Annotated in this window: 44 protein-coding genes and 3 pseudogenes (2 of these 47 cut by a window edge); 24 read left to right on the top strand and 23 right to left on the bottom strand. The window is 33.0% G+C overall.

Annotated elements, in window-relative coordinates:
- Both ACM55F_RS04475 and ACM55F_RS04470 read right to left on the bottom strand, forming a co-directional pair.
- Window positions 1–564 carry the start of a RagB/SusD family nutrient uptake outer membrane protein gene (locus ACM55F_RS04475; RefSeq protein ID WP_416852518.1) on the bottom strand. Its footprint begins 1089 nt before the window's first position, so only the first 564 of its 1653 coding nucleotides appear in the window; the start codon lies at window positions 562–564; its stop codon lies off the left edge, out of view.
- A gap of 25 nt (window positions 565–589) precedes the next feature.
- Complete coding sequence (locus tag ACM55F_RS04470) at window positions 590–3535, bottom strand: SusC/RagA family TonB-linked outer membrane protein (protein ID WP_416852517.1); 2946 nt, start codon at window positions 3533–3535, stop codon at window positions 590–592.
- A gap of 931 nt (window positions 3536–4466) precedes the next feature.
- Here ACM55F_RS04470 and ACM55F_RS04465 point away from each other — a divergent pair.
- Window positions 4467–4605 (top strand): annotated as a pseudogene (locus ACM55F_RS04465) (IS3 family transposase); the annotation flags it as partial.
- 208 nt (window positions 4606–4813) lie between these two features.
- Here ACM55F_RS04465 and ACM55F_RS04460 read toward each other — a convergent pair.
- From ACM55F_RS04460 to ACM55F_RS04430, 7 genes and pseudogenes are all read right to left on the bottom strand, one after another.
- A complete protein-coding gene (locus tag ACM55F_RS04460; protein WP_416852515.1) occupies window positions 4814–6175 on the bottom strand; it encodes an MFS transporter in 1362 nt (453 codons plus the stop codon).
- Window positions 6165–7586, bottom strand: coding sequence for a glucuronate isomerase (gene uxaC / locus ACM55F_RS04455; protein WP_416852514.1), 1422 nt, complete (start codon window positions 7584–7586; stop codon window positions 6165–6167). The genes ACM55F_RS04460 and uxaC overlap by 11 nt, the downstream gene beginning before the upstream one ends.
- An 8-nt stretch (window positions 7587–7594) precedes the next feature.
- Entirely contained in the window at window positions 7595–8758 is a 1164-nt protein-coding gene (gene uxuA, locus ACM55F_RS04450) for a mannonate dehydratase (protein ID WP_416852513.1), read from the bottom strand.
- Window positions 8759–8795: 37 nt separating this feature from the next.
- On the bottom strand, window positions 8796–9608 hold the full coding sequence (locus tag ACM55F_RS04445; RefSeq protein WP_416852512.1) for an SDR family oxidoreductase: 813 nt from the start codon (window positions 9606–9608) through the stop codon (window positions 8796–8798).
- An 11-nt stretch (window positions 9609–9619) separates the two neighbouring features.
- Entirely contained in the window at window positions 9620–10285 is a 666-nt protein-coding gene (locus ACM55F_RS04440; RefSeq protein WP_416852511.1) for a beta/alpha barrel domain-containing protein, read from the bottom strand.
- A gap of 10 nt (window positions 10286–10295) precedes the next feature.
- Window positions 10296–10748 (bottom strand): annotated as a pseudogene (locus ACM55F_RS04435) (NanQ anomerase/TabA/YiaL family protein).
- 12 nt (window positions 10749–10760) lie between these two features.
- Complete coding sequence (locus ACM55F_RS04430; protein ID WP_416852509.1) at window positions 10761–11774, bottom strand: PfkB family carbohydrate kinase; 1014 nt, start codon at window positions 11772–11774, stop codon at window positions 10761–10763.
- Between the two features lie 431 nt (window positions 11775–12205).
- Between ACM55F_RS04430 and ACM55F_RS04425 the strand changes: the two genes are divergently transcribed.
- The 5 genes from ACM55F_RS04425 (at window position 12206) to ACM55F_RS04405 (ending at window position 18906) form a co-directional block, all read left to right on the top strand.
- The gene (locus ACM55F_RS04425) at window positions 12206–13219 is read left to right on the top strand and encodes a substrate-binding domain-containing protein (protein ID WP_416852798.1); all 1014 of its coding nucleotides are present in this window, start codon (window positions 12206–12208) and stop codon (window positions 13217–13219) included.
- A gap of 826 nt (window positions 13220–14045) precedes the next feature.
- The gene (locus tag ACM55F_RS04420; RefSeq protein WP_416835315.1) at window positions 14046–14585 is read left to right on the top strand and encodes an IS1096 element passenger TnpR family protein; all 540 of its coding nucleotides are present in this window, start codon (window positions 14046–14048) and stop codon (window positions 14583–14585) included.
- 93 nt (window positions 14586–14678) lie between these two features.
- Window positions 14679–15737, top strand: a complete 1059-nt coding sequence (locus tag ACM55F_RS04415) for a nucleoid-associated protein (protein WP_416852508.1) — start codon at window positions 14679–14681, stop codon at window positions 15735–15737.
- Between the two features lie 232 nt (window positions 15738–15969).
- Window positions 15970–16203, top strand: a complete 234-nt coding sequence (locus ACM55F_RS04410) for a DUF1660 family phage protein (protein WP_416852507.1) — start codon at window positions 15970–15972, stop codon at window positions 16201–16203.
- A 333-nt stretch (window positions 16204–16536) separates the two neighbouring features.
- The gene (locus ACM55F_RS04405) at window positions 16537–18906 is read left to right on the top strand and encodes a GAF domain-containing protein (protein ID WP_416852506.1); all 2370 of its coding nucleotides are present in this window, start codon (window positions 16537–16539) and stop codon (window positions 18904–18906) included.
- Here ACM55F_RS04405 and ACM55F_RS04400 read toward each other — a convergent pair.
- Window positions 18903–20087 carry a Pycsar system effector family protein gene (locus ACM55F_RS04400; RefSeq protein ID WP_416852505.1) on the bottom strand — a complete coding sequence of 395 codons (1185 nt, stop codon included), beginning with the start codon at window positions 20085–20087 and terminating at the stop codon, window positions 18903–18905. The genes ACM55F_RS04405 and ACM55F_RS04400 overlap by 4 nt on opposite strands.
- Before the next feature lie 25 nt (window positions 20088–20112).
- On the opposite strand from ACM55F_RS04400, the gene ACM55F_RS04395 reads away from it, so the two are divergent.
- Window positions 20113–23847: a metallophosphoesterase gene (locus ACM55F_RS04395; protein ID WP_416852504.1), complete on the top strand. Its 3735-nt coding sequence runs from the start codon at window positions 20113–20115 to the stop codon at window positions 23845–23847.
- Here the strand turns inward: ACM55F_RS04395 and ACM55F_RS04390 are convergent.
- Both ACM55F_RS04390 and ACM55F_RS04385 read right to left on the bottom strand, forming a co-directional pair.
- Window positions 23830–24708, bottom strand: a complete 879-nt coding sequence (locus ACM55F_RS04390) for a hypothetical protein (RefSeq protein ID WP_416852503.1) — start codon at window positions 24706–24708, stop codon at window positions 23830–23832. The genes ACM55F_RS04395 and ACM55F_RS04390 overlap by 18 nt on opposite strands.
- Window positions 24709–24743: 35 nt before the next feature.
- Window positions 24744–25808: a hypothetical protein gene (locus ACM55F_RS04385; protein ID WP_416852502.1), complete on the bottom strand. Its 1065-nt coding sequence runs from the start codon at window positions 25806–25808 to the stop codon at window positions 24744–24746.
- Between the two features lie 372 nt (window positions 25809–26180).
- On the opposite strand from ACM55F_RS04385, the gene ACM55F_RS04380 reads away from it, so the two are divergent.
- The 5 genes from ACM55F_RS04380 to ACM55F_RS04360 all read left to right on the top strand — a co-directional run bounded on the left by ACM55F_RS04380 (window position 26181) and on the right by ACM55F_RS04360 (window position 32553).
- A complete protein-coding gene (locus ACM55F_RS04380; protein WP_416852501.1) occupies window positions 26181–28010 on the top strand; it encodes a PAS domain-containing sensor histidine kinase in 1830 nt (609 codons plus the stop codon).
- Complete coding sequence (locus tag ACM55F_RS04375) at window positions 28000–28401, top strand: response regulator (protein ID WP_416852500.1); 402 nt, start codon at window positions 28000–28002, stop codon at window positions 28399–28401. The genes ACM55F_RS04380 and ACM55F_RS04375 overlap by 11 nt, the downstream gene beginning before the upstream one ends.
- Before the next feature lie 65 nt (window positions 28402–28466).
- On the top strand, window positions 28467–29381 hold the full coding sequence (locus tag ACM55F_RS04370; protein ID WP_416852499.1) for an ABC transporter ATP-binding protein: 915 nt from the start codon (window positions 28467–28469) through the stop codon (window positions 29379–29381).
- Between the two features lie 4 nt (window positions 29382–29385).
- A complete protein-coding gene (locus ACM55F_RS04365; protein WP_416852498.1) occupies window positions 29386–30222 on the top strand; it encodes an ABC transporter permease in 837 nt (278 codons plus the stop codon).
- Window positions 30223–30237: 15 nt separating this feature from the next.
- Entirely contained in the window at window positions 30238–32553 is a 2316-nt protein-coding gene (locus ACM55F_RS04360; protein WP_416852497.1) for a choice-of-anchor L domain-containing protein, read from the top strand.
- Between the two features lie 194 nt (window positions 32554–32747).
- Here ACM55F_RS04360 and ACM55F_RS04355 read toward each other — a convergent pair whose 3' ends face one another.
- Both ACM55F_RS04355 and ACM55F_RS04350 read right to left on the bottom strand, forming a co-directional pair.
- A complete protein-coding gene (locus tag ACM55F_RS04355; RefSeq protein ID WP_416852496.1) occupies window positions 32748–33788 on the bottom strand; it encodes a PLP-dependent cysteine synthase family protein in 1041 nt (346 codons plus the stop codon).
- Window positions 33789–33859: 71 nt separating this feature from the next.
- Window positions 33860–35920: a S9 family peptidase gene (locus ACM55F_RS04350; RefSeq protein ID WP_416852495.1), complete on the bottom strand. Its 2061-nt coding sequence runs from the start codon at window positions 35918–35920 to the stop codon at window positions 33860–33862.
- Window positions 35921–36060: 140 nt separating this feature from the next.
- Here ACM55F_RS04350 and ACM55F_RS04345 point away from each other — a divergent pair, with 140 nt between their 5' ends.
- Window positions 36061–36381 (top strand): YbaB/EbfC family nucleoid-associated protein, encoded by a 321-nt coding sequence (locus ACM55F_RS04345; protein ID WP_035671607.1) that lies wholly within the window; start codon window positions 36061–36063, stop codon window positions 36379–36381.
- 68 nt (window positions 36382–36449) lie between these two features.
- On the opposite strand, the gene ACM55F_RS04340 is transcribed toward ACM55F_RS04345, so the two are convergent.
- Window positions 36450–37472: a threonine aldolase family protein gene (locus ACM55F_RS04340; RefSeq protein ID WP_416852494.1), complete on the bottom strand. Its 1023-nt coding sequence runs from the start codon at window positions 37470–37472 to the stop codon at window positions 36450–36452.
- Window positions 37473–37663: 191 nt separating this feature from the next.
- Between ACM55F_RS04340 and prfB (ACM55F_RS04335) the strand changes: the two genes are divergently transcribed.
- Window positions 37664–38762 (top strand): peptide chain release factor 2 gene (gene prfB / locus ACM55F_RS04335; RefSeq protein WP_416852493.1). Its coding sequence is split into 2 segments (ribosomal slippage): window positions 37664–37726 and window positions 37728–38762, totalling 1098 coding nucleotides; the frame shifts between segments, so codons are not numbered across the junction.
- A 192-nt stretch (window positions 38763–38954) separates the two neighbouring features.
- On the opposite strand, the gene ACM55F_RS04330 is transcribed toward prfB (ACM55F_RS04335), so the two are convergent.
- Window positions 38955–39548, bottom strand: coding sequence for a hypothetical protein (locus ACM55F_RS04330; RefSeq protein WP_416852492.1), 594 nt, complete (start codon window positions 39546–39548; stop codon window positions 38955–38957).
- Between the two features lie 35 nt (window positions 39549–39583).
- On the bottom strand, window positions 39584–40963 hold the full coding sequence (locus ACM55F_RS04325; protein WP_416852491.1) for an RCC1 domain-containing protein: 1380 nt from the start codon (window positions 40961–40963) through the stop codon (window positions 39584–39586).
- Between the two features lie 218 nt (window positions 40964–41181).
- Between ACM55F_RS04325 and ACM55F_RS04320 the strand changes: the two genes are divergently transcribed.
- Complete coding sequence (locus tag ACM55F_RS04320) at window positions 41182–41415, top strand: helix-turn-helix domain-containing protein (RefSeq protein ID WP_416852489.1); 234 nt, start codon at window positions 41182–41184, stop codon at window positions 41413–41415.
- Between the two features lie 55 nt (window positions 41416–41470).
- Window positions 41471–41698 (top strand): annotated as a pseudogene (gene prfB, locus ACM55F_RS04315) (peptide chain release factor 2); the annotation flags it as partial.
- A gap of 135 nt (window positions 41699–41833) precedes the next feature.
- Here prfB (ACM55F_RS04315) and ACM55F_RS04310 read toward each other — a convergent pair.
- Window positions 41834–42550, bottom strand: a complete 717-nt coding sequence (locus tag ACM55F_RS04310) for a L,D-transpeptidase family protein (protein WP_416852488.1) — start codon at window positions 42548–42550, stop codon at window positions 41834–41836.
- A 227-nt stretch (window positions 42551–42777) separates the two neighbouring features.
- Here ACM55F_RS04310 and lpxD point away from each other — a divergent pair, with 227 nt between their 5' ends.
- The 5 genes from lpxD to ACM55F_RS04285 all read left to right on the top strand — a co-directional run bounded on the left by lpxD (window position 42778) and on the right by ACM55F_RS04285 (window position 48716).
- Window positions 42778–43776 carry a UDP-3-O-(3-hydroxymyristoyl)glucosamine N-acyltransferase gene (lpxD, locus tag ACM55F_RS04305; RefSeq protein WP_416852487.1) on the top strand — a complete coding sequence of 333 codons (999 nt, stop codon included), beginning with the start codon at window positions 42778–42780 and terminating at the stop codon, window positions 43774–43776.
- 168 nt (window positions 43777–43944) lie between these two features.
- Complete coding sequence (locus ACM55F_RS04300) at window positions 43945–45573, top strand: acyl-CoA carboxylase subunit beta (RefSeq protein ID WP_416852486.1); 1629 nt, start codon at window positions 43945–43947, stop codon at window positions 45571–45573.
- A 96-nt stretch (window positions 45574–45669) separates the two neighbouring features.
- The gene (locus ACM55F_RS04295) at window positions 45670–47319 is read left to right on the top strand and encodes a S41 family peptidase (RefSeq protein ID WP_416852485.1); all 1650 of its coding nucleotides are present in this window, start codon (window positions 45670–45672) and stop codon (window positions 47317–47319) included.
- A 245-nt stretch (window positions 47320–47564) separates the two neighbouring features.
- Window positions 47565–48164, top strand: a complete 600-nt coding sequence (locus ACM55F_RS04290) for a hypothetical protein (protein ID WP_416852484.1) — start codon at window positions 47565–47567, stop codon at window positions 48162–48164.
- A 129-nt stretch (window positions 48165–48293) separates the two neighbouring features.
- Window positions 48294–48716, top strand: a complete 423-nt coding sequence (locus ACM55F_RS04285; RefSeq protein WP_416852483.1) for a DoxX family protein — start codon at window positions 48294–48296, stop codon at window positions 48714–48716.
- A gap of 69 nt (window positions 48717–48785) precedes the next feature.
- Here ACM55F_RS04285 and ACM55F_RS04280 read toward each other — a convergent pair whose 3' ends face one another.
- Both ACM55F_RS04280 and ACM55F_RS04275 read right to left on the bottom strand, forming a co-directional pair.
- A complete protein-coding gene (locus ACM55F_RS04280) occupies window positions 48786–49832 on the bottom strand; it encodes an AMP-binding protein (protein WP_416852482.1) in 1047 nt (348 codons plus the stop codon).
- A 6-nt stretch (window positions 49833–49838) separates the two neighbouring features.
- The gene (locus ACM55F_RS04275) at window positions 49839–50786 is read right to left on the bottom strand and encodes a CPBP family intramembrane glutamic endopeptidase (protein WP_416852481.1); all 948 of its coding nucleotides are present in this window, start codon (window positions 50784–50786) and stop codon (window positions 49839–49841) included.
- A 105-nt stretch (window positions 50787–50891) separates the two neighbouring features.
- Here ACM55F_RS04275 and arsC point away from each other — a divergent pair, with 105 nt between their 5' ends.
- Together arsC and ACM55F_RS04265 are read left to right on the top strand one after the other, a co-directional pair.
- The gene (gene arsC, locus ACM55F_RS04270) at window positions 50892–51233 is read left to right on the top strand and encodes an arsenate reductase (glutaredoxin) (RefSeq protein ID WP_416852480.1); all 342 of its coding nucleotides are present in this window, start codon (window positions 50892–50894) and stop codon (window positions 51231–51233) included.
- Window positions 51234–51315: 82 nt separating this feature from the next.
- Window positions 51316–53781: a TonB-dependent receptor gene (locus ACM55F_RS04265; RefSeq protein ID WP_416852479.1), complete on the top strand. Its 2466-nt coding sequence runs from the start codon at window positions 51316–51318 to the stop codon at window positions 53779–53781.
- A 157-nt stretch (window positions 53782–53938) separates the two neighbouring features.
- On the opposite strand, the gene ACM55F_RS04260 is transcribed toward ACM55F_RS04265, so the two are convergent.
- The gene (locus tag ACM55F_RS04260) at window positions 53939–54109 is read right to left on the bottom strand and encodes a hypothetical protein (RefSeq protein ID WP_143386564.1); all 171 of its coding nucleotides are present in this window, start codon (window positions 54107–54109) and stop codon (window positions 53939–53941) included.
- A gap of 258 nt (window positions 54110–54367) precedes the next feature.
- On the opposite strand from ACM55F_RS04260, the gene fumC reads away from it, so the two are divergent.
- Window positions 54368–55765, top strand: a complete 1398-nt coding sequence (gene fumC / locus ACM55F_RS04255; RefSeq protein WP_416852478.1) for a class II fumarate hydratase — start codon at window positions 54368–54370, stop codon at window positions 55763–55765.
- Window positions 55766–55964: 199 nt separating this feature from the next.
- Here fumC and ACM55F_RS04250 read toward each other — a convergent pair whose 3' ends face one another.
- A complete protein-coding gene (locus ACM55F_RS04250; protein WP_416852477.1) occupies window positions 55965–56966 on the bottom strand; it encodes an LLM class flavin-dependent oxidoreductase in 1002 nt (333 codons plus the stop codon).
- 256 nt (window positions 56967–57222) lie between these two features.
- Window positions 57223–57671 carry the end of a molecular chaperone DnaK gene (gene dnaK / locus ACM55F_RS04245; protein WP_416852476.1) on the bottom strand. Its footprint extends 1438 nt past the window's final position, so 449 of the gene's 1887 nt are visible here — the last part of the coding sequence; the start codon falls outside the window, past its right edge; it ends in the stop codon at window positions 57223–57225.

Below are 57671 nucleotides of genomic sequence, written 5' to 3'. Positions count from 1 at the left end.
AGCTAAATCTGCTCTTACAAAATCAGTCTTTGGTCCACTGACCGGAACTGTAATCAATGGCACTTTACCAAAAAGAGTTACCAAAGTATTATAAGCCAATCCTCTGTAAAACTTAGCCTCTCCGGCTATCTTATCTTTAGCAGCCTGAGCTAAAACAGTTTTAGGATTATCAAGGGCAGCAATAATTGAATTTGAATTATTAATAATTTTATATGCCCATTTCCATGCATATGATACTGCCGGATCTGTAGAAGTAAGATTCGCATAATCAGTAAAAGGAACACTCCATGGATCCATGTCTGCCGGAGACTTATTATAGGCCACATCAGTACCGATTTGCCAACAGCCTAACCAGCCCTGACCTGTCGCATTAGGCAAAGAAATAAATGTGTGCCAGGCTGAATATTGGTTTTGCAAACCAACCAGGGCAGCATTTAATCCCAGCTCATCATTGAGTTCTGTAGGATCATAACTTGAATATAATTTTTCATCTAAATAATCATTCTGACAAGAGCTAACTCCCATTAAAATCAGAAGACTAACCATATATATTTTATTTTTCATTTTAAAAGTTATTAAAAGTTATTACTTATTTTAGAGTGATATTTGTACCAATTGTAAACACAGAAGTCAAAGGATAACTATTCGTGTCAAACGCTAAAGTTTTATCAAAATCAGCCTCTGGATCCCATCCAAACCATTTGGTCCAGGTTACCAGGTTTCTACCACTCATATAGATCGTTAATCCTCCTAAATGTAATTTATCAAGTACTTTAGTATTGGCTACATAACTTAGTGTTACATCTTTTAGCCTGGTATAACTGGCATCTTTTGGATAATTATAGTCTCTTGTATTGGTATAAGAAAGTGCAGGTCTTGTATTATTTTGATTTGCTGCTGTCCAATATCCAACTCCGGCAGGTAAATTTTGTCTGCCTCCATAATCTCTATAATCCAACAAGTTATTGCTTTTAGTAATTCCTTGTGCTGTTTGAATGAAAACATTTAAATGGAAATCTTTATAATGGAACGTATTGGTAATCCCTCCTGTCCATTTTGGAGCAGTCTGGCCTAAAACAACTCTGTCAGCAGGAGTAATTGTTCCGCTTCCATCTGTATCTGCAAATTTTATATCTCCCGGTTTAGCCGTAGGATCTACTCCTGCAGGATTTTCTCCTACCTGCCATATACCTACTTGTTTGTAATCATAAACCACACCTATCGGTTTACCGATGAACCATCTATTACCAATATCATCTTTTTTATCTCCGTATAAATCAACAATTTTGTTTTTATTGGTAGCAAAATTGGCACTGGTCTCCCATCTAAAATTCTCTAAATTAAGAACTGTAGCTTTTAGTGAAATCTCCAAACCTAAATTAGATACTTCTCCCAAATTTTGTAATACCTTACTATAACCCGTTATATCCGGTATGGCACGCAATAACAATAAATCTTTGGTACGTGTACTGTACCCATCAATGGTTCCGGAAATTCTTTTGTTGAACAATTCAAAATCTAACCCAACATTAGTTCCAAGGGTACTTTCCCAAGTAAGATCTTTATTCCCTAATACATTAGCTACAACACCTACGGTACTTACACCATTAAAAGGTAATCTGACAGTAGTCGCAGTGGATGAAGTCACGTTTGGATTAATTGCCTGATTTCCTGAAAGTCCATAAGAAGCTCTTAATTTCAAATTACTAACAAAATCCGAATTTTCTAAAAACTTTTCTTTCGAGATATTCCAACCTAACGCTACCGAAGGGAACAAACCGTATTTTGAACTATTAGATCCAAAAGCGGAGTAACCATCTCTCCTTGCCGTAGCCGTAAAAAGATACTTACTGGCATAGGAGTAATTTAATCGTAACATTTGTGACAAAAGATTTGACTTATATCCTTGAGAACTTGCAGACGTAGAAGAAGCTGTCGAAAGGTTATTGAAAGACAACTGGTCATTAATAAATCCTGAAGCGGATGTAGTAGACGAAAAGAAATCCGTTTGTTGTGCACTATAAAGTCCAGTAACCCCTATAGTGTGATTTTTCCAGCTTTTGTTGTAATTAAATATATTCTCAACAGTCATACTTCTGGTTTCGCTATTTGCTACCATAGCGGTACCTAATAAATCCCCCGTTTTTCTGCCTAAATAACTTTGAAATTGAGTTGGAACCAAAGTATAGCCTACATTTAATTTGTATTTAAATCCAGGCAAAAAATCTGGAGTTAAGTCGAAAAAAGCATTCGCTGTAATATTTTGATTTCTGTCGTTACGAGGACTACTCAATCTGGCCATTGGGCTTCTGAATACCAGTTCTCCAAACATCGGAAACACTTCATAATCTCCATTGGCATCATAAAGACTACCATAAGGACTCATTCTGCCTGCCAAAGTTAAATTAGTGTGGCCACCATCATAATTATTGTTTGTCAAAAATAAATTTACTCCTCCATCTAAATAAGGCGTTATTTTGGCATTAATATTTGATCGAAGACTCCCACGTTGAAAGTTATACCCTTTCAGAACTCCTTTTTGTTCTAAAAGATCCCCTGAAATATAGTACTTAACACTTTCGCTACCTCCAGAGATACTCACATTATAGTTTTGGATTTTTCCTAGTTGATCCACTTGATCCATCCAATCGGTAACTACACCATTGGCATAGTTTTGTTGCTCATAAAGATTCGGTAAAACATTCGTATCCGATGCTCCGGACTGTACTTTCCAGTCAGCATATTTTTGTACATATTCAGTTGGCCCCATAGGATTTACTCTATTGGAAAACTGTTCAATACCAGCATAGGTGTTGAATTTTATAACTGGTTTTCCTGATTTTCCTTTTTTAGTAGTAATCAAAATAACACCATTTGCTCCCCTAGTTCCATAAATCGCAACTGCCGAAGCATCTTTCAATATTTCCAATGATTCAATATCATTGGGATTGATATCATTTAAAGATCCTCCTGTAGTACTAAATGGCATACCATCCAAAACGATAAAAGGACCTGTCGCAGCACTGATAGAACTTGCTCCTCGAATTTGAGCTGAAGTTCCACTTCCTGGAGCAGATGAGCTCTGAATTACATTTACCCCGGCAACGGCACCTTGCACCGATTGCAGTACATTGGTAACAGGAAGTTGTGAAAGTCGTTCTTTCGATAAAGAAGTAACAGACCCTGTCACATCAGATTTTTTCTGCGTACCGTACCCCACAACAACTACTTCATTTAAAGTGTTATTCGTAGGAGTTAGTTTTACATTAATAGTAGTTTGATTACCAACTGCAATTTCTTTCTGATCGTAACCAATAAAGGTAAATACCAATGTAGAACCTGCATTAGCCTGTATAGCATACGCCCCTTCAAAGTCAGTAGCCGCTCCATTATTTGTACCTTTAATAAGAATAGAGGCCCCAGGTAGCGGTTGATTATTTTCATCTACTATTTTACCTGAAATTTTTATTTTTTCAGATTGGCCATAAATAACAGTAGAGAAAACTAAGAGCAACATAAAAATTGTTTTTTTCATAATTTTTTTTGGTTAGGAATTAATTTATTTGTTTTTGGATAATTATTGACTAATGCTCATTATTAAACTTCCTTCGTGTAGGCACACGTAATTTTTTAAAAAAAAGCATTTTAGTATTACCGTGTGCGCAAACATAAGTCTTATTTCTTAAATAAAAAATAAAATTTATAATTATTCTCAAAAAAAAACATAAAATTTAATTATGTGTTTTTTTAAATATAGTTTTGTAAACTATTATCTATAAATTTAACTATTTCTAAAAATAGAGCTTGATTTTCATTAAATAAATTAAAATCATAAGGCAGGATCTTAGAAAAATTAGACAAGAATATAAGGGATTTGATTTACTAAAAATATTCATTAGCGATACTAATACAAAAGACAAACCTCTTAGGGCTTATAAAAGTTTCTTACCATTTAAAGTAACACTGGAAAAAAGTTTTTCCGGCAGCAACAATAGAATATTTGAATTACAAATAAAACCATTAGAAAGCAAAACCGAAAATTAAAAACCCATGCAAAGCGGCTGCTTTAAAAGGACTTATATAGGTTATTATTCGATTGAGTGAATATGGTGGGTATTACTGAGCAGAGTGGTTCTTTCTCAATTTTGGTGAAAATAAAATAATAATTACATTTATTTTTCAATACATCCTTTCCTTTTACAAATACTTCAATTTTGTCGAATAGATTATATACTTGAGCCTCTTTGTATTCTAAGGCGAACAAGGAAAAGAGCTCGCAATATAGTACAACGTAATTTTAAGGCTATTAAGCCCAATGAAAAATAGGCTACTGCTGTTGCGGAATATAAGTATCTGTTAATAAATTGTATTTATTACCTATAATAAATTATGAATTAGCTAAAAAACCAAATTTTAAACAAATAACCAACAGGCTAAAAAATATTTTAAAGTACTATCAAATAATACCACTATTACACTCAGATCAAGGCCGCCAATATCAAATGAAATACTATAAAATACTATTGAAAAAAAAGGGATTAGTACAAAACGTCAGGAAAAGGAAACTGTTTAGATGATGCACTTATGGAAAACTTCTTTGGAATGTAAAAATCAGAACAATTTAATATCATAAAATTTAGCGCTATAAAACCGTTAAACAGAAATTAAAGCGTATCTCAAATAGTATACTAATGATAAAATTGAATTTAAACGAAATGAGCCCGATGTAATATCGAGCTCATTAGTGTCAAAATTAATTATAAACTTGTCTAAACTTTTGGACGCAGTCTAGAAATCATAGAAGAATACAGCATTACAAATCCTGTATAGGAGCATATTTAGGAACTAATAGCTTCATTATTGACCAAGCTAATAAATAAGCCGTTGCACAAAAAACAAATACAAGGGTATAACCCGTCTTAATTTGTCCTAAAGCCTCAAAATGATCAATTAAAGCACCGGCTGTCTTCGTAACAAGAACCCCGCCTATTCCACCTGCCATTCCTCCAATTCCCACCACAGAACCTATAGTTTTTTTAGGAAACATATCCGATACTGTAGTAAAAATATTAGCAGACCATGCCTGATGTGCTGAAGCGCCTAAACCAATCAATAGTACCGGAATCCAAAAACTAATATGTCCTAACGGTTGTGCCAATAACACCACCAGCGGAACTATTGCAATTATTAACATCGCTTTCATTCTTCCATCATAAGGAGTAAAACCTTTATTAATAAAATAAACAGGAAACCAACCTCCTCCAATACTGCCAATCATTGTCATACTGTATAAAACCACTAAAGGTAAAACGATAGCGGTACCCACCATGTTAAACTCTGCCTGTAGATATTTTGGTAACCAAAATAAAAAGAACCACCAAACACCATCTGTCAAAAATTTTCCAATTACAAAGGCCCAAGTCTGACGGTAGCCTAATAATTTAATCCAAGCAACCTTCTCTTCTGTTTCGACTATCTGAATGATCGTATTGTCATTTTCACTGGCGATATAATCAAATTCTTCTTTGGACAACTTCTTTTGATTTTCAGGTTTTTCATATAAAGCATTCCAAAATAAAATCCATATAAAACCTATTGCACCAACTGCTATAAAGGCACTTTGCCATCCCCAATGAACAGCAATCCATGGCACCGTTAATGGCGCTAATATTGCACCAACATTTGAACCTGAATTGAATATACCTGTTGCCAAAGCACGTTCTTTTTTTGGAAAATATTCGGCTGTGACTTTGATCGCAGCAGGGAAATTTCCCGACTCACCAAAACCTAAAACTGCTCTGGACACCATAAAACCGGCAATTGATATTGGAACTGCACTGATTCCTACCCAAGCCAAAGCATTGGTAAAAACACCTCCAATAGCTATTGAATAAGCGTGCATTATAGCTCCAATTGACCAAATAGAAATTGCCAGAATATAACCCCATTTTGTCCCTAATTTATCGATAATCCTACCAGCAAAAAGCATGGATATTGCATAAACAAATTGAAATACTGCAGTAATATTAGCATAATCACTATTTGACCAATTGAATTCCTTAGATAAACTGGGTGCTAATAAACTAAGTACTTGTCTATCTAAATAATTAACTGTAGTAGCAAAAAATAAGAGTCCACAAATTGTCCAACGATAATTTTTTATTTTATTGTTCATATACGGTTGTTTTTAAATAGTTTAAAGCATTATTAAAACAAATATTTTCAACCATTTTACCAATGAAAACCGTGTCATTAGGAAGCAAACCTTTTTCCATTTCATCCCCGAGCATATTACATACTATTCGTCGGAAATAATCATGTCGAGAAAAGGACATAAAACTTCTTGAATCGGTAACCATTCCGACAAAGCGACTCAATAACCCAAAATTAGATAACACATTTAACTGATTTTCCATTCCTTGCTTTTGATCTAAAAACCACCAGGCAGCTCCATATTGCATTTTCCCCGGAATTGGCCCCTCATTAAAGTTAGCAACCATCGCAGCTACCATCTCGCTTTCACTAGAATTAAGATTATAGACAATCGTTTTTGTTAGTCCGTTAGCCAGATTAAGTCTATCAAAAAACCGAGCCATTTTTTCGGCAGTATTTGGAGATCCAACGGAATCAAAACCATTATCAGGACCCAGCATCTGATTCATCCTACTATTATTATTTCGAATAGCCCCCACATGAAACTGTTGTGTCCACGATTTTTCATTATTCATTAATGCCAATTTTATAAGCATTGCTGATTTGTATTTGTCTATTTCTAAATCACTAAGTTTTTTACTTTCCCTTGCTTTATCAAAAATTGCAGCAACCTCATCTGCTGTAAAATCTTCGGCGTAATAAGTTCCATGTCCGTGATCAGATATCCGACAGCCCATTTCGTGAAAGAAATCATGACGCATTTGAATTGCATTTACAAAAGAATCAAAATTGAGAATAGTATGCCCGACACTTTTTTCAAGTTTATCAATCCATTTCAAAAATTCTATTCCATTTTCTATATTCACCGATTTATCAGGACGAAAACTAGGCACAACTGTTATTTCAAATTTATCATCCTGAATTTGTTTATGATAATACAAATCATCCGTAGGATCATCTGTTGTACCTACCATTTTCACATTCATTTTTCGTAATAAATTTTTGACGCTAAAATTTGGAGTCTGTAATAAGGCTGAACAAGTATTAAAAATAGTTTCGGCATTTTCGGCATTTAAAAGTTCCTCTATTCCAAAATAAATTTTCAACTCCATGTGCGTCCAATGATACAAAGGATTCCTTAAGGTATATGGAACTGTTTCAGCCCACTTTTTGAATTTCTCCAAATCAGTTGCATTACCTGTAATATATTTTTCGTCAATTCCGTTGGCTCTCATGGCCCTCCATTTATAGTGATCCCCTTCAATCCAAATCTGGGTAATATTTTCAAACTGGCGATCTTCGGCTATGTCTTTTGGAGACAAATGATTGTGGAAGTCTACAATAGGCTGTTTTTTAGCATATTCATTATAAAGTACTACTGCTGTCGGACTATTTAACAAAAAATCGTCTGAAATAAATGTTTTTTTAGACATAAATATTTTTAATTAAATAGACTTTTTTCAATTCCCATTTCTAATCCACGTAATTCAGCAAGACCGCGTAAACGTCCGATTGCAGAGTAGCCTGGATTTGTTTTTTTATTTAAATCATCCAACATCTGATGGCCATGATCTGGTCGCATTGGGATGATTCTTTTCGTTTCTTTTTGTTTTTTTAGAATAGATTTTACCACTTCATACATATCTACATCACCTTCTAAATGATTTGCTTCATAGAAATTTCCTTCAGCGTCACGTTGGGTACTTCTAAGATGAATAAAATTCATTTTATCCCCATGACGATCTACAATACCTGGCAAATCATTTTTAGCAATAACTCCGTAAGAACCCGTACACATACAAAATCCATTTGATGGTGAATCAATTGCATTTAGTAATTGTATTAAATCTGCTTCGGTACTTACCACACGAGGCAAACCTAAAATTGGATAAGGAGGATCATCAGGATGAATAGCCATTAAAACGCCTGCACTCTCGGCTACTGGAATGATTTCACGCAAGAAATAATATAAATTTTCTTTCAATTTATTGGCATCAATACCATCATACCCTTGTAGTACTTTTAAGAAATCTTCAACAGTATAGGATTCTTCTGCACCTGGCAAACCAGCAATAATGTTTTGTTGCAATTTTACTTTATCAGCATCGGTTAACTTTTCAAAAGTAGCTTTCGATTTTACTTGCTGTGCTTCAGAATAAGTAGTTTCTGCTCCAGGTCTTTTTAAAATAAACAATTCAAAAGCAGCAAATTCATTGATATCAAAACGCAAGGCTTTTGACCCATCAGGCATTTCATAAGACAAATCGGTTCTGGACCAATCTAAAACGGGCATAAAATTATAACAAACTATATTAATTCCACATACCGCTAAGTTTTTAATACTTTGCTTGTAGTTTTCTATATATTTCAAATAATCACCCGATTGTTTTTTGATATCCTCGTGAACTGGAATGCTTTCTACAACTGAAAAAGTTAATCCTGCAGCTTCCACTTCATTTTTTCTCTTCATGATTTCATCCACTTCCCACACTTGTCCATTTTTAATATGGTGTAAGGCAGTAACAATTCCGGTTGCACCGGCTTGTCTAGCGTCAGATAATTTCACAGGATCATTTGGTCCGTACCATCTCCATGTTTGTTCCATTTGCTTATATTTTATATATTATTATTATTTACTTTATTTATATACTTGACACCCCAAATCCACCATCTACATTTACGCTAATACCCGTAACAAATTTAGAAGCATCACTGCACAGCCAAATTAACGTTCCGCTTAAATCGTCTGGTACACCAAATCGTCGCATTGGAGTTTGATCAATAATTTTCTCTCCTCTAGGTGTCAAACTTCCGTCTGATTCTAATAACAGCGCTCTATTTTGTTCTCCAATAAAAAATCCCGGAGCAATGGCATTAACACGTATTCCTTCTCCAAATTTAGTTGCCATTTCCACAGCCATCCATTTAGTGAAATTATCGACAGCAGCTTTTGATGCGGAATATCCCACAACACGGGTCAAAGGACGTTGTGCCGAAGCTGAAGATATATTGATTATTACTCCTTGTTTTTGTTTAGCAAAAACTTCTGAATAAACTTGTGTGGGTAACATTGTACCAATAATATTTAGGTTCAATACCTTTTGTAAATCTGCCGTTAGCATATCATAAATCGCCTTGTCTGGAGCAATAGTCGCGCCCGGCATATTTCCTCCTGCAGCGTTAATTAAAATATCAAGGCGTCCGTATTTTTCTATAATAAAATCTCTTACTGCTTCAAGGGAATCCTTGTCTAATACATTGGCTACTACAGAAAAAGCTTGCCCTCCATTAGCGTTAATTTTATTCACTACAAGATCTGCTTCTGCCATGGACAATCCCATTATCCCAGTAATTACGCCAGATTGTGCCAAAACTTCACCCATATGACCTCCTAAAACCCCTGCTCCTCCTGTTATTAAAGCGACTTTTCCTTTTAAATTAAATAGATCATTCATGTTTATATTATTTATTGATTTTTTATAGATTGAATTAAACTCAAAACTGCGGTGGTATTATTTTCGATAGATTGATATTCCTTTTGATCCATCACTATTTTACTGATCAGTTTACTACCCATGCCCACCGCACAAACTCCTGCCTCATACCAAGCTTCAATACTTTCTCTAGTAGCATCAACTCCGCCTGTAGGCATGAATAAAAGATTTGGAAAAATATCTTTGATACTATTCAAAAATGCTATTCCAAGTATGTTGCCGGGAAATAATTTAATGAATCGTATTCCTGCATTTTCAGCTGCAATTATATCCGAAGGTGTCATACAACCTGGCCCATAAAAAATATCTTTACTTAGCGTATAGCTTGCAATTTCGGGAACAAAACCGGGGCTTATTATAAAATCAGCTCCTGCTTGAAGATATTCTTTAGCTTGGTTTAAATTTTTGATTGTACCAATACCAATTAACAATCCGGGCATTTCTAAATTTCTTAATTTAACAAGTGCTTTAAAGTTATTTAAGGCTGTATCGCCTCTGTGCGTATATTCGACCGCTTTTATTCCTGCTTTATAGATCGCTTTAAGCACTTCAATACTTATTGTTTCATCTGCATTAAAATACAAAGGCAATATTCCCTGTTGAATAATGGTATCTGTTACTTGTTGGATATTTTTCATTTACTTATGTTTATATCTTAATTTTTATTACTAATTTTTTAATTTCTCCGACTCCAATCATGGGAGCGTGAACATCCTCCGGAAAAAAAATGACAAATTGACCTTTTGCTAATTCGAAAAACATATCGGGTGCATCACTAAAAAATCGTACCTCTTTTTCCGGATTATAATCGCCATTAGGTATTACACATTTCTGTCTGGGCTTCCAGCCAAAAGTTTCTTTCCCTTTGATTCAGTACTGAATATCAATATTCTTATCATGACATTCAAACTTTGACAAACTAATTTCTTTTGATACCCCTTGGAATGTTACCACAAAAGCCTTTAAATTTTCAAAAGTGCCAACAGTACCATCTTCCGCTTTTTCAAGATTACTGTGGCTCATTATAAATTCAAATGCTTCTTTAAAATAAGGATTTATGCTAAAATATTTTGAAGCATTTTCTAGAGAATTTATAATCATAAATGTATTTTTTTATCGTTGAACCCTAACACTTCCTTCACCTTTCATTAACTCTAACACTTCATTTAAAGACGCGTGATTAAGATCCCCGGGAATAGTGTGTTTAATTACGCTGGCAGCAACTGCAAACTCAGCAGTATCCTGCGTTGACATACCTGTTACCATACCATAAATTAAACCGCTTGCAAAAGAGTCTCCTGTACCGACACGATCAACAATTCTGACATCATATTTCTTGGTCACGTGAAATTCAGTGCCATCATAAACCAAAGCACTAAAACTATTATCACTCGCGCTATGGCTTTCTCGTAATGAGGTGGCTATAAATTTGAATCCAAACTTTTCTTTCATTTGTTTGAAAATATCCTTAAAACCGGCAATAGTTATTCTACCATCTATGACATCGTTTTCTTTTGGTTCAAAACCCAAAGTGGTATCAGCTCCAATACAAACATCCACATATTGGCAAATTCTTCCCAATACCTCAGCAGCTTTTTCTTTACTCCATATTTTTTTTCTATAATTAATATCGATGCTGGTAGTAATCCCCTTTGCTTTTGCAGCTTTCAAAACCGATTCAGTTAATGCGGCGGCCTGATCACTCAAGGCTGGAGTAATTCCACTAGTATGAAACCATTGGGCACCTTCTAAAACGGCATCAATATCAAACTCCTCTATATTAAAATCAACAATGGAAGATCCTGCTCTGTCATAAATAACCTGCGAGGCTCGCAAAGATGCACCTGGTTCCAAAAAATAAATTCCCAAACGATTTCCTCCTTTAACTATAAATTGAGTATCTACACCAAAACGACGCAAATGATTAATTGCCGATTGACCAATAGCGTTATCAGGCACTTTTGTAATAAAAGTCCCTTGCAATCCATAATTACACATAGCAGCTGCAACATTCGCTTCTGCTCCACCATAAGTGGCATCAAATGTTTCAGACTGAACAAAACGTTTATGATCTTGTGTTGACAATCTCAACATAATTTCACCTAGAGTTACCACTTTCTTACTCATTATATTTAATTTTTTTATTTGATCTGCAAAGCGATTATTTTAAACTGTATTTAAACTATAGCGAATAAAAACTACAGAAAGAGTCAAAACGTGTTCGCGCACGTTTTTTTTTATATATTTGTCTATTCTTTATAAAAAAAATGCAAATTTATTTTCATAAAACTATTCTTTCTTAAATCAATATCAAGAAACAAGAAATCAATTCGTGTACGTACACGGAATATGACAAATATATAATAAAATTTCAATCATGCAAAAAAAATATCCTATTATGTTAAAGAAATTCTAATGCCAACAATTATTCATAATTAAAAAGAATCATTTTTTTTGATTATCTGTCATACATTTAAGACTTTTGTAAATTAAAAAAAAACATTATTTTTGATTTCACTTATGAAAAGTGAAATTTTATCATAACCTTAAACTAAACGATTATTATTACAATTAAAAAAATTGCTCAGCTTGCTGCTGTTTCTGAGGGAACAGTAGATAGGATTATACATAATCGAGGACAAGTTACGCAAGAGAACATTGATAAAGTTAATGCCATTATAAAAGAACATGGTTATAAAAAAAATATTTTTGCCAGCAATCTCGCCTTTAACAAAAAGTTTAAATTTGCAGTTTTCTTACCTAAAAATGAAGGACTTGAATATTGGGAAATCCCAATTAACGGTATTGAAAGAGCAGAAGATGAATTTCAAAAATTTGGAGTTACTTTAGATTATTATTTTTACAAATACAACTCAAATTCATTCAAAAAAATAGCTTCAAAATTATTAGAGCAAAAATATGACGGTATTTTATTTGCTCCTATCTTTCATGAGGAATCAATTTTATTTTTAAATCAATGTAAAAAGAAAAATATTCCGGTAGTCATGATTGACTCTAATATAAAAGAAGTTGACAGTTTTGCCTATATAGGTCAAGATGCTTTTCAAAGCGGATATCTCGCAGGAAGACTCGTTTGTTATAATTCAGCTTCAGAAAATAACGTTTTGATAATAAAAATCACTCGCGAAATAGAAAGCACCTCCGTATACCTGCAACGAATTAAGGGATTCTATTCTTTTTTTGAAGATCATAAAGAATTTGCAAACTTTAAGTTTTCAGAAATCAGATTGAAAGACTCCGGTCAAAAACAACTAAACGTAAAAATGTTTGAAGGAATTGATACAATTTTTATTCCAAATTCAAGATCATATATTGTTGCTGAATTTTTGAGCAAAAACAACCTAAAAAACATCGTATTAGTTGGTTACGATTTATTAGAGGAAAATGTAAAATATCTGAAAGAGGGAGTTATTAATTTTTTAATAAATCAAAAACCAGAGCAACAAGGTTATTTGGCTGTTGAATATTTATATAAAAAAATTATACTCAAAGAAAATGTTCAAAATACGCATTACATGCCTTTGGAAATTATCATAAAAGAAAATTATTAAAACTCGCGAAATTTTTACTTGTTGTGAAATATAGTAGTAGCTGTCTTAAATATCAGAGATTCGTAAAGAAAAGCTTATCTTAAGTATAGCAAAAAAATTACACCAAATATTAAGAATAGAGCCTATTGCCTTTTTTTGTGGAAAAACATCATCGATGCATTTATTAAAACATTTTACACTAAACTTTAAATTGATGCTAAAGGAAGAATAGAAATTCGATAACTGGCTGTCGGAAAAAGCAATCTTGGAATTAAAAAATTCTGTTTGAGAAAAAATACTGTTACTTAATAATAAACAACTACCATAAAGAATTATCTTAGTAGTGATTTGATCAACACCATTTTTTTACTTACATACATCTACAATGGATTTCAATGTCCATAAATTTAATACTTGGACAATACCTATTTGCGGACTCAAAACTATGTGCATTTTGAAATAAATACATTAGTACCGCATCGAAGCTGATTGTATCAAAAAATAAAAGATAGCATACCAAGTCGTTAACCGAAAGGAGGTAAGACTTTACAACAAATAGCCGAAAACTTAAATCAATTACACTATTCTGCCAGAAATATGTAAGACATTCAATGCTACCCAAGTAGTACTGCCACCTAAAAAATACGTTTTAATTTTAGAATAGAAAGTCGCTATTAATCTTATAATTCGAGTATATTTGTAGTCGATTTTGATTTTCAATAGCAGCAGTGTTCTTTGGATTATTTGACTAAAATCATCCGTAAAATCACCCCTGATATTTTACAAACAAATCTTAAATAATTTATTTAAAGATATTTAAACATAAATAAAGAACAAATATTAAGTTATGGTTTATAAATTTAGAGTAATTCTAGACGCAGAAGATGATGTTTTTAGAGACATTGCAATACTTGAAGACGATACTTTAGAAGATTTACACAATGCTATCTTTAATTCCTTTGGTTTTGACGGAATGGAAGTAGCTTCATTTTATACTTGTGATGAAACATGGAATCAGGAAGACGAAATTTCGCTTTTTGATACCGGAGATATTCCAGGGGAACAAAAAGTAATGAGCGATTATCAATTATCGGATATTTTAGATAAGCAAAATACCAAGATTATATATGTGTATGATTTCATCAATATGTGGACTTTCCTTGTAGAATTAGCTGCTATTGAAGACCAAGTTCTTGGAAATTTATATCCAGAAACGATATTTTCTCACGGTGAAATGCCTGATGAAGCTATGGAAAAAAACTTTGAATCAGATAATGCCGATGACTATAATGATGAATTTGAAGATGGATTGGACGAAGATGATTTAGACATGTTTGAAGGAGATGATAGTTTTGAAGACTATGGGTTTGAGGAGAATTGGAATTAAATAACTAAGCGAATAAGCATCAAGAGCCAAGATGAAAGACTTAAAAATTGTCATTTATCTTGGCTCTCTCATCTAATATATAAAATACAAAATATGATCAATTTATATAATACCCATATCGAGAACTTATCAATTCACAGAGTTGGTAATAAAAGTAGAAACGAAGCTATTTTTTTATCAGAGCAACCTTTTAATCTGAACGATGAGATTGTACCTTTGATGAAAGAATTTTTCTTTAAACCATTTAGAGAAAAAGAAGAAAACTATTTTCAGTTTGCTCATGAAATTGATTTGGATTACAATGATATGTTTAAGTTTGCAACAGAGATTTTTGAAAATCCAAGTATCATTCATGAAGCTTCTAAAAAAATCACAAAACACTTATTTGAGCAATCCAATCATCCTCACATCAAGAATGGAGAAGTATATGTTACGTATTTAACAAACGTTAGTATTGATAATAATGTGGTAGATGCTATAGGGATATTTAAGAGTGAGATACAAGCTGACTTTTTACAATTTGAGGAAAAGGAAACACACTTGGAAATGATTTTGCAACAAGGTGTAAGTTTAAATAAATTAGACAAAGGCTGCTTAATCTTTAATTATAAAAAAGAAGAAGGTTATAAAATCCTAACAGTGGACAGCAACCGTTACGATGCAAGATATTGGCTGGAACATTTTCTTTCAGTAGATGCTTTTGAGGATGAAAATTTCATTACCAAAAAATATTTGAAATTCTGTCAGAACTTCGCCAAAGACGTTGTTTTCCCGGCAGAAGATAAAAAAGAAGAAGTAATGTTCATGAACCGCTCTGTGAACTATTTTGCTAAAAACGATCAGTTTGAAGAGACTAATTTCTTGAACGAAGTTTTAGATAATCCGGATTTGATTCCAGAATTTAAAAACTACAAAATAGACAAAGGGGAAAAATACAGTATTGAGGATGTAACCTCATTTCCTATTGCTAATGCAGCGGTTTCTGATGCTAGAAAATCAATCAAAAACGTAATCAATTTGGATACACACATTCAAATTAAAATGGACTTCATCAATCCTGAAAGTGCCGAGAAATTTGTAGAAAAAGGTTGGGACGAAGAAAAACAAATGTATTACTACTTAGTTTATTTCAATAAAGAAGAAAAAAGCTAGTTTATAATTTTTACACATCTAAATTTTCAATCCTCAATTACTTAAGTAGTTGAGGATTTTTTTTGCACTTATAACACTTTATCATAGAGGTTTATAAAATACTTTATTTTTTTATAAGAATTTTATTGTTTTTATTAACTTAAAATGTATTTCATCGATTTTATTTGATGTTTAAGCGATTATTAATTAACTTTAATCCCCTTTAATCCCCAAATCTAAATAACCAAATAGTATGAATACAATCAAAGAAAAATTTCTAAGTAAAAAAATTCTGTGTTCACTATTTGGTCATAAAATAATTACAACCCGAAATGTCACAAATCATTTCAAGGAATTTAAATGCACTGTTTGTCAACTTGAATTAACTAACGATGAAAAAGGCAGGAAAACATTTCTTACGCCAGAACTAAAAGAAATAAATGAAACCCTCATAGGCTTTTACAACAAAAGAATTCATTCGATATAAAATTATCCTCTGATTTATTACAATTCATTTGATTCCTAAATAACCAATTATTATTTTTTAAGCCTAACCTTTAAAAACGTAAAACATGCTAATCCTACTATTAATAAAGTCAATCCTGATATTGAGACAAAAAAATAATCAAAAAAAACTGCTACGATACAATAGCATTTCCATTAGATAATTTTCATAAACTGTTCAAAAAAAAACTCTCATTTAGCTTCAAAAAAATTGATTTTCTAAATTTGAATCATACTAATTCTTTAAAAAAAGAACCTGAAATTTGTCTATCCAATTTCGTTTATTAGTAATTTTGTATTCTAAATAAACTATCAGATGGATCATCATTTGTTTAAAGAAAGCCCGTTCAAAACTCTAATTTCATTCCATAAACTCATTGAAGCTTTAGAGAAAATCGCAACTACTAATGTCGATTATCGCTCCAATTATGCCAAAGCATTATTAAAAGAAATAGAACCTTTCCCCGAATTCAGAACCGGAATCGAGGATTTGAATTTAATTTCTGAAAACGAAACTCTGATAAACTATCTATTAGCTGATCTTTTCCCTACCGCACTGACTCAAAACGAAATTAAAGCGGCTACCATTCCTTTTCAGAACTTTACATTCAATTACTCCGAAAGATTCAAAAAAATACTTCAAAATGCCGGAAGAACATTTGACATGACAATCAGGGATTTTGATGAAAATCAATTCTATATTATGAATTGCATTTTGATTTTGAATACCATTTATGGTCAACATTTTGATTTCAACAGACCTTTATTTTACGATATCCCAGATGCAAATGGTATCATGAAGCATTACAGAATTCTATACAATGCTGATTTTATGGAAATTATCCCTACTGACAAAGCGATAAAATTATCTCCAGAAGATATTGATTTATTGATGGATAATTATGATAATATCGATTTGTGGAAAGAAAAATTTCCTTCTGAAAGCTGGATTTTAAAAGGCTTCGGTATCGTATCTTTATTTGATGCTTCCATTGAAAGTGCGGTTTCAAACTTGAAAAGCAATCTTTTAAAATCAGAAAAACATCAGACGGATAATAGTAATAATTTTGAAACTATTTTTCGTTCTATTTTTAAAATCCCTGATTTGAAAGTTGGTTTTATCATTTATAATGAAGAAGATGAAAAGTTTGTAAAGCCTCCCTATGATGATAAAAAAATAGACAGTTTTATTCTACACGATATGCAAGAAGTCGATTGTAAAAATGCGCTTTTTGGTTGCTCATTGGAAAATATTTTGGAACAAAATAAACCGTTTGTAATTTCAAACGTTGAAAAATTTGCCAAAATATCAGAAAATGAAAAACTGGGAGAACATTTTTTAAAACTCAATATTAAAAGCTGTATTCTTGCTCCGGTGATAAAAAACGGCAAACTTTTGGGCATTATAGAATTAGTTTCGGCAAAACCAAGAGAACTTAACAGCATTAATGTAAACAATCTGGATTTGATTTTACCTTACGTGGTAGACACATTGGAGCGTTACAAAAATGATATGCAACACCAAATAGAAGCTATCATTCAAAGAGAATATACAGCCATTCACCCAAGTGTTTATTGGAAATTCAGAAGAGAGGCGCTTAAATATTTCCAGACTAATAATCCAAATAAAGACTATATTTTCAAGGAAATCGTATTCAAGGAAGTGTACCCTTTGTATGGGCAAATAGACATTAAAGGTTCCTCAAATCATAGAAATGAAACGGTAAAAGAAGATTTAAAAAATCAACTCGCATCGCTTATTCAAATCTTTGAAAATCAAAATTCAAATACTAATTTGGTTTTATTGGAACAACGAAAATTTGAATTGCAATCATTATACGATCAACTGGAATTTCCTTTAAAAGCTGATACTGAACAACAAATTCAGCTTTATATAGAAAAAGAGATTCATCCTATTTTAAGGAATACAAAAACAAACGAGCTAGGTGAAACACTAGAGCATAATTACTTTGAAAGTTTAGATGAAAAAACAGGAATGTTTTACCATGCGAGAAAGAAATTTGATAATGCCATGTCTATTGTCAATAAAAAACTAGCTTCAATTCTTGATAAAAAACAAGTTGAAGCACAAAATATTTTTCCGCATTATTATGAACGTTTCAAAACCGACGGTGTGGAACACAATCTTTATATAGGTTCATCAATTACGCCAAACAAAGATTTTGACAGTATGTATCTTCATAATTTGAGATTATGGCAATTGCAAACGCTATGCGAAATGGAATTGGAACACCATCAACTTAAATCTTCATTGCCTTATGAACTTGATGTAACTTCATTGATTTTAGTGTTTAGTTCCGCTATTTCTATCCGATTTAGAATGGATGAAAAACGTTTTGATGTTGACGGTACTTACAATGCCCGTTACGAGGTAGTAAAAAAACGCATCGACAAAGCCAATATCAAAGGAACAAAAGAAAGAATTACCGAAAAAGAAAAAATTACAATTGTCTATTCCCACAATAATGAGGAAACAGAATATTTGAATTATATCAAATTTTTACAATTCAAAAAAGTATTGGAACCAACCATCGAACAATTTGAAGTGGAAGAATTACAAGGAGTTTCTGGCTTAAGAGCAATCAGGGTAAAAGTAATTAATGATAATAAGGAACAAACTCCAAAAAACTTTTCTTACCAAGATTTACTGGACGAATTGAATTAAGAACCAACCATTTTAAAAGCAATTACAAAAGCAATTACTGAGATTATAATTCCTATCATGAAAAAATTATAGGCAACTCTTAACAAACGGTATTTTTTCTCGAGAACCAATCCCAGAAAATATAAATCCTTAATCATGGAGTTATAAAGGTATTCCCTGTCTTTCATCATTTCGTTCATAGCCCATTGGTATTCCTCCAAAGGCATTTTATAGAAGTTTCCGAAGAAGAGTAAATTCACTTTTTTAGCTTCAATATCTTGTCGCGTAAAAACACCTTTGGTCACTTTTGGTCGTGTAGAAAGTATTGCAAAAATAATAGTAATCACACTAGACATCAGCATGATAAAAGTAGGAACCATGAGATGAACATTTTTTGGGCTGTCTAATTTCGGAATTAAAGTAGAAAGTGCTATCGAAATAATAATAGCATTTACTGATAGTAAAATATTGGCTTTACTGTCTGCAATACCACTTAAACTGGTATGATTATTTAATGTTACCCTAAATAAAGTATCAACAGCTCGCTCGGGTTTTTCTTCTTTTTCTCTTTTTTTATATTCTACTTCCGGTTCGTTGTTCGTTTTCAAGTTCATTTTTTTTATTTTTTTCTGAAGACGTTTTATATTTTTCTGCTTCAAAGGTTGCCAATTTTCTAAAGCATAATCCGTATAAAATCGATGAATATTAGCTAGAAAATTGAAGTTTTCTACAACCCAATCCTTATCTGTAAAAGATTTTCCTTCTATATTTTTCCATTCATTTCTTAAACCTTCACAGCTAAAAATATAATCATCACTCAAAATATGATAATAATCCGCATCTTTTATTATTTTTTCAAAAAATGTTTGGGGAACATATTCCTTTTCAGTGGCTTTTATTAATGTTGCCACTTTCTCAATATAGTCCGGAGATTTTCCTATTTCGGTTAGGAAATCAGAAGCGATTACAATACTTGAATCTTCATGATTCGTGCAACCGTTTACATATCCTGTGTCATGAAACCATGCGGCAACAACTACAACCTCTTTATCAGAGGCAGTTATATTTTCACTATCCGCAAGTGTTACAACAGCATTAACTACATCACGGGTGTGATTAAAATTATGGTAAGTATATGAATGAGAAAGTTTATCTTTGAGTAATTTACTAACAAAATTTTCTACTTGTTCAATAAGGTTCATACAGAAATTTTTACACTACTAAAATATGAAATTGTTTTCGGATAATCGTTTTATAACTTCAAATAAAGCAGTTTTTATATTATTTGCTTCGGGATTCATTTTTCAATCGTGTGCAACACATCACGCACAATTTGGTAAAAAAATCAAAAATCCGGTAATACAAAACGGAACAGATAGCTCAAAAATTGCACATACTTTTTATTTAATTGGTGATGCAGGGAATGCAAATGAAAAAAGCGCACAGCAAACCATTGGTTTACTGAAAAATCAATTAGAAAAAGCAAACAAAAATGCAACTCTTTTATTTCTTGGCGATAATATTTATCCAAAAGGATTACCCAATACTGACCATCCAAATGAGCGAATTATTGCCGAAAGTAAGCTTACAAATCAACTAAAGTTATCGAAGAACTTCAAGGGTCAGACTATTTTCATTCCTGGAAACCACGATTGGTACAGTGGAATAAAGGGTTTAGAACGTCAGGCAAAATTTGTAACCGAATATTTAAATGATAAAAAATCATTCTTACCAAGAAAAGGCTGTGGGATTGATGATTTAGAAATCAATAAAAATCTGACGCTGATAACTATAGACAGTCAATGGTTTCTGGAAGACTGGGACAATAGTCCAACCATCAACGATGATTGCACAATAAAATCAAGAGAAGCTTTTTTTAATGAATTAGAAAGTATATTAAACAAAAATCAGGAGAAAACAGTAATTCTGGCGCTGCATCATCCGTTAATGAGCAACGGAACGCACGGCGGCCAGTTTTCTTTAGAAAAACAGCTATTCCCATTAGAGCAAAAGATTCCGCTGCCTGTATTAGGCACTGCAATTAATCTAATTAGAAAAACATCTGGAATAAGTCCGCAAGACATTCAAAATAAATACTATACTCTTTTTATAAAACGAGTAAAAACACTGTTGCAGAGTCAGGATAATGTCATTGTCGTTTCTGGCCATGACCATAATTTGCAATACATTGAAAAAGACAACATCAAGCAAATAGTAAGTGGTGCAGGTTCAAAATCAGAGGCCGCGAAAGCCGTTTTTCCAAATGATTTCTCCTATGGAGGAAATGGTTATGCTGCATTATCAGTTTATGAAAATGGAGCGGCAAAACTTTCTTTTTACGGGAAAGAAAACAACAAAGAAAAACTGATTTTTGAACGATTCATACATGATTCGAAAGACGATTTTAGCACTAAAAACTTCCCAACTTCATTTCCAAAAACTACGGTAGCCTCTATCTATTCAAAGAAACAAACCAAAAAAAGTATATTTTATAAATTCTTCTTTGGACAGCACTATCGAAAATATTACAGTTTACCAATAGAAGTGAAAACAACAACTATTGACACCCTTTTTGGAGGCTTAAAACCGAAACGTGCCGGAGGTGGGCATCAGTCTAAATCATTACAACTCTTTGACAAAAATGGGAAGGAATATGTAATGCGTGCCTTGAAAAAAAGTGCCACACGTTTTCTACAATCGGTGGCCTTCAAAGACCAGTTTATCTTAAACGAATTTGAAGATACGTACGCTGAAGATCTCTTGTCTGATTTTTACACGACCGCACATCCTTACGCTCCTTCAGCAGTGGGGAATTTAGCCGAAAAAATTGGCGTAGCGCATACCAATCCAGTATTATATTATATTCCAAAACATAAAGCTTTAAAAGATTTTAATGTCAATTTTGGCAATGAATTATACATTGTTGAAGAACGCCCTACCGACAGCCAGATAGGGGTCAAGAGCTTTGGTTATCCAACAGCGATTATCAGTACAGAAGATTTAATGAAGAACCTCCACAAAGATGAAAAATATTCAGTTGATGAAAGCGCCTACATCAAAGCCCGATTATTTGACATGCTTATTGGAGATTGGGACAGGCATCAAGATCAGTGGCGTTGGGGCGAATATAAAGTAGATGGGGAAATTATTTACAAACCTATTCCACGCGATAGAGATCAGGCATTTACCAAATACGATGGGGCTTTATTTTTTGTTTTGATGAAAAAAGCACAATTGCGACACATGCAATCTTTCAAAGACAAAATTAAAAATGTTAAATGGCTGAACCGTGAGCCATACCCGTTAGATCTTGCTTTTATAAAGACAGCAGATCAGAATGAATGGATAAAACAGGCCAAATACATTCAGGAAAACCTTTCGGATTCGGATATCGACGGTGCCTTTAACAATTTGCCAGCAGCCATTCAGGATGAAACAATCAAAGACATCAAACGCAAATTGAAAGTTAGAAAAAATCAACTGCATCGCTATGCTACAGCATATTACAACGTATTACAAAAAACAGTTTTGATTGTTGGAACCGATAAAAAAGATAAATTTATAATCCAACAGAAAGCAAAAAATAAACTTGAAATCGAAGTATATCGATTAAAAAATGAAGGTGAAGAATTACTTTACACCAAAAATTTTATTGCTGGAAAAACAAAAAAAATATGGGTTTATGGATTAGATGATGATGATGTTTTTGAAGTAAAAGGAACATCAAAATCAAGGATTAACATCCGATTGATTGGAGGCCAAAACAACGATTCTTATTTAGTTGAAAACGGAAAAAAAATAAAAATTCATGATTTTAAATCAAAATCGAATACATATACTTTAGATTCTAAAAGCAAAGTTTTATTATCAGATGACTATGAAACCAATCATTATGATTATGAAAAACCTAAGTACAATTCATTTTCAGCACTTCCAAATATAGGTTTTAATCCTGATGATGGTGTGAAATTTGGTATTGTAAGCGGCTATATTGTTAATGATTTTAAATTAAATCCATACACGCAAAGACACGTTTTAAAAGCCAATTATTTTTTTGCAACCAATGGATATGAACTGGTTTACGATGCTCATTTTCCGAAATTATTTGGCAAATGGGATTTGGATTTAGAAAGCCAATTCACGAGTCCAAATTTCACCATTAATTATTTTGGTTATGGAAATGAGACCGTAAATTATGACGAAACTTTTGGAATGGATTTCAATCGTGTGCGCATCCGAATGTTGAAAGTTTTGCCATCTATCAAAAAAGTGGGGAAATACGGAAGTGAAATCCAGTTTCAAACCAGTTTTGAAAGAATTACCGTTGAAGAAACGAGGGATCGCTTTGTAGGCATTCCCGGAAATATAAATCCTGCTGTTTTTCAAAACCAGCAATTTGCCGGAGCAACATTAAAATACAGTTTTGAGAATTATGATATTCCATCATTTCCTTCCATGGGAATGGGATTTTCTGTTGCTGGAAGTTGGAAAATGAATTTGGAAGATACCAAAAGAAATTTCCCAACATTAGAAAGCAAACTAAATTTTAATCATAAAATTGATGCTCATGGAAAATTCGTTTTGGCTACAATTTTGAAAGCAAAAATACTATTGAATGACAATTTTTATTTTTATCAAGGTGCGACTTTGGGAGGCGATTATGATCTGAGAGGCTTCAGGAATGAACGTTTTTTAGGAAATCAGTCATTCTATCAAAGCAGTGATTTACGATGGAATTTAGGAAAAATAAAAAGAAGTATTATACCGATGTCCTATGGAATCTTAGCCGGTTTTGATTACGGTAGAGTTTGGCAAAAAGGAGAAGATTCGGATAAATGGCATCAATCCTTTGGCGGTGGATTGTGGATCAACGGGCTGAATGCACTTACGGCCAGAATTACCTATTTTAAAGCTGCAAATGAAGAAGCCCGAATTGCTTTTGGTTTAGGATTTGGATTTTAGTTTTTTAATACTGACCTCATAAACCTTCCCTCCCACACTTTTAGTTTTTTCATCGGCCATAAAAAGTCTGTCATTATCAATAAAAGAAGCCGCTTCTTTTTGGGAAAAATGATTTAATTCGAGGGTAGTTTTTGTTCCTTTCAGAAAATTATCACCTTTGAAACTTTCGAATAAAAAAACTTTATCATGGGTCAAAACAGCAACTTTGGACTCATCGGGACTTATCGTTGCGGCCGTAATTGCACAGTGATTGTAATTGTCACAGGTTTTAAACTCACCCATTAAAACTGCTTGGTGAAAACCTGGCGTATTTGGAATTTTATATACAAACGCAGTACCATCAAATCCCTTACTTCGGTTTTTGATGAAGAGATAGAAGTTATTTTTGAATTCGAAAAAACCTTCGACATCATAGAACATTTCTGTTTTTTTAGGAGGAAAATCTTTTTGTTCCGGATACGCAAATGAAATTTTATAAGCTGGAATTGCACTTTCAGCAGCTAAGGAATTTTTATCGATTTTATAAATACTTAAATCCTTTCTTTCATTATCATTGTTACCAAAATCTCCAATATATAGATTTCCATCTTTATCTTTTGTGATATCTTCCCAATCAATATTCTCTGTATTTTCGATAGTTATCGTTTTTTCAATTTTACCGTTTTCAAAATTCAGTCCATAAATTTCATTCGCATTACCACTGTCTTCCAATGCCCAAAGCAAATTATCCTGGGAAGAATAAATAATTCCCGAAACTTCCTTTAACTTTTTAGGCAAAGAATGTACAGTTGATATTGAATCCGAATTTTGCTGACAAGCAAATAAAACAAATACGACTAATAGTGAAATACAATTTTTCATACTCAAGGCAGTGTAAATAGTAGTTTTATAAAAGACTAAAATCCAGTATTAAATAAATTAGTGTTTTTGAAGTTTCTGGTTATAAATTCAAAAGCTGCACTCATTACATTTCCCATAGATTTTGCTTTTTTAAAATTCAAATCATTAGTATAACTATACAATTCTAATTTCAATTGATTCAAATGTTCATCAGTAGAAATAACGTCAGAACCCATAATTTGCAATAATCTTTTGATACGATTTTCGGCAGAATGAATTCTTTTGGCTAAAACGGCTCTTTCTTCATCTTTGTACTGTTCTATCGAACTGGTTTGAAGTTTTTCCTTAACTAATTTTACCATTGGATAATTCTCCTTGAAAAACTGAGGACGGTAGACTTTAAAATTTCCTTCGAAGCATTGTTGGTCAAAATCAATTGCTCGGATTCTATAAACCACCTGATCAAAATCGTGAATGGGAACAATTACATAATTATACGAACGCATATCTCCTAATAATCGAATCATACAACGCTCATTAAACTTGACAAATTCTTTTGCAATTTGTGATTTTTCGGTTTCGGTACAATCGGCCAGAAGCGTTTTTATAAAAACATCTCCGGCAATTCCCATGATGTGTTCTTCAATTAAAGTGTCTTTATATACTAAAAAATTTATTTTATCCGGGGATAAAATGTGTTCCAATTCTAATCCGTAAACACGAGAAGCATCCGCTTTCTTGATATAAAAATGGGTGTAATTATCATTTAGGATGTTTCGAACTTTTATTCGAAATGGTTTCGAGTTTCCAAAAGTGCAATAATCGATTGAATCCACATTCAGAAATTTAATAATTCCAAGGTTACCATCGGAATGTAAAAGAGAATAGATTTTCATCAAAGTCAAATCGATTTCTTTTCGTTCAAATTCATTATAATAAACCCGAATCCATAAGGTATCCTGATCGTTTTTATCATACACATTTATAGACCCAGAAAAACGTAACAAATCATCGTAAAAAATTGGCACTTTGGAGATTCGGTCAAATCGTTCCAAATAATCCAAGAGTGAATTGTTTATTGGATAAGTAGGTTTTTTAAAAAGCATTATTGGTTCACTCATTGGAAAATATATTTAATGCAAAATTACAACAAATTAGAACTCAAAAACATCAAAAAAATACGTACTTATTCAACTCCTGTTAAATCATGATTTTCATTACCATCAATCTGATTCTAAAGCCAATCCTTATATAAATTAGGATATACTAATTACAAAAAAGCACTCTGAATAATTGGCAGATTAATTATTAAAAAAATAAAAGAGAGTATGCTTTTCAGTATTAAAGTATAACCATTTAAATTTTAGAAGATTAGAAAAAATATGATTTAAGAAATTTCAAACACCATGTCATTTTATGTTAAAAAAAGTCCAAACCAGACATATTTAATATATATTTGATTACCCCCTCAATAGATTAAACTAATACCTACTATGACAAATAAGCCTGAGCTGTATATAAAAGCTGCACAATCGGCAAAGATTGGTGTTTGGAAATTGAATTTGCTAACCAATCAAGTCTATTGGGATTCAGTCACAAAAGATATTCTTGAAGTAACTCAAGATTTTATTCCTATAAATGGAAATGGAATTAATTTCTATACTGAAGGTAAAAATAGAGATAAAATAAAATTCCTGATTGAAAAAGCAATTAATGATGGAATTTCTTTTGAAGACAAATTTCAAATCATTACTGCGAAAAACAATATCAAATATATAGAATGTATTTGTCAAGTTGAATCTATAGACGGAAAAGCAACTCAATTATTAGGCACTTTTCAGGACATAACCAAAGAGCAAAATTTAATCAACGAACTTCAATTAAACGTTGAAAAATTCTCTTCTATTTTCTCAAGTGCTAATGATGCAATTATTATTATTGACACTTCTAATGGAATCATAACGGATTGCAACTCAAGAACTACATCCCTTACCGGTTACAAATATCCTGAATTAAGAGGTACGCACAATTCTGAATTATTCCCTTTAGAATACAGAAAACAAGTCCGAATTTTTCTAGCTTATAATTTAACAAAGGATGATTATGGTGTAAATGAGACCTTTATAAAATCTAAATCAGGAGAGTCAATACCTGTAGAAATAGCTTCCGGTAAAACATTTCAAGTGAATGAAATTACTTATTTAGTATGTTTCATCAGAGATATTAGCGAAAGAAAAAATATTGAACAAAAACTGAAATTGTTATCTCTCGCTGCATCAGAAACTACGGATACTATCGTAATTGCGAATCCAAATGGTAAGGCAATATGGGCAAATCAGGCTTATCTAGATCTGACAGGATTAGATATGACGGAGATTATAGGTCAAAGACCCGGATATTTATCCAAAGGCCCCGAAACAGATATACAAGCTACAGCAATAATGCGAGAAGCAATTCGGAATAAAGAAAGTATCAAAATTATTATTCTGAATTACAATAAGAAAAAAGAGAAATACTGGTTTGAATTGAATATCACCACTGTTTTTGATAGTCAAAACAATTTTATAAATTTTGTTGGTGTGGGTCGGGATGTTACACTTAGAATCGAAAAAGAGATAGAACTTAAGCATCTATTAGAAGTTACCAGTCAACAAAATAATAAGCTTTATAACTTTACACATATTGTTTCCCATAATATTCGTTCACACACCAGTAATTTAGCAATGGTTGTAGATGTAATTGAAAACACCGAAGATATTACCGAGAAGCTTTCTTATTTTGATTTATTTAAAGAAGGAACCGAAAAATTATCAGAAACAATTGAATATTTAAATGAAATCATAACGATTCAGCAGAAAACAAATATTGAAAAGACCCAGATTTATTTAAAGAACGAAATCGAAAAAACAAAAAAGGCATTAAGTCTGGCTATTAAAGAAAGTAGGATAACGATAACTCATACAATCCCCGAAGAGTTAACAGTCAACGCAATCCCCGCCTACTTAGATAGTATTTTACTTAATCTATTTACAAATGCTATAAAATACAAATGTCCTCACCGTAAAGCTATTTTAGAAATCGGTTATGAAATTGACGAAAACTACACCATTATAACATTCAGGGATAACGGATTAGGTTTGAATTTAAAAAAAAATGGTCATAAAATTTTTGGCATGTACAAAACGTTTCATGGCAATGAAGATGCCAAAGGAATTGGATTATTTATAACAAAAAACCAACTGGAGGCCATGGATGGAAAAATTGAAGTAGAAAGTGAAATAGGTTTCGGTTCCATTTTTAAAGTGTATTTAAATGAAAAATAAATTAACTTATATTATTGATGACGATAAGATGTCCGTCAAATTAATGAGTATTCTTATCTCAAAAAACAAGTTTTGTGAGGAAGTACATTCTTTTTATAACGGTCAATTTGCTTTAGATAAATTAAAACAAAATTGTATTGAAAATAAAAATCTACCAGATGCAATTTTACTTGATTTAAACATGCCCGTAATGGATGGGTGGCAATTCCTGGATGAATTCGTTCTGTTGCCAATAAAAAAAGAAATTTCAATTTTTATTATCACATCTTCCATCGATCCCTTTGACATTGAAATGGCTAAAAAATACAGCGTAGTAAAAGACTATATTATGAAGCCTATTACTGCTGAAAAATTAAATGCACTTTGCATATTAATTGGCGAAATAAACTAATTCCAGTTTAATAGTAACAAATCCTTACCTTGTTCGTCCTATATAAAACATAAAAAACGAGCACTTTGGAAATCATACTCTCTATTAAAAATATCAGCAAACGTTATGGCAGTGTACAAGCATTGAAAGACGTTTCATTCGAAATATACAAAGGCAATGTTTATGGAATTCTTGGCCCCAACGGTAGCGGGAAATCGACAACATTAGGGATTGTTTTGAATGTCGTAAATAAAACCTACGGAGAATATAGCTGGTTTGGTGGCACAATGCAAACTCACGAAGCACTAAAAAAAGTGGGAGCTATTATCGAAAGACCTAATTTCTATCCGTACATGACGGCAAAAGAGAATTTAGAATTAGTTTGCAAAATCAAAGGGATCAACTATGCTAAAGTAAATGAAAAGCTGGAATTAGTTGGTCTAATAGACCGCCAAAATAGTAAATTCAGTACGTTTTCTCTTGGAATGAAACAACGATTAGCAATAGCTTCAGCCCTACTGAATGACCCCGAAATTTTAATTCTTGATGAGCCTACTAATGGATTAGATCCACAAGGGATTCATCAAATTCGAGACATTATCAAACAAATAGCTGCAAAAGGAACCACTATTTTACTTGCTTCCCATTTATTGGACGAAGTAGAAAAAGTATGTACCCATGTAGTCGTTTTAAGAAAAGGTGAAATTTTATATTCCGGTTTAGTTGGTGGAATGGCTTCAAATGAAGGATTCTTTGAGTTGCAAGCTGATGATAATGAAAATTTGAGCTTGGTTTTAAAAAAGCATCCTGCTGTAAAAAGTGTTGCAAATGAAGGAGGAAAAGTTTTGGTTTATTTAAAACATGATTGGGATGCAAAGGAGTTGAATCAATTCCTTTTTGAAAAAAGCATTGTATTAAGTCATTTGGTTAAGCGTAAAAATAGCTTAGAAGAGCAATTTTTAGAATTAACAAATAACACAAAACCAACTATCAAAAACTAAAACAATGAAACGACTTCTCTCAATAGAATTACTAAAAATATGGAAAAATAAAGCCAGTCGCGTTTTGACTTTGACTTATTTTATTCTCTTAACCTTTATTGCATTAATTGCTTCAATCAAATTTGACCTTGGGATTTTCAAACTTCATCTTGCCGAAATGGGCATTTTCAACTTCCCTTTTATTTGGCATTTCAATACCTATATAGCCGCTATTTTAAAATTATTCTTGGCGATTGTTATTGTGTCGATGATGGCAAACGAGTATAGTTACGGTACATTAAAACAAAATTTGATAGACGGAATGAGTAAAAAAGAATTTATTCTTTCTAAATTCCTGACAATCATTTTATTTGCTACAGTATCAACTGTTTTTGTGTTTATAATGTCATTAATTCTCGGTTACAGTTTTTCTTCTTATACTGAAATTGGCATCATTTTCTCAGATTTGGAATACATCATAGCTTACTTCGTGAAATTAGTTGGATTTTTCTCTTTCTGTTTATTTTTAGGAATACTGGTTAAACGCTCGGCATTTGCACTTGGATTCCTTTTGGTTTGGAATATTATTGAAGGAATTGCCAAAGGAATTCTAACTTTTAAAATATTCCCAGATAGTAATAATGCATCCTATATTACACAATTTTTCCCGTTAGAATCTATGTCTAATTTAATTGTAGAACCACTCTCCCGTTTATCAATTATCAAATCTATTGGAACACAAATTGGAATGGAAAACAGCAAAGATTATGGTGTACATTTTTCAGCGGTTTTAATCGTTTTATGTTGGACTTTCATTTTCACATTCTTATCCTATCGTTTATTAAAAAATAGAGATTTGTAGTATCTTTACGGAGTTATGAAATGTATAAAAACAATCTTATTTTATATCTTCATTTGTTGCTCTACCTTTAGTGCAACAGGGCAATCTATTTCAGTAAATGACTCTTACACTGCACAACAACTTGTTGAAAATGTTTTAGTAAATAGTTCTTGTGCTACTATTACCAATCCAATTGCAACAGGAGATACCTTTACTGCCGGAAAAAAAAGTTATGGGTATTTTAACGCTGGAACCAGCAGTTTTCCTTTTACAGAAGGTGTGCTTTTAAGTACTTGGAGTAGTAAATATTCCGAAGGCCCATTTGTAAGAAATCAAGGTGGAGGTGACACTTCGTGGCTGGGTGATTCTGATTTAGAAAAGGAATTAGGCTTTACAACAATAAATGCTACCATTTTAGAATTCGATTTCACACCTTTAACTAATTTCATAAGTTTTGACTATATATTCGCTTCCAATGAATACCAGGATGATTTCCCATGTCGATTTTCTGATGGATTTGCATTTTTAATAAAGGAAAAAGGGAGCACTGCCAATTATCAAAATTTAGCGGTAATTCCAGGTACTACAACTCCCGTTTCATCACTAAGTATCCATCCTTTAATTTTACCATTTGGCGTATTCGGAGGATGTCCTGCAAAAAACGAAAACTATTTTGAGGGTTACAGCTCTGCTACCAGTCCTACTAACTATAGTGCCCAAACTGTGGTGATGAATGCCCAAACAAATGTTATAGCAGGAACAACTTATCATATAAAATTAGTAATTGCTGATGACACTTTTCAATATTATGACTCAGCAGTTTTTCTAAAGGCGGGTAGTTTTTCTCCAAAAATTGATTTGGGCCCCGATCGATTACTAACAACAAATAATCCTGTTTGTTTTGGCGAAAGCTATACTATTGACACTAAATTACCAGCAAGTTATAGCTACAAATGGTTTAAAGATGCAATCGAAATAATAGGAGAAACCAGTCCATCGCTTATAGTTACTGATACAGGCAACTATAAAGTTGAAATTACTTTGACTCCTGCAACTTGTATGACCACTGATGAAATAAAAGTAGAATATGTTGCAAAAATCGTTTTGAATGACACAACACTTTCGCAATGTGATGACAACAGCGATGGAATTACTGTTTTTGATTTAACCCGGGTTGATGCCTTGGTAAAAAATAATGCCTCAGGTTTAAGTAGCATTGTGTATTATGAATCTTTAGCCGATGCACAAGCAAAGGTAAATCCGATTGCAAATCCAACAAATTATCAAAACAAAACAGCTAACCAAATTGTCTTTGCCAGTACTACAAATTCTTATGGTTGTGCAAATTATGCAGAAGTCCAACTTCAGATCTCAAATAATAGTATTGCTGCTCAAACTCCAATTACAAATTGTGACGATGATACTGTTCAAGATGGTTTGTATCATTTTGATCTAAATGTACAAGTAACACCGCAAGTTCTTAGTGGACTGCCTGCCGGATTAATTGTTGAATATTATTTAAATTTCACTGATGCTATTGCTCAAAAAAATCCTTTACCAAACGTTTTTAATAACACTATTGCAAACCAACAAATTATTTATGCTCGAATTGTAAATGGTTCTGATTGTTACGCAATTACCCCTGAAACACTTATAGTTCAAAGCTTTAATCCTCCAAATTTCCAAGAAGAGAGCGATATTTTATGCAACGGTAGTTCTATTAACTTAATTGTTAGTAGTGGTTTTTCAGGATATTTATGGAATACGGGAGAAACAACAAATTCAATTAATGTTACTACACCCGGCAACTATTCAGTAAAAGTTACGAATACTAATGGTTGTGTTGCGACAAAGACTTTTAATATATCTGCATCAGGAATTGCAACTATTACCGGAGCGACCATAAATGATTTTGATGGAAACAAAAATTCAGTTTTGATAGAATATACTGGAGTTGGCAATTATGAATTTTCGCTTGATGGTTCATTCTTTCAAGACGACCCACTTTTCAACCCAGTAGCTCCAGGGGATTATTTAGTTTATGTCCGAGATAAAAATGGCTGTGGTCTATCAAATCCATTTAAAATTTATGTGTTAGATTATCCTCGTTATTTCACTCCAAATGGAGATGGATATAATGATGTTTGGGAAATTAGAAACCTTGATCTGTTGCCTAAATCCACAATTACCATTTTTGATCGCTATGGCAAATTAGTAAAAGAACTTAGTTCCGCCAGCTCTGGCTGGAATGGGAATTTTAATGGATATTCATTACCCTCAGATGATTATTGGTTTAACTTAACTTTTGAAGATGGAAGAATAATAAAAGGACATTTTAGTTTGAAGAGATAAGTATTTTGCTAAGATTAATAATCCGGAAGACCTTATTTTTCATTCCGTTAAACTAAATATTTTGGTAAACACAATACTAAGAAATAGTTTATTGAAAGTCTCTGTTATAAAATATGAAGTTGCCATAAATAAAGCACATAAAAAAGCCATCTCGAGTTGCGAGATGGCTTCTTTTAAATATATATCTATTACTATTATTTTATAAATTCAATTTTTTGAGCTTCTTCTTCGTTGATACTATCAAAGAAACCTTGTTCATTCATCCAGTCATCGCTAAATACTTTACTCATATAACGAGATCCATGATCTGGAAATATGGCAATTACATTACTTTTTTTATCAAATTCCCCTTCATCAGCATATTGTTTTATTGCTTGTAACACTGCTCCAGATGTATATCCTACAAATAAACCTTCTTTTCTGGTAATCTCTCTGGCAGAATGTGCACTTTCTTCATCGGTAACTTTCATGAACTTATCGATAAGGTCAAAATCAGTTGCAGATGGAATTAAGTTTTTACCTAAACCTTCGATTCTATAAGGATAAATTTCATCGTTATCGAATTCTCTGGTCTCATGGTATTTTTTTAATACCGAACCAAAAGCATCAACTCCAAGAATTCTAATATTAGGATTTTGTTCTTTTAAGTATTTTGCTGTTCCGGAAATTGTTCCTCCTGTTCCGCTACAAGCGATTAGGTGTGTAATTTTACCATTTGTTTGTTTCCAAATTTCAGGACCAGTAGATTTATAATGTGCATCGATATTCAATTGATTGAAATATTGATTGATATAAACAGAACCTTTCGTTTCCTCGTGCAAACGTTTGGCTACATTATAATACGAACGCTCATCATCAGCGGAGACATGCGCAGGACAAACATAAACTTTTGCCCCCAAACTGCGTAACATGTCTATTTTATCCTTAGATGATTTAGAACTTACTGCTAGAATACAGTTGTAGCCTTTTATGATACTTACCATTGCTAAACTAAAACCAGTATTTCCGGATGTAGTTTCGATAATGGTATCACCAGGAGATAAAATCCCTCTTTTTTCAGCTTCTTCGATTATGTATAATGCTATTCTATCTTTAGAAGAATGACCTGGATTAAAAGCTTCTACCTTTGCATAGAAATTACCTTCTAACTCTTCGGTGACTTTATTTAGCTTAATAAGTGGAGTATTACCTATTAATTCTAAAACATTATTATAAGCGTTTATTTCTTCTTTCATAAAAAAATAGTTAGTCGCAGCCAATTTTTAATTTAACCACGAACGTTGCAAATTTAACAAAAAAAATCTAATTACTTTTTAATTTTCTCTAAATCTAATAAAAAACTAAATTCTTTTGCTAATTCCTTTATAGCTTCAAACCTCCCAGATGCTCCTCCGTGACCTGCATCCATATTAGTATCAAGATATAAAACATTGGCATCCGTTTTAATTGTTCGTAATTTTGCGACCCACTTCGCTGGCTCCCAATATTGTACTTGTGAATCATGAAGACCTGTAGATACATACATATTAGGATAATTTTGTTTTTTTAAATTATCATAAGGAGAATAGGATAACATGTATTCGTAATATTTCTTTTTATTTGGATTCCCCCATTCATCATATTCTCCGGTTGTAAGCGGTATACTATCATCAAGCATGGTGGTAATTACATCTACAAAAGGTACTTGTGCTATTATTCCATGATACAATTCAGGTGCTAAATTCACCACAACTCCCATTAATAAACCTCCGGCAGAACCACCTTCGGCATATAAATGTCCTGGTGAAGTGTATTTTTGATCAATCAGAAATTTAGAACAATCAATAAAATCAGTAAATGTATTTTTCTTTTTTAATAATTTTCCGTCTTCATACCATTGTCTGCCTAAATCTTCACCTCCACGAATATGTGCTATTGCAAATATAAATCCTCTATCTAATAACGTTAATCGTGTAGAAGAAAAAGTGGCATCCATAGAATGTCCATAAGAACCATACGCATATTGTAACAAGGGATTATTTCCATCTTTTTTCAACTCTTTTCTGTACACCATTGAAATTGGAATTTTGGTTCCATCTTTGGCAGTTGCCCAAACACGTTCTTCTTTATAATTATTTTTATCGAATTTACCCCCAAGAACCTGTTGCTCTTTTTTGACCTCTTTTTCCTTGGTTGTCATATTGAAATCAATCACCGAAGAGGGAGTTGTCATGGATTGATAGCCATAACGCAAAATTTCTGTTTCAAAATCAACATTGGTTGTGGTGTAAGCGGTATACGTTTCGCTTTCAAAAGACAAATAATATTCTCCTGTTCCGCTCCATGGCATGATTCTGATTTTGTTCAAACCATTCGAGCGTTCTTCAACTACTAAATAATTAGCAAAAATTTCAATGTCTTCCAATAAAACATCTTCTCGATGCGCTATAACCTCCGTCCAATTTTCTTGTGATGTAGCTGTTTCCAGCGTTTTCATCAATTTAAAATTTTCTGCTTTGTCTTTATTGGTTAAAATATAAAAACTGTCTTTATAGTGATTAATACTATATTCAACCCCTCTGATTCGTTTTTGAAAAATTTCAAATTTTCCGTCCGGAGTGTCTGCATTTAAGATTCGATATTCTGTTGTAAGTGTACTTCCAGACTCAATTGCAAGGTATTTTCTGGATTTTGATTTTGCAACTTCAACATTATAGGTATCGTCTTTTTCAAAATAGATTAAAACATCATCCACTTGTTTTGAGCCTAATTTATGTTTGAAAACTTTATCAGAGCGCAGGGTGACTTCATCTTGAGAAGAATAAAAAAGGGTGTGATTGTCATTTGCCCAAACAGCAGTTCCGGTAACTTTTTCTATTTTATCTTCTAAAATTTCATTGGTTTCCAAACTCTTAACCTGAATGGTATATATTCTTCTTCCAACTGTATCCGTGCTAAAAACAGCTAATTTATTATCCGGACTAATGCTCAAACCACCCAATTGAAAATAGGATTGACCTTTGGCCAATTCATTACAATCGAACATGATTTCTTCTTTTGCCGAAAGGCTTTCCTTTTTTCGAGAATAAATAGGATAATCTTTTCCAGTTTCAAAACGGGTGATGTAGTAATATCCATTGTATAAATAAGGAACAGATTCATCATCTTCCTTGATTCTGCCCTTCATTTCTTCGAATAATTCTTTTTGAAAATCCTTAGTATGAGCAGTCATTTTATTATAATACTCATTCTCTTTATTCAGGTAATCAATAACTTCAGGATTTTCTCTGTCATTCAACCAGAAGTAATTATCGATTCTCACGTCATCAAACTTCTCTAATTTTTCAGGGATTATTTTGGCAACTGGTGGTTGTATATTTTCTGGCATTGTTTGCGCTTTTATATTTAAGTGAAGTTACAAAAATAGCACAAACACATTTTAAAACGATTCTATTTTCTATCTAATTTAACATTGCTTATTACTCCGAATGTAGTAATTTCGTAGTTCAATATTTAAAATTTATCAAAATGGATTTAATGGGAATGATGGGGAAACTAAAAGAAACCCAACAAAAAATAGAAGATACTAAAAAACGTTTAGACACTGTTCTTATTGATGAGCAAAGCACTGATGGTTTATTGAAAGTTACTTTGACTGCCAATAGAAAAATAAAATCAATCACAATTGACGATTCTTTATTAGAAGACAAAGAACAACTGGAAGATTATATGATTTTAGTCCTGAATAAAGCTATTGAAAAAGCGACTAAAACAAATGAAGCTGAACTTGATGCTGTTGCAAAAATGGATATGCCAATGATTCCAGGAATGGACAATCTTTTTAAATAAAAAAAATCACGTTTAAGGTTTTTGATAATGCCAAAAACCTTAAACGTGAAATAACTATTTTTGAACTACTATACTAATTTTTGTAGTGTTTCCATAACATACGTATGCATCACTTCCCGATAATCAAGATGCGTTACTATTCTCAATTTCCCATGTCCCATAGAACTGATTGAAATATTTTTTTGTTTTAACAATTCAATTAAATTCTTTTCAATGCAATTTGGAACTAATGAAAAAATCAAAATATTAGTCTCAACAGGCTCTACTGAAGCTACCCAACTTACCTTTTTTAACACTTCGGCAATTTCTTTAGCTCTTCGATGGTCATCAGCAAGACGTTCAATATTATGATCTAAAGCATAAATTCCGGCTGCCGCCAAATAGCCTACCTGACGCATTCCGCCGCCTAATATTTTTCGGATTCGCAATGCTCTGTGAATAGTCGCTTTATCACCCAATAAAACTGAACCAATTGGTGCTCCCAAACCTTTAGACAAACAAACCGAAATAGTATCGAATAGTTTCCCAAATGCTTTAGGATCTTGCTTTTTGGCTACCAATGCATTCCAGATTCTGGCGCCATCCATATGAAATTTCAAATTATTGGCATCGCAAACCTGCTTTATTTTTTGTAAATCTTCCAATTCATAACAAGCACCACCACCTTTATTAGTAGTGTTTTCTACACAAACCAAACTCGTTAACGGACTGTGATAAAACTCAGGATCATTAATTGCTCCAGCCACTTGTTCCGCAGTTATCATTCCGCGATTTCCGTCTAATAAACAGCAGGAAACGCCACTGTTGAAAGAAACACCACCACCTTCGTAATGATAGACATGCGCGTATTTATCAGCAATTAATTGTTCGCCCGGTTGCGTATGTAATTTTATCGCCGTTTGGTTTGCCATAGTTCCTGATGGAAAAAAAAGCCCTGCTTCCATCCCGAACATTTCAGCAACTTTAGCTTCCAGTTCAATAACAGTCGGGTCTTGTTTGTATACGTCATCCCCTACTTTGGCATTCAACATATGCACTAACATTTCACGAGAAGGTTTGGTAATCGTATCGCTAACTAAATTTATTTCCATATATATTTTTATTTTCAGTACGGACAATTCAAGAATTGTCCCTTCGTAAAATTTTTCTATTTTTGTGGCACAAAATTACATAATACCGTTTGTTAATTCAAGCTAGTTCAGTTAAAACTAATCTAAATGAATGATATAACGGCATTTTATATAAATATTGGAAAACCGACCTATTTAATTTAATATAATTTATGACAACTACCGAGCAAATAAAGGGTATTGTGGAGCGCCTTGGTGCGTTGAGGAGGTATCTTTGACGTTGATGCCAAACTAATTGAAATTTCAAACGAAGAAGAGAAAACTTTTGCTCCTGACTTTTGGAACAATGCAAAAGAAGCTGAAGTCATTGTAAAAAACCTTAGAAACAAGAAAAAGTGGATTGAAGATTACAACAAAGCAGTCGAAATGACTGACGAGTTGCAACTGGCCTATGATTTTTATAAAGAAGGGGAACTTACGACTGAAGAATTAGACGAGCAATATTCACTAACTGCAAATCATATTGAAGCGATTGAATTCAAAAATATGCTTTCGGATGAAGGGGATACCTTGAGTGCTGTTGTACAGATAACCGCTGGTGCCGGTGGAACTGAAAGTTGCGATTGGGCCGAAATGCTGATGCGCATGTACATGATGTGGGGTGAAAAATACGGTTACAAAATAAAAGAACTGAATTTTCAAAAAGGAGAATCTGCGGGTATAAAAACCGTAACACTCGAATTTGAAGGCGATTATTCTTTTGGCTATTTAAAAGGAGAAAACGGCGTACACCGATTGGTTCGTATTTCGCCTTTTGACAGTAATGCCAAGCGTCATACTTCATTCGCTTCCGTTTATGTTTATCCGCTTGTAGATGACAGTATCGAAATTGATATAAATCCTGCTGATATCGAAATTACAACTTCAAGATCCAGCGGAGCGGGAGGACAAAATGTAAATAAGGTCGAAACGAAAGTACAATTGTTTCATAAACCAACGGGAATTCAGATACAGTGTTCCGAAACACGTTCGCAACAAGATAACAGACAACGTGCGATGCAAATGTTACGATCTCAATTATACGAAATTGAGTTAAAAAAGAAACAGGCACAACGCGCTGATATTGAAGCCGGTAAAATGAAAATTGAATGGGGTTCCCAAATCAGGAATTATGTCATGCAGCCCTATAAATTAGTAAAAGACGTGCGTACCGGTTATGAAACCAGTAATGTTGACGGCGTTATGAACGGCGAAATTGATGAATTCCTGAAAGCCTATTTAATGATGATGGGACAGAAAGAAGAGGAATAGTTTACAGTGTTCAGTTTTCAGTAATCAGTGCGTATTTAAACCGTAAAATAAATAATAAAGCCCCTCAACTTTCTTAAAACGAAAGGTTTGAGGGGATTTTTTTTGCTCGATTTTAAAAATATTTTTATTGACTTTTGACTTCGTTTTTTATTTAGTTGTTAATCTATTTACTCTAATTTCAGATTCAACGACTTATGTCAACCAAAAATGCAAAACATAGCAAATAACAGAACTAAAAAATAACAAAACCTGAATTTTTGTCCAACGCCAAGTTGCTGAACCTAAAATTTTTGAAAGCTGTTTTAATTTTCCAACACCATCAATTAGATTTTGATCTTGAGGATTATCATTAATGCAATCCTTATTAATGTGTGGAAACTCACAAAATATTATAAAGTAAAGTGATTTTAATCTATGACACATATTAATACTTTCCTTATTCTTTTCAATAGTAATTACTTTTGAATGCTTTTCATAAAATCTTTTCCTTGTAAGTGATAAATGTCTTGAAATTCTGAAATCATAAAGTCTACAAAATAAAACTGCGATACCAAGAGTTATTGAAAGAGCAATTAAACCTAAAGAAGCAAAATAATAAAAGAGGGACCAGTTATAACTCAAAGTTGAATCTTTAATTATATTTTTAATCGACTCTTTATCAAAACAAAATGCTAAAAATCCAGTTGAAATAGTCAATAATAAGTTATTAGTTGTTGAAAGTTGTTCTAAAGAAATTTGCGTCCAAAACCTGTGTCTCTCTTTATAATCGTGAAGTTCCTCTGCCATAATACTATCAATAAAGTGGTTTTAATTTAGAAATTTTACTGTTTTATAAATTTAGATTGAGAACTTTTCCCTTCTGAAAAAACTTGTAATAAATACATTCCTTGTTGTAACTGTTGAACATTTATCTGTTTATAATTGCCTTTTTGTTCCAAAACCTTTTTACCAGCAAGATCAGTTATTATAATTTTTTCAATAACTTGATTCGTTACATTTTGAATATGAAGTATATCTTTAACAGGGTTTGGGTAGATTGAAAATGAATTATCTTTTATACTTACTTTTTCTATTCCAAGTGAAGTACAATAGGTTAATAATGGTGAAGTCGGTGCGCTTTTATTAATGTTTGTTCCATCTCCTAATTGTCCTTCATTATTTAACCCCCAAGCAAATAAATTTCCATCACTCTTTAAAGCTAAAGTATGAGTTGAAGCTGAAATTAATTGCCAATTTGTATCTGTTCCTATTTGTGTTGGAATATTTTTTGCAATTGTTGTTCCGTCTCCTAATTGACTACTATTATTGTATCCCCAAGTCCACAAAGTACCATCAGTTTTTATAGCAACTGTATGATAACCTCCTGCAGAAATAGATTTCCAATTTGTATCTGTTCCTATTTGTGTTGGAGTTAGTTTATTGATATTTGTATTATCACCTAATTGTCCCCAATAATTCCTTCCCCAGGCCCATAGTGTTCCATCAATTTTCAGGCCTATTGTATGTTCATACCCAGCAGAAATTGATAGCCAATTTGTGTCTGTTCCTATTCGTTTTGGAATAGTTTTATAGGTCGTTGTGCCATCTCCTAAGCGGCCATATGTGTTAGAACCCCAAGCCCATAGTGTTCCATCAATTTTTAGTCCTATTGTATGTTCACTACCAGTATCAATAGATTTCCAATTTGAATCACTTCCAATTTGTGTAAATACGTTTTTATCACTTGTTGAACCAACTCCTAATTGCCCCGTATTATTATAACCGCAAGCCCATAATGTTCCATTAGTTTTTAAAGCAACTGAATATCCGCTGCCCGCAGCAGCAATTTTCCAATCTGTAAAAGTGGTTGTTGATGTCGGGGAAATAGTAGATGATGATGTTCCATTACCACGTTGACCATTAGAATTGGAACCCCAAAACCATAAAGTACCGTTTGTTTTTACAGCTAGGTTATGCGTAGTTCCAGAGGAAATATTCATAAAATCATTTGAGTTAAAAATTGTTGTTGTTGGAATATCTTTATTAATAGTAGAATTATCGCCTAGTTGCCCATAATTATTTAAGCCCCAAGCCCATAAAGAACCATTAGTATCTATTGCAACAGTGTGGAAGGATCCTGCATTAATTGATTGTATACATTGTGCATTAATTTGTGTGTTTAATAGTAAAATTAGTAAAAGAGAAAATAGTTTTGTTTTCATAAATTTTGATTTGTTTAATTTATTCCCGCAAATGTAAATTGTTGATTTTTAGTTCCTTTACGGAAAACCGTAAACAACAGTTTATTTTTAAAATAAATTGTGGAAGTTCCGATAGCTATCATAATGAGATTTTTAGTTAACATTTTTTAAATGTTGTCATATATGGCATTACAAGAAGCGAATATAAACAATTTCTTGGCTTGTCAAATATGTCAAGAATGGAAAAGTTAGATTTGTTGAGAATGTTGGGGAAAAGAATTAAAAAACTACGATTGGAAAAAGGAATGGCTCAAGTAGATTTAGTGGCAAAAATGCAAGGAAACATTGACACCACTAATATTTCAAGGATTGAATCAGGTAGAACAAATCCTACTATTTATAGTCTTTATAGATTAAGTGAAGCATTAGAAATTTCAATTAGTGAGTTAGTAAATTTCGATATTAAAGAATAAAATTGATTTGCCAGAATTAATGTGAAAAAATTACAACCTTTCAATCACGGAAACCCAAATTGAACTGAAAAAACAACAGGCACAACGCGCTGATATCGAAGCTAGGAAAATGAAAATAGAATGGGGTTCACAAATCAGGAATTATGTGATGCAGCCTTATAAGTTAGTCAAAGATGTTCGTACCGGTTATGAAACCAGTAATGTTGACGGCGTTATGAATGGAGAAATTGACGAATTCTTGAAAGCCTATTTAATGATGATGGGACAAAGGGAAGAAGAATAGTTTACACTGTTCAGTAATCAGTGAGCCATTATAAGCGTAAATAACAAAAAGCCCCCTACATACGTTAATCGAAAAGTCTGAGGGGATTTTTAAATTTAATAGCTTATTTTTTTTAGACGTTTACAAAAAGACTCTTTACAAACCGCTTTTCAAAACATTAAAATTCCCCATAATAATTGTTGGGTTTCGTTTGGGATCTAACCAACTTACCATCAGCTTCATATTTCCTTCATCAATAGCAACACAACCAGTAGTAAAAGAAGGTTTTTTTACAGCCAGATGAAAAAATATTGCACTCCCTTTTCCTTTAACAATTGGATTTGTATTGTATTCTATAACCATACAATACTTGTACGCATCAGTCTTTAATAATAAATTTTCATACGATTTTGCATTGGTAACACCTTTTACATACCTATTATAATCCTCTGAATTGGGATCATCAATCCATTTATCTTCGGCAGTGGTTTGTTGGTTTTCCAATAGTGTGTTTAGTTGTTTTTCATACGTATATAATTTTCCTAGACGAAATATTCCTGTTGGAGACTTGCCGTCGCCTTCCCGTTTTTTAAGTGGCGACGCAAAGCCATTTTTGCCAATACCAACTTTTATAGGTTCCTGTTTTACAATCCAATGATTCTCTTTTTTCTCTAAGGCTACAAAAAAAGCACTATAATTTTCTGGTTGATAATTGTACACTACCAATAATTGTTCGCTGTTTTCTAACTTACTTTTATTATGCGCAGCAATTAATAATGCATTTTTAATCGTAGTAGTATTTGTTTGGGCCTGCAGATTAACACAAAAAAATAACATTGCAAACAAAAACAAAAAACGGTTTAAAAAATTCATTTTATTATGGGTATATTATTTAATAGCTAGTAAGAAATCCCGTTAGCATTCTAAATTCGAATTGTATTCTTACTTACAAACGTAGCAAATTTATCGTAAAACTATTATACTGTTTAACCCCAATTTTTATTGTACGAATTTTAAAACTTGGTAATAAATAAAGCATTAGGAATTTTAACTCTAAATTGCTTTATTTGATAAAATTACCAAATTCAAATCTACACTTAATGAAATCCTATTCCATCCAAGAAATAAATGAAATTTTAAAAGGAGTTATTGTCGGAAGTACTTTCCAAAATATCACTGCTCCTGAACAACTTGAAGTAGCTAATGAATCTGAAATTTCTTTTATTGGAAACAAAAAATACGAAAAATTCTGGGCAACTTCTAAAGCTTGTGTCGCAGTTGTAAACGAGGATATTTCAATAGAACCAGGTGAAAATAGAGCTTTTATTAAGGTAAAAAATGCAGATTTAGCCATGTCGCAAATTTTAGCTCTTTTTGCACCTCCAACCCCGTTATTTAATATTGATATTCATCCAACTGCAGTTATCGACCAAACAGCGATTATTTGTAATGGCGTTAGAATTGGCGCAGGGTGCTATGTAGGCCCTAAAGTTGTACTTGGTGACAATACAACACTATATCCAAACGTCACTATTCTGGATGAATGTACTGTAGGAAAAAATACTGTAATCTGGTCTGGAGCAGTAATCAGAGAGCGTTGTCATATAGGAAATGATTGTATTATACATCCCAATGCGACAATTGGAGCAGATGGTTTTGGTTTTCGACCGGATCCCGAAAGAGGTTTGGTTAAAATCCCACAAATTGGAAATGTTATTATAGGAAATAGCGTTGAAATTGGCGCCAATACTTGCGTTGACCGAGGAAAATTCAGTTCTACCGTTTTAGGAGATGGTTGTAAAATTGATAATTTAGTCCAAATTGGGCATAACAGTAAATTAGGCCGTTTTTGTATCATGGCCGGAAATAGCGGACTGGCTGGTTCAGTAACGCTAGGAAATGGAGTCATTATTGGCGGAAGCGCTTCTATAAAAGACCACACCACTATTGGCGATGGTGCCATTGTAGGTGCCGGTTCAGGTGTTACGGGAGATATTCCAGCAGGAAAAACCATGTTAGGCTATCCGGCCGTTGAAGCTCGTGATGCATTAAAACAATGGGCAATTTTGAAAAGACTCGTAAATGATTCGAAAAAATAAATCATCGCTTTTTTATTAAATTCATAAAAAAACAGGAGATAACTTCTGTTTTTTTGTTTTAATACCAAACATACGCTCCATTTTCTTTCTAAACCAATTAAAATAATAAACCTTTATTTAGTTGGATTTTGTATTTTAGCGCAAACTATTTTTTAATATTCTTTCATCATGGATTTGAATTTCAACAAAAACGAAGACCACAATAAACTTTTACTTTCGGCATTGCGACAAAAATTAAGCTTGGTTAAATTGGGTGGCGGTGAAAAGCGCATCCAAAAATTACACGGTGAAGGTAAAATGACTGCCAGAGAACGCATCGATTATTTACTTGACGCCAAAGCCAGAAGTATAGAAATTGGAGCCTTTGTTGGTGAAGGAATGTATGCAGAGCACGGCGGTTGCCCATCTGGTGGTGTTGTGGTTAAAATAGGCTATATCAAAGGAAAGCAATGTATTGTTGTGGCCAATGATGCTACCGTGAAAGCGGGCGCTTGGTTTCCTATTACTGCAAAGAAAAATCTTCGTGCGCAGGAAATTGCGATGGAAAATCGGTTGCCAATCATTTATTTAGTAGATAGTGCAGGCGTTTATTTGCCTTTGCAAGATGAAATTTTCCCGGACAAAGAACATTTTGGTCGGATTTTTAGAAATAATGCTCAAATGAGCAGTATGGGAATTACCCAAATCGCTGCTGTAATGGGAAGTTGTGTTGCTGGCGGTGCCTATTTGCCAATTATGAGCGATGAAGCTTTAATTGTCGAAAAAACGGGAAGTATATTCCTTGCGGGAAGTTATTTGGTGAAAGCTGCCATTGGCGAAAGCATCGATAACGAAACTTTGGGCGGAGCTACCACGCATTGTGAAATTTCGGGTGTTACAGATTATAAAGCCAAAGATGACAAAGACGCATTAGATAAAATAAAAAATATAGTTGACAAAATAGGTGATTTTGACAAAGCTGGTTACAGCCGAATTAAAGCCGAAAAACCAGCATTGGACGAAAATGAAATCTATGGTGTTTTGCCAAAAGCTCGTAATGAACAATATGATATGATGGAAATCATCAATCGTTTAGTTGATAATTCCGAGTTTGAAGCCTATAAAGACGGTTATGGTCAAACCATTATTACCGGTTATGCCAGAATTGACGGTTGGGCAGTAGGAATTGTTGCCAACCAACGAAAAGTGGTAAAAACTAAGAATGGCGAAATGCAGTTTGGAGGCGTAATCTATTCCGATAGCGCAGACAAAGCCACCCGATTTATCGCGAATTGCAACCAAAAGAAAATTCCTTTAGTATTCGTTCAGGATGTCACCGGTTTTATGGTAGGATCCAAATCAGAACATGGCGGAATTATTAAAGATGGGGCTAAGATGGTAAATGCTGTATCGAATTCAGTTGTTCCAAAATTCACCGTTATTGTAGGAAACTCCTATGGTGCAGGTAATTATGCCATGTGTGGAAAAGCGTATGACCCTAGATTAATTTTTGCGTGGCCAAGTGCGGAACTAGCCGTTATGGGAGGAACTCAAGCAGCGAAAGTATTGGCACAAATTGAAGCTTCTTCGCTTAAAGCAAAAGGAGAAGTGGTAGATGAAACTAAAGAAAAGGAATTGTTTGATAAAATAAAGGCACGATATGATGAACAGGTTTCTCCTTATTATGCGGCCTCCAGATTATGGACTGATGCAATAATTGATCCTTTAGACACCAGAACTTGGATTTCTATGGGTATTGAAGCAGCCAACCACTCGCCTATTGAAAAGAAATTTAATTTGGGTGTTATTCAGGTTTAGATTGCAGAAGGTAGATTTTCTGTTTCATTCATCGAGTTCAGTAAAAACTTTGCGGCTTAGTGTCTTTATGGCAAAACATTTGTAGTTAAAAAAAAAATGAAAAAAATAATTCTCTTCGGTTTTACATTATTGTTCTTTGTTCACTGTGCTTCCATAAAAAAACACAACAAACATTTGAATGATTTGATAACCGAAGAGAAGTTAAAATCGGATGTTGATTTCACCTATAGGAAATTGCGTGATTTGCATCCTAATCTATATTGGTATATTAGTAAGAAAGATTTAGATTATAAATTCGACAGTCTTAAATCGACCATTACAATACCAATGACTCGTTTTAATTTTTACAAAAAATTAAGTCCTGTGGTTGCTGCTGTTCGTCAAGGGCATATAACCGTTTATCCTCCTACCAAATTAATGACAAAAAAGGAAACCAAAGCACTTCTTAAAAGAGGAACAGGCCCTTTTTCACAATTTGATTTTGAACTTTTCGATGGGAAATTGTATGTCGTAAAAAACAAGTCTTATGACAAAACCATCAAAACAGGAACCGAAGTCATTGCTGTAAATGGAACAAAACCAATCAATTTAATTAAGCAGTACAACAAATTTTATAGCTCTGACGGTTATAATACTACTTTCAAAACCCATTTTTCAGGCAAACGTTTTTCTACATTTTTCACTAATGAAAACGGAATTAAGGATAGTCTAAATTTTGATTTCAAATGTAATGACAGTTTAAAAACGATTACAATCAGAAGAAAAGCAGAAGATACTATTGGGAAACATCTCAAAAAAAATCAAAAAAAACTAGCTGCTATTGATAAAACAAAATCGAAAGCAAATAGAAAAAAGAAAAGAGTAAATGGCTATTATTCCGTTGAAAAAAATTACAATCGAAACCTTCGCTTTTTAGAAAAAGACAGTAGTATAGCTGTAATTAAAATTAGAAGTTTTAAAATTGGTGATTATAAAACTTTTTACAAAGAAAGCTTTTCGAAAATTGCTGGTTACCAATCTAAAACACTTGTCCTTGATTTGAGAAATAATGGAGGCGGACGAGTAACTGAAATTGCCTATTTATATTCCTATTTAGCAGATTCTACTTTTGTGTTTTTAGATAAATCTGAAGTAGTTTCAAAATCAAGCTTGTTCAAAGGAGCTTACTTTAATGGAGGTTCTTTTGGGTTTAAAGCTTTAAAAACGATTTTTTCTCCGATAATGTATAGTTATTTACTGTTGACTGTTCATAAAAACCAAAACGGTAAAAATTACTATGCAACCCAAACTACCCCGCATAAAGTGAGTAAAAATGCTTTCAAGGGAAAAATTTATGTTCTTATCAATGGCGGAAGTTTTTCGGCTTCAAGTATTATTTCTTCTAATTTGAAAGGCTCCAAAAGAGCATTTTTTGTTGGTGAAGAAACTGGCGGAGCCTATAATGGGACTATTGCCGGATTTATGCCTCGTGTAAAATTGCCAAATACTGATATCAAAATTCGCATTGGATTAATGTTTATTGCTCCTCACTTCAAAACAGCTACAGAAGGTCGTGGCATATTTCCTGACATCGAAATAATTCCTACACTTGAAGACCGAATAAAAGAAAATGATCCTGAAATGAATTGGATTCTTAATGATGTAAAATCAAATATTTCAGAAATTTCAAAAAAAAATAACTTAATAAAAAATTTAACAGCTATTATTTTATTTATCATACTGCCAGAAAAACGCTTTAACCAATAAACATTGCTCACTTAAAAAGAAGATACTGAAGAGACTGACTTCTCGTGTATTGAAAATAAATTTAATTTAATGAATCAGAACAACTAAATACTCAGTAAAAACCTGATTAATAGCGTTTTTAAAAAAAATGTTCTTTGTATCTTTGATTATTATTTGGTAAATGCAATACCCCAAATTGCAACTTATCATCATTTTTTTTTAAATAAAATTTTTTACTAAAAGTTAAATTTTAATCCCAAGAAAAAATGAAAAAGATTTTAGATCATACAATAAGTATAATGTTGCTTATGATGGTTCAGTTTGTATATGCACAAAAAGAACAAGACAATTCATTTGTATTAGAATCGGGAATTAATCTGTCATTACCCGTTCATATAGAGATGTATCGGTCACACAGACTTGCAATTGGTATCAATCTAAGAGTTGCAGAAAAGATTACATCGACAACAGAGTTTGGAGTTAGAGCTGAATATGATTATCGGTTTACTAAAAAAAATCATCCGGATGTACCTCCTGAAAGTCCCGTAAAAGAAAGAGCTTTGTATAAAAATTTCAGTCTGTTTTGTATTAAACCTAATATACAATTTAACTTAAATTCAAATTGGTGTTTAGGGGCTGAAAGCGGAGTGGGTTATGCAATTTCTGACGAAGACCCAAAAATTGGATTAGGTTTTGTTTCAGAATTCAATGGTCCTACACGTTTTGGTTCTTGTTCCGGAATATATTTAGGAAAATATTTTCCTAAATACAAACTGAATATATCCTTGAATTTAACAAATTTCGTAGCACATGGGCATGCTGAAAATACGCTTGGACTAAAGTTTAATTATTCTTTTTATAAATAAAACTATCCTGACATTTCATTTTAAAGATGATTTAAAAGCAACAAATTCTACATTTTGTTTTTTTACGGAATACTTTATATATCACTAAAAATTAGTATCTTAGTGTATAATTTTTAAACCTTTAGTATTATGAGCAACGTAAAAAATTTAAATAAGTGGGCAAATGCACATACTTATTTATCACTGGATTTGGTACGAATAGTACTCGGTGTCTTTTTGTTTATGAAAGGGATTTCTTTTATAACAAACATCCAATATTTACAAGATTTAATATCTCCAATTGACAAAATTGGTGGTGGAATGTTTCTGATACATTATATCGCACCTGCACATATGGTTGGCGGAATAATGATTGCATTTGGTTTACTTACCAGATGGGCTATAATAGCGCAATTACCTATATTGATAGGAGCAGTTATTGTAAATTTTATGGGAGAAATGCAATCCCAAAACTTATTGTTAGCATTTGCTACCCTTGGTATCTGTGTCTTTTTCTTGTTTTATGGAAGCGGTAAACATTCTGCAGACTACTATTTTAAAATGCAACAATAATCAAAACTAAAAAAGCATCCTGTTTCTGCAAACGGGATGCTTTTTTATGTCTAGTTACCCTAAAACTAATTAAAGGCTCTCCTGAATTTCTTTCCTTTTTATTTTTCCGTTTTGTGTTTCAATAAATTTTGAAACATAAAAGACTTCTTTAGGTTTTTCATATTTGTCTAAACCATCAAAGATAGTTTCGTCCAAAGGTTGCTTTTCACCTTCAATAATCAGCACTAATTTCTCCCCTAAAGTAGAGTCCTGAACTCCTGTAACAAAAAATCTTGAATGAATTTTATTTGATAGTTTCTCTTCTATTTGTTCGGGAATCAGTTTAATTCCGCCGCTATTAATCACATTGTCAATACGCCCCAAGAAAACAAATTCGTTTTCATTTACTAATTCAACTAAATCATTAGTTACAATAGATTCTTCTGAAATATTTGGTGCATCAATCACCAAACAGTTTCTATCGTCTTGAGAAATTTTTATATTCGGTAAAACAGAGAAAGCCTTATCTCCTATTTTTTTTGCAGCAATATGGGTGATTGTTTCTGTCATACCATACGTTTCATACCCTTTAGTACTTAATTTAGAAAGACTATTTTCAAGTGATTTGCTCATTTTAGCACCACCAACAATCATTTTTTTTACATTTTTTAATTCTGCTAAAGAATTTTGAGCTTGCAGAGGAACCATAGAAACAAAATCATATTTAGTTTCATTAAGCAACATAGGATGTGAAGTTGGAGCTACAAAATCCATATCCAATCCTAAAATAAAGCCTCTGACAAACATCATTTTTCCAGCTATATATTTAGTTGGCAAACAATGTAATGCTTTATCTCCGGGACGTAAATCAAAAAAATCGCCAGTAGCTAAAGCTGAATTTACCATCGCTTGTTTATCCATTTGAATAATTTTTGGGCTACCTGTAGTTCCGGAAGTATTTAATTCGATGTAGCTTTTTTTATCAAACCAATCCAATATAAAATCTCCAACCGATTTTTCATGCTCTTCACCTTCTTTTATAAAACTGTATGCTACTCTACATAAATCTTTTCGATTCAAATGAAATCCATTCAGTTTAAAATGATTGTTTACGTTTTTATAAGTAATTGTATTCATTGGTAATTATATTGAGTTTAAATCATTAAAATGTACTGGTTCTTCGATTTTTCCTGTCAATTTATCTTTCCAGTTTGTCCATTTGTATTTTTTACTAAAGATAAATAAAAGGATTGGGTAAATGATTACAACAGGCAATATAACATCTAAACCAGCTGAAGGATCCGAAACATCTTTAAAAATAGAATGGGTCTGAAATGCTGACCAATCAGAAGTCACTAATAAAGCGCTAACTAAATTATTAGCAGCATGAAAACCTAACGCTAATTCCATTCCTTCATCCATCAAGGTAATGATTCCTAGTAATAATCCTGTTCCTATGTAATACACTAAAACTATATTCCCTATTTTAGAAACTTCGGGATTTGAAATGTGCATCGCACCAAAAATAATAGAAGTCATGATTAAAGGAAACCATTTATTTTTAGCGAGATTGGCAAAACCCTGCATCAAATAACCTCTAAAAATATATTCCTCTGTACTGGTTTGAATGGGAATTAATAGTGTCCCGATAACAACTAAAATTACAAATGGAATGGGTTTAAAATTAATCACAAAATCACTTGGATTCGAAAAATAGAACAACAATGTTGATAGAATTATGAAAATTGACCAAATAGAAAATGAAAACAATACTCTGCCCCAATCCACTTTTAATCTGGATGTAGTTATGGAAAGCATCGTTTGATTGTGAATGTATTTAACAACAAAGAAAATTCCAAGCATTGCAAAAACAAATGAAATCAATATCAAAAACAAAGTCAAATTTGGTTCAAAAAAACGCATAACATCATCATTGGTAGTAGGATATGGTTTCCCTTTTACAAGTGTTTCATAAAACAACGCAATTAGTAAAGGTGCCTGACCTAAAAAAGAAGCGCAAATAATTATTACTGATCCTAAAATATACTTCCAAAACTTATTTTCTGACTTTACCCCTTGTTCAATAAACATAGATTTTTTGTTTTTATTATTATCAAAATTAGAGTAACAAACTTTACTTTTGTTACACTTATGAAACGAGATTAATACTCCATTTTCTTTATCAAAAAATTACTTATGATACAAATATACCACAATCCGCGTTGCGGAAAATCAAGAAACTGCCTGGCTTTTATAAAAGAATCCGAAAAAGAATTTGAAGTCATTAATTATCTTGACAACGTTCCTACATTTGATGAATTAAAAAGTCTTATTCAAAAACTAAATTTTGAACCTCTAGCATTAGTGCGTCAAAAAGAGAAAATTTGGATAGAAAATTTCAAAAATAAACCAATGACGAATGACGAAATCATTCAAGCAATGGTGATGTATCCAATTCTGATTGAAAGACCTATTGTCATAAAAGGAAACAAAGCAATAATAGGAAGAGATCTAGATAATGTAACTGATTTTCTATAATTAAATTAACACTTTTTTATGATTTGCAAATTAAACCAAAGCTGTTTTCTACAATCTAAAAAGAAAAACTAAAACTACAAAAATGCCCAAAAAATTAAAACCCCTCTTAGCGCTTGTATTTCTTTTTTCAAGCCTAATAAATTTTGCACAGCAACCCAGTCCTGTACAAAAAGTGAAAGTTAGCGGAAAAGTAATTGAAAAAGTGAGCAAGCAACCATTAGAATACGCAACAATCACATTCATAAATGCTAAAAACCCAAAAGCACTTGCAGGTGGAATTACAAATGCAAAAGGAGAATATAGTATCGATGTGACACCAGGTATTTATGATGTGAAAATTGAATTTATTTCTTTCAAACCAACTGAGATCAAACAAAAAAGTATTCAGGGAAATAGTAATTTAGGCACAACTGCTTTAGATGAAGATGCGGCGCTATTGAATGAGGTTGTTATTCGTTCTGAGAAAACTACTGTCGAAATAAAATTAGATAAAAAAATATATAATGTCGGTAGTGATTTAATGGTTAAAGGAGGAACTGTAAGTGATGTTCTTGATAATATCCCTTCGGTATCTGTAGATGTAGAAGGAAATGTAAGTCTTCGTGGCAACGAAAATGTAAAAGTGCTTATTGATGGAAAACCATCAAATGCCATAAACATAGCCGAGGCATTACGATTAATTCCAGCTGATGCTATCGAAAAAGTAGAAGTTATAACCAATCCTTCGGCCAGATATGATGCTGAAGGCGGGGGTGGTTTATTGAACATCATTCTGAAAAAAGGAAAGAATCTTGGATTAAATGGAACTTTTATTGCCTCTACCGGTTATCCTGAAAATTATGGTCTAAGCGGTACTTTAAATTATAAATCAAAGAATTTTAATCTTTTCACTAATCAGGGTTACAATTACAGAAACAACCCTGGAAATATGACAACAAATACTGACTATTTAAATCCAAATAATTCGATTCGAAATTATGTAGATGAAAATAGAGAAAACGAGAGACAAAGCAAAGGCTATAATGGGAATTTTGGTATAGAGTTGTATTTGGACAAATCCACTTCTTGGACTAACACGCTTAATTACAGAAAAAATAATGGTGACAACACAGATAATGTTTTCCAAAAATATTATAACGCTGATGCTATTTACGACTATACTCGAACGCGTATCAACGAAGAAGACAGTAAAAGTGAAAACGTAGAGTTTGCAACCAATTTCACTAAAAACTTCAAAAAAGACGGTCACAAATTAACTATTGACGGTTCGTTTTCTACCAATGATGATAAAAATAACGCTTTAGTTACTGATACTGCAACCAATACAAGTGCAGTTTTATTTGACAAAACGATAAACAATCAAACTCAAAACAGAAATTTACTTCAAGCAGATTATGTTTTACCATTAGGCAAAGGCAGCCAATTTGAAGCAGGGTATCGTGGTGATTTCTCTAAATTAGTTACGGACTACCAAGTAGAGAGCGATGGAGTTATTAATCCAAACTTCACCAATACATTAGAATACAAAGAGAAAGTGAACGCACTGTATACACAGTATGGTGTGAAAATAAATAAGTTTTCAGCACTTTTTGGAATGCGTTTCGAAGATTCAAATATAGAAATCAACCAATTAGCAACTAACGATTTCAATACCAAAAAATACAATAACTTCTTCCCCAGCGCCTTTTTTACTTATGAAATTTCTGATAAAAGCAGTGCTTCCATAAGCTACAGTAGAAGAATTCAAAGGCCTAGAGGAAGAATGATAAATCCATTTAGCAATTTATCCAGTAATATCAATATTTTTGTTGGAAATCCTGATTTAGATCCCGCATTCACTAATGCTTTTGATTTAGGATATATCAAACGTTGGGATAAATTGACATTTAACACTTCCTTATACGTGAACAAAACTACCGATGTATTTCAATTTGCAAGAAGAGAATCTGGTGATTTTATAAATGGAATACCAATTATCTTTGCTTCACCAATAAACCTAGCCACAGAATACAGAGCTGGATTTGAATTTACCTTAAATTATTCTCCTTATAAATGGTGGAAATTAAATGGAAACTTCAATTTCTTCAGAAACGAAACACAAGGTGATTTTACGTATATCGATTTTAATGATAATGAAGTTGTTCAGAATTTTGACAATATAGCAACGTCATGGTTTACCCGCATAACATCAAAAGTATCACTACCCTATAAAATTGACTGGCAAACCAACGCAACTTATAATGCCCCGCAAAAGAATGCGCAAGGAACTGTTTTAGGAAATTTCAGTGCCAACTTAGCATTCAGTAAAGATGTTATGAAAGACAAAGGAACCCTTTCTTTTAATGTAAGTGATGTATTCAATTCCAGAAAAAGAATTATGGAAACAAATCTTCCCGGTGTACTCAATTCTTACTCAGAAATGCAATGGAGAGAAAGACAGTTTAACCTATCCTTTACGTACCGTTTCAACAAACAGAAAAACGAAAGAGAAAAACAGCCTAAGCGAAATCAAAATGAAAATGGCGATGGAGGCGAATTTCAAGGATAAAAAAATAAGGACTCGTGAAAACGGGTCCTTTCTTATTTACTGATAAACGATTCGCAATTAATGGCCGCGCTTCTTTATAAAAATAGCTACTGAGTACCTTTTTGGCATAAAAAAAAGGACTCGTAAAAACGGGTCCTTATTTTATGAAACAATTAGATTAAACTGATTGTTCTTGCTTCTTTTTTGCTCTTTTCTCTTTGTATGCTTCCCAAGTCGCTCCTCCTACCCAATAGGATACGAAACCAACAAGAAAAAACATTAACCAAAATCCTATTGTAAGAACGGTTAAGAAAAGTAAAAAGCCTAAGTACTGTGAAAATTCAAACATGTTTTCCGGAATTTTTGAATGTAGCCACAAATGTAAGTTTAATTCCTTTTCTTACCAATAAAAAGTAACAAAAACTACCAATCAATTTTTATAAAAAGGGAATTATCCGTATTTTTGGGCTCAGAATTTGGAGCTGATCCCGCTATTCGTTGCAATCTTTTATGCCGTCCCGAAGTTTCGGGACGGCATAAAAGGATTTTCACTACTATCGGGGCTAAAAATCTACTAAACTACTTAATACTTATAAATAACAACACAATGAAATTTAGAATAGAAAAAGACACTATCGGTGAAGTGCAGGTTCCTGCAGACAAATATTGGGGAGCACAAACAGAACGTTCCCGCAACAATTTCAAAATTGGTCCATCGGCTTCCATGCCAAAAGAAATTATTGAAGGTTTTGCTTTCTTAAAAAAAGCAGCTGCTTATGCTAATTGCGATTTAGGTGTTTTACCAGTCGAAAAACGTGACGCTATTGCAGCCGTTTGTGACGAAATCCTAGCCGGAAAATTAGATGATGAATTTCCATTGGTAATTTGGCAAACCGGTTCAGGTACGCAAAGTAACATGAACGTAAATGAAGTGGTTGCTAATCGTGCACAAGTTCTAAAAGGATTCAACATTGGCGAAGGCGAGCAATTCATCAAAGCGAATGATGATGTAAACAAATCACAATCTTCTAATGATACATTCCCAACAGGAATGCACATTGCAGCTTACAAAGCAGTTGTAGAAATCACCATTCCAAGTGTTGAAAAACTAAGAGATACACTTCATGCCAAAGCGGTTGAGTTTAACAATGTGGTTAAAATTGGTCGTACGCATTTAATGGATGCTACGCCATTGACATTAGGACAAGAAATTTCAGGTTATGTAGCGCAATTGAACTACGGTTTAAAAGCGGTTAAAAACACTTTGGCGCACTTATCAGAAGTGGCTTTGGGAGGAACAGCAGTTGGAACCGGATTAAATACGCCAGAAGGATATGATGTAAAAGTAGCCGAATATATTGCTGAATTTACGGGGCATCCATTCGTTACTGCCGAAAACAAATTTGAAGCTTTAGCAGCACATGATGCCATCGTAGAATCACATGGTGCATTGAAACAACTGGCAGTTTCATTGAATAAAATTGCCAATGATGTTCGTATGTTAGCATCTGGACCACGTTCAGGGATTGGAGAAATCATTATTCCGGAAAACGAACCAGGTTCTTCTATCATGCCAGGAAAAGTAAACCCAACACAATGTGAAGCATTAACTATGGTTTGCGCACAAGTTATGGGGAATGATGTTACTATTGCTGTTGGAGGAATGCAAGGTCATTATGAATTGAATGTTTTCAAACCATTGATGGCTACAAACTTCTTGCAATCAGCGAGATTGTTAGGTGATGCTTGCATGTCTTTTGACGAACATTGCGCACAAGGTATCGAACCAAACTACAAACGCATCAAAGAATTGGTAGACAATTCATTGATGTTGGTTACGGCTTTGAACACTAAAATTGGATATTACAAATCAGCTGAAATTGCTCAAACCGCACATAAAAACGGAACTACGTTAAAAGAGGAAGCTGTTCGTTTGGGTTATGTAACTCCAGAGGATTTCGATGCTTGGGTTAAACCGGAAGATATGGTTGGAAGCTTGAAATAATCCTATTTTTGATCTATAAAGTAAAACCTGCAATGTAACGTTGCAGGTTTTCTTGTTTTAAAATTTATCTTTATATAGCAAAATTAAATAATTGAGCTTTCTTTAAATGAACTTACATTCCTTATATGGTTTAAATTACTCAATATATAAGGAATATAAATTCATTTAAGTTTTAAAAATAGCACCCTAAATTTCATGTTTAATTCATAGAGTCCACTACTTCTTTCACTATTCGAATGCTTTTCAATTTATCCTGATGATTGAAAATCGGACTGGTAATCATCAATTCGTCGATACGGGTATAATCAATAAACTGCTGTAATTCAGCAGCTAATTTTTCTTTGCTACCTACAAACGAACAAGAAGTCATTTGGTTTACATGAAAATGTTCTTCTTCACTCATTATTCCATCCATAGAATCTACAGGTGGTTGCAATGGTTTTCTATCATTCCGAATCAAATTCAGAAACATCTGAGTCAAACTGGTTGACAAAATCCGGGCTTCTTCATCCGTATCGGCGGCAATTGCATTGACACACGCCATTGTTTTGGGTTGGTCTAAATATTCCGAAGGTTGAAAATTGTCTCTATAAAATTCAAACGCCTGATACATTTGTTTAGGAGCAAAATGTCCTGCAAATGCATACGGCAATCCTTTGGCAGCAGCCAAAGCGGCACTATCCATACTGGAACCTAAAATCCAAATGGGAACTTTAGTCCCTTCGGCAGGAAAAGCGCGCACATTTGCAGTAGCATTATCTTCAGAGAAAAATTCTTGAAGCGCAGTCACATTTTGCGGAAAGCGTTGCGATTGTTCAAAGAAATCTTTTCGAATGGCTTGTGCAGTTAACGAGTCAGTTCCCGGTGCTCTTCCTAACCCTAAATCAATCCGATTCGGATACAGTGTTTCTAATGTTCCAAATTGTTCCGCAATAATTAGCGGGGCATGGTTAGGCAACATGATTCCACCTGAACCCACTCGGATATTTTGAGTTTGACTGGCAATATAACCAATCAGTACAACCGTTGCCGTACTGGCTATGTGCGCCATATTATGATGTTCTGCTAACCAAAACCGGTTGTAACCTAAACTGTCGGCAAGTTGTGCAAGTGCTGCTGTTTTTTGCAAAGTTTCGCTTGCATTGCTATCTTGGGTAATTATTGCTAATTCTAATAGGGAGACTGGAATATTTTTTGACATTATAATTTTCTATTTAAACAAAAATAATCATTTCCATTTAAGCCCTAAATTCTTCGGTGTTAATTGATTTATAATGTTTGATATAAAAATTAGAATATATAAAGACACACTACAATGCTTCTCTATCAAAAACCAAACCCGACGAATTACACAGCCCTTTCGCGTATAATTCCATAAAAAAAACCGTTCACCAAAGGCGAACGGTTTTCTTTATACAATGTAAAGACGCGATGAATCGCGTCTTTACAGGAAATTATTATTTTACTTCTTCGAATTCAACGTCTTCAACATTGTCTCCTTGAGCAGCATCCCCTTGAGGTTGTGCTTCACCTTGACCTTGTTCACCTTGAGCATACATCGCTTCAGTTGCTTTTTTCCAAGCAGCGTTGATGTTGTCAAGAGCAGTTTGAATTGCAGGAATGTCTTGAGATTGGTGTGCCATTCTCAATTCAGTTAATGCATATTCTACAGCAACTTTGTTTTCATCAGATAATTTAGAACCTAATTCTTTCAATTGAGTTTCAGTTTGGAAGATCATTCCGTCTGCTTCGTTCAATTTTTCAGCTCTTTCTCTAGCAATTTTGTCAGCATCAGCATTAGCTTCTGCATCTTTTTTCATTCTTTCGATTTCTTCAGCAGTTAAACCAGAAGAAGCTTCGATACGAATATCATGAGATTTACCAGTTCCTTTGTCAGTTGCCGAAA

This window comes from Flavobacterium melibiosi (assembly GCF_048158545.1).
Classification (GTDB): domain Bacteria; phylum Bacteroidota; class Bacteroidia; order Flavobacteriales; family Flavobacteriaceae; genus Flavobacterium; species Flavobacterium melibiosi.
Note: the sequence above shows the minus strand (reverse complement) of the source record. Positions and strands in the feature narration are given on the sequence as shown.

What these genes read in the sequence shown, in the direction of transcription:
- ACM55F_RS04470 (WP_416852517.1), bottom strand. Translation starts at nt 3,535, where the DNA reads ATGAAAAAAACAATTTTTATGTTGCTCTTAGTTTTCTCTACTGTTATT.
- ACM55F_RS04460 (WP_416852515.1), bottom strand. Translation starts at nt 6,175, where the DNA reads ATGAACAATAAAATAAAAAATTATCGTTGGACAATTTGTGGACTCTTA.
- uxaC (WP_416852514.1), bottom strand. Translation starts at nt 7,586, where the DNA reads ATGTCTAAAAAAACATTTATTTCAGACGATTTTTTGTTAAATAGTCCG.
- uxuA (WP_416852513.1), bottom strand. Translation starts at nt 8,758, where the DNA reads ATGGAACAAACATGGAGATGGTACGGACCAAATGATCCTGTGAAATTA.
- ACM55F_RS04445 (WP_416852512.1), bottom strand. Translation starts at nt 9,608, where the DNA reads ATGAATGATCTATTTAATTTAAAAGGAAAAGTCGCTTTAATAACAGGA.
- ACM55F_RS04440 (WP_416852511.1), bottom strand. Translation starts at nt 10,285, where the DNA reads ATGAAAAATATCCAACAAGTAACAGATACCATTATTCAACAGGGAATA.
- ACM55F_RS04430 (WP_416852509.1), bottom strand. Translation starts at nt 11,774, where the DNA reads ATGAGTAAGAAAGTGGTAACTCTAGGTGAAATTATGTTGAGATTGTCA.
- ACM55F_RS04420 (WP_416835315.1), top strand. Translation starts at nt 14,046, where the DNA reads ATGGTTTATAAATTTAGAGTAATTCTAGACGCAGAAGATGATGTTTTT.
- ACM55F_RS04415 (WP_416852508.1), top strand. Translation starts at nt 14,679, where the DNA reads ATGATCAATTTATATAATACCCATATCGAGAACTTATCAATTCACAGA.
- ACM55F_RS04410 (WP_416852507.1), top strand. Translation starts at nt 15,970, where the DNA reads ATGAATACAATCAAAGAAAAATTTCTAAGTAAAAAAATTCTGTGTTCA.
- ACM55F_RS04405 (WP_416852506.1), top strand. Translation starts at nt 16,537, where the DNA reads ATGGATCATCATTTGTTTAAAGAAAGCCCGTTCAAAACTCTAATTTCA.
- ACM55F_RS04400 (WP_416852505.1), bottom strand. Translation starts at nt 20,087, where the DNA reads ATGAACCTTATTGAACAAGTAGAAAATTTTGTTAGTAAATTACTCAAA.
- ACM55F_RS04395 (WP_416852504.1), top strand. Translation starts at nt 20,113, where the DNA reads ATGAAATTGTTTTCGGATAATCGTTTTATAACTTCAAATAAAGCAGTT.
- ACM55F_RS04390 (WP_416852503.1), bottom strand. Translation starts at nt 24,708, where the DNA reads ATGAAAAATTGTATTTCACTATTAGTCGTATTTGTTTTATTTGCTTGT.
- ACM55F_RS04385 (WP_416852502.1), bottom strand. Translation starts at nt 25,808, where the DNA reads ATGAGTGAACCAATAATGCTTTTTAAAAAACCTACTTATCCAATAAAC.
- ACM55F_RS04380 (WP_416852501.1), top strand. Translation starts at nt 26,181, where the DNA reads ATGACAAATAAGCCTGAGCTGTATATAAAAGCTGCACAATCGGCAAAG.
- ACM55F_RS04375 (WP_416852500.1), top strand. Translation starts at nt 28,000, where the DNA reads ATGAAAAATAAATTAACTTATATTATTGATGACGATAAGATGTCCGTC.
- ACM55F_RS04365 (WP_416852498.1), top strand. Translation starts at nt 29,386, where the DNA reads ATGAAACGACTTCTCTCAATAGAATTACTAAAAATATGGAAAAATAAA.
- ACM55F_RS04360 (WP_416852497.1), top strand. Translation starts at nt 30,238, where the DNA reads ATGAAATGTATAAAAACAATCTTATTTTATATCTTCATTTGTTGCTCT.
- ACM55F_RS04355 (WP_416852496.1), bottom strand. Translation starts at nt 33,788, where the DNA reads ATGAAAGAAGAAATAAACGCTTATAATAATGTTTTAGAATTAATAGGT.
- ACM55F_RS04350 (WP_416852495.1), bottom strand. Translation starts at nt 35,920, where the DNA reads ATGCCAGAAAATATACAACCACCAGTTGCCAAAATAATCCCTGAAAAA.
- ACM55F_RS04345 (WP_035671607.1), top strand. Translation starts at nt 36,061, where the DNA reads ATGGATTTAATGGGAATGATGGGGAAACTAAAAGAAACCCAACAAAAA.
- ACM55F_RS04340 (WP_416852494.1), bottom strand. Translation starts at nt 37,472, where the DNA reads ATGGAAATAAATTTAGTTAGCGATACGATTACCAAACCTTCTCGTGAA.
- ACM55F_RS04330 (WP_416852492.1), bottom strand. Translation starts at nt 39,548, where the DNA reads ATGGCAGAGGAACTTCACGATTATAAAGAGAGACACAGGTTTTGGACG.
- ACM55F_RS04325 (WP_416852491.1), bottom strand. Translation starts at nt 40,963, where the DNA reads ATGAAAACAAAACTATTTTCTCTTTTACTAATTTTACTATTAAACACA.
- ACM55F_RS04320 (WP_416852489.1), top strand. Translation starts at nt 41,182, where the DNA reads ATGGAAAAGTTAGATTTGTTGAGAATGTTGGGGAAAAGAATTAAAAAA.
- ACM55F_RS04310 (WP_416852488.1), bottom strand. Translation starts at nt 42,550, where the DNA reads ATGAATTTTTTAAACCGTTTTTTGTTTTTGTTTGCAATGTTATTTTTT.
- lpxD (WP_416852487.1), top strand. Translation starts at nt 42,778, where the DNA reads ATGAAATCCTATTCCATCCAAGAAATAAATGAAATTTTAAAAGGAGTT.
- ACM55F_RS04300 (WP_416852486.1), top strand. Translation starts at nt 43,945, where the DNA reads ATGGATTTGAATTTCAACAAAAACGAAGACCACAATAAACTTTTACTT.
- ACM55F_RS04295 (WP_416852485.1), top strand. Translation starts at nt 45,670, where the DNA reads ATGAAAAAAATAATTCTCTTCGGTTTTACATTATTGTTCTTTGTTCAC.
- ACM55F_RS04290 (WP_416852484.1), top strand. Translation starts at nt 47,565, where the DNA reads ATGAAAAAGATTTTAGATCATACAATAAGTATAATGTTGCTTATGATG.
- ACM55F_RS04285 (WP_416852483.1), top strand. Translation starts at nt 48,294, where the DNA reads ATGAGCAACGTAAAAAATTTAAATAAGTGGGCAAATGCACATACTTAT.
- ACM55F_RS04280 (WP_416852482.1), bottom strand. Translation starts at nt 49,832, where the DNA reads ATGAATACAATTACTTATAAAAACGTAAACAATCATTTTAAACTGAAT.
- ACM55F_RS04275 (WP_416852481.1), bottom strand. Translation starts at nt 50,786, where the DNA reads ATGTTTATTGAACAAGGGGTAAAGTCAGAAAATAAGTTTTGGAAGTAT.
- arsC (WP_416852480.1), top strand. Translation starts at nt 50,892, where the DNA reads ATGATACAAATATACCACAATCCGCGTTGCGGAAAATCAAGAAACTGC.
- ACM55F_RS04265 (WP_416852479.1), top strand. Translation starts at nt 51,316, where the DNA reads ATGCCCAAAAAATTAAAACCCCTCTTAGCGCTTGTATTTCTTTTTTCA.
- ACM55F_RS04260 (WP_143386564.1), bottom strand. Translation starts at nt 54,109, where the DNA reads ATGTTTGAATTTTCACAGTACTTAGGCTTTTTACTTTTCTTAACCGTT.
- fumC (WP_416852478.1), top strand. Translation starts at nt 54,368, where the DNA reads ATGAAATTTAGAATAGAAAAAGACACTATCGGTGAAGTGCAGGTTCCT.
- ACM55F_RS04250 (WP_416852477.1), bottom strand. Translation starts at nt 56,966, where the DNA reads ATGTCAAAAAATATTCCAGTCTCCCTATTAGAATTAGCAATAATTACC.